General features: G+C 67.4%; 55 protein-coding genes and 1 pseudogene (2 of these 56 running past the window's edge). 31 read left to right on the forward strand and 25 right to left on the reverse strand.

All coding sequences use genetic code 11. From position 1 onward, the window contains the following. Positions 1-598, reverse strand: the 5' portion of a protein-coding gene (locus K4G53_RS03625; RefSeq protein WP_221384145.1) for an SDR family NAD(P)-dependent oxidoreductase. It extends 188 nt beyond the left edge of the window; only the first 598 of its 786 coding nucleotides appear in the window; it begins with the start codon at positions 596-598; the stop codon falls past the left edge of the window. Between the two features lie 220 nt (positions 599-818). Between K4G53_RS03625 and K4G53_RS03630 the strand changes: the two genes are divergently transcribed. The 10 genes from K4G53_RS03630 to K4G53_RS03675 all read left to right on the forward strand — a co-directional run bounded on the left by K4G53_RS03630 (position 819) and on the right by K4G53_RS03675 (position 12,315). After that, complete coding sequence (locus tag K4G53_RS03630) at positions 819-1,556, forward strand: Pr6Pr family membrane protein (RefSeq protein WP_221384146.1); 738 nt, start codon at positions 819-821, stop codon at positions 1,554-1,556. An 87-nt stretch (positions 1,557-1,643) separates the two neighbouring features. Next, complete coding sequence (locus tag K4G53_RS03635; protein WP_221384147.1) at positions 1,644-2,546, forward strand: LysR substrate-binding domain-containing protein; 903 nt, start codon at positions 1,644-1,646, stop codon at positions 2,544-2,546. Between the two features lie 158 nt (positions 2,547-2,704). Further along, positions 2,705-4,081, forward strand: coding sequence for an MFS transporter (locus K4G53_RS03640; RefSeq protein WP_221384148.1), 1,377 nt, complete (start codon positions 2,705-2,707; stop codon positions 4,079-4,081). A 4-nt stretch (positions 4,082-4,085) separates the two neighbouring features. Beyond that, positions 4,086-5,024 (forward strand): shikimate dehydrogenase, encoded by a 939-nt coding sequence (locus K4G53_RS03645; RefSeq protein ID WP_374226144.1) that lies wholly within the window; start codon positions 4,086-4,088, stop codon positions 5,022-5,024. Beyond that, positions 5,021-6,145: a Gfo/Idh/MocA family protein gene (locus K4G53_RS03650; RefSeq protein WP_221384150.1), complete on the forward strand. Its 1,125-nt coding sequence runs from the start codon at positions 5,021-5,023 to the stop codon at positions 6,143-6,145. The genes K4G53_RS03645 and K4G53_RS03650 overlap by 4 nt, the downstream gene beginning before the upstream one ends. Positions 6,146-6,154: 9 nt before the next feature. Next, complete coding sequence (locus K4G53_RS03655; protein WP_221384151.1) at positions 6,155-8,221, forward strand: FAD-dependent oxidoreductase; 2,067 nt, start codon at positions 6,155-6,157, stop codon at positions 8,219-8,221. Continuing rightward, positions 8,218-9,087, forward strand: coding sequence for a sugar phosphate isomerase/epimerase (locus K4G53_RS03660; RefSeq protein ID WP_221384152.1), 870 nt, complete (start codon positions 8,218-8,220; stop codon positions 9,085-9,087). Before K4G53_RS03655 ends, K4G53_RS03660 begins: the two co-directional genes overlap by 4 nt. Further along, entirely contained in the window at positions 9,084-9,923 is an 840-nt protein-coding gene (locus tag K4G53_RS03665) for an aldo/keto reductase (RefSeq protein ID WP_221384153.1), read from the forward strand. Before K4G53_RS03660 ends, K4G53_RS03665 begins: the two co-directional genes overlap by 4 nt. 15 nt (positions 9,924-9,938) lie before the next feature. Then, entirely contained in the window at positions 9,939-11,750 is a 1,812-nt protein-coding gene (locus tag K4G53_RS03670) for an FAD-dependent oxidoreductase (protein WP_260323179.1), read from the forward strand. Positions 11,751-11,799: 49 nt separating this feature from the next. Further along, positions 11,800-12,315, forward strand: coding sequence for a nucleoside deaminase (locus tag K4G53_RS03675; protein ID WP_221384155.1), 516 nt, complete (start codon positions 11,800-11,802; stop codon positions 12,313-12,315). Here the strand turns inward: K4G53_RS03675 and K4G53_RS03680 are convergent. Together K4G53_RS03680 and K4G53_RS03685 are read right to left on the reverse strand one after the other, a co-directional pair. Then, a complete protein-coding gene (locus tag K4G53_RS03680; RefSeq protein ID WP_221384156.1) occupies positions 12,312-12,614 on the reverse strand; it encodes a YciI-like protein in 303 nt (100 codons plus the stop codon). The genes K4G53_RS03675 and K4G53_RS03680 overlap by 4 nt on opposite strands. 59 nt (positions 12,615-12,673) lie before the next feature. Beyond that, positions 12,674-12,814, reverse strand: a pseudogene (locus tag K4G53_RS03685) (DeoR/GlpR transcriptional regulator); the annotation flags it as partial. 321 nt (positions 12,815-13,135) lie between these two features. Here K4G53_RS03685 and K4G53_RS03690 point away from each other — a divergent pair. Genes K4G53_RS03690 through K4G53_RS03705 form a run of 4 tightly spaced genes read left to right on the forward strand, consistent with a single transcriptional unit; the run spans position 13,136 to position 15,467 of the window. Further along, positions 13,136-13,486: a PadR family transcriptional regulator gene (locus K4G53_RS03690; protein ID WP_221384157.1), complete on the forward strand. Its 351-nt coding sequence runs from the start codon at positions 13,136-13,138 to the stop codon at positions 13,484-13,486. 2 nt (positions 13,487-13,488) lie between these two features. Further along, a complete protein-coding gene (locus tag K4G53_RS03695; RefSeq protein WP_221384158.1) occupies positions 13,489-13,863 on the forward strand; it encodes a DUF1048 domain-containing protein in 375 nt (124 codons plus the stop codon). 3 nt (positions 13,864-13,866) lie between these two features. Next, positions 13,867-14,706 (forward strand): ABC transporter ATP-binding protein, encoded by an 840-nt coding sequence (locus K4G53_RS03700; RefSeq protein WP_221384159.1) that lies wholly within the window; start codon positions 13,867-13,869, stop codon positions 14,704-14,706. Further along, positions 14,703-15,467, forward strand: coding sequence for an ABC transporter permease (locus K4G53_RS03705; protein WP_221384160.1), 765 nt, complete (start codon positions 14,703-14,705; stop codon positions 15,465-15,467). Before K4G53_RS03700 ends, K4G53_RS03705 begins: the two co-directional genes overlap by 4 nt. A gap of 12 nt (positions 15,468-15,479) precedes the next feature. On the opposite strand, the gene K4G53_RS03710 is transcribed toward K4G53_RS03705, so the two are convergent. Then, positions 15,480-15,782: a YciI-like protein gene (locus K4G53_RS03710; protein WP_221384161.1), complete on the reverse strand. Its 303-nt coding sequence runs from the start codon at positions 15,780-15,782 to the stop codon at positions 15,480-15,482. A 350-nt stretch (positions 15,783-16,132) separates the two neighbouring features. Continuing rightward, the gene (locus K4G53_RS03715) at positions 16,133-16,795 is read right to left on the reverse strand and encodes a TetR/AcrR family transcriptional regulator (protein WP_221384162.1); all 663 of its coding nucleotides are present in this window, start codon (positions 16,793-16,795) and stop codon (positions 16,133-16,135) included. A 98-nt stretch (positions 16,796-16,893) separates the two neighbouring features. Between K4G53_RS03715 and K4G53_RS03720 the strand changes: the two genes are divergently transcribed. Continuing rightward, positions 16,894-17,343, forward strand: coding sequence for a nuclear transport factor 2 family protein (locus tag K4G53_RS03720; protein WP_221384163.1), 450 nt, complete (start codon positions 16,894-16,896; stop codon positions 17,341-17,343). After that, a complete protein-coding gene (locus K4G53_RS03725; RefSeq protein WP_221384164.1) occupies positions 17,340-18,230 on the forward strand; it encodes an SDR family oxidoreductase in 891 nt (296 codons plus the stop codon). Before K4G53_RS03720 ends, K4G53_RS03725 begins: the two co-directional genes overlap by 4 nt. A 29-nt stretch (positions 18,231-18,259) precedes the next feature. Here K4G53_RS03725 and K4G53_RS03730 read toward each other — a convergent pair whose 3' ends face one another. From K4G53_RS03730 to K4G53_RS03745, 4 genes are all read right to left on the reverse strand, one after another. Continuing rightward, complete coding sequence (locus tag K4G53_RS03730) at positions 18,260-19,033, reverse strand: DeoR/GlpR family DNA-binding transcription regulator (protein WP_221384165.1); 774 nt, start codon at positions 19,031-19,033, stop codon at positions 18,260-18,262. A 138-nt stretch (positions 19,034-19,171) separates the two neighbouring features. Further along, on the reverse strand, positions 19,172-20,176 hold the full coding sequence (pdxA, locus tag K4G53_RS03735) for a 4-hydroxythreonine-4-phosphate dehydrogenase PdxA (RefSeq protein ID WP_221384166.1): 1,005 nt from the start codon (positions 20,174-20,176) through the stop codon (positions 19,172-19,174). After that, positions 20,176-21,381, reverse strand: coding sequence for a four-carbon acid sugar kinase family protein (locus K4G53_RS03740; protein ID WP_221384167.1), 1,206 nt, complete (start codon positions 21,379-21,381; stop codon positions 20,176-20,178). The genes pdxA and K4G53_RS03740 overlap by 1 nt, the downstream gene beginning before the upstream one ends. Then, entirely contained in the window at positions 21,378-22,367 is a 990-nt protein-coding gene (locus K4G53_RS03745) for a 2-keto-3-deoxygluconate permease (RefSeq protein WP_221384168.1), read from the reverse strand. Before K4G53_RS03745 ends, K4G53_RS03740 begins: the two co-directional genes overlap by 4 nt. Before the next feature lie 494 nt (positions 22,368-22,861). Between K4G53_RS03745 and K4G53_RS03750 the strand changes: the two genes are divergently transcribed. Next, positions 22,862-23,704, forward strand: a complete 843-nt coding sequence (locus K4G53_RS03750) for a triacylglycerol lipase (protein WP_221384169.1) — start codon at positions 22,862-22,864, stop codon at positions 23,702-23,704. A gap of 48 nt (positions 23,705-23,752) precedes the next feature. Here the strand turns inward: K4G53_RS03750 and K4G53_RS03755 are convergent, their stop codons facing one another. Next, positions 23,753-24,499, reverse strand: coding sequence for a haloacid dehalogenase type II (locus K4G53_RS03755; RefSeq protein ID WP_221384170.1), 747 nt, complete (start codon positions 24,497-24,499; stop codon positions 23,753-23,755). 43 nt (positions 24,500-24,542) lie between these two features. Here K4G53_RS03755 and K4G53_RS03760 point away from each other — a divergent pair, with 43 nt between their 5' ends. Further along, on the forward strand, positions 24,543-25,163 hold the full coding sequence (locus tag K4G53_RS03760; RefSeq protein ID WP_221384171.1) for a flavin reductase family protein: 621 nt from the start codon (positions 24,543-24,545) through the stop codon (positions 25,161-25,163). Between the two features lie 97 nt (positions 25,164-25,260). On the opposite strand, the gene K4G53_RS03765 is transcribed toward K4G53_RS03760, so the two are convergent. Both K4G53_RS03765 and K4G53_RS03770 read right to left on the reverse strand, forming a co-directional pair. Next, positions 25,261-26,643, reverse strand: coding sequence for an SLC13 family permease (locus tag K4G53_RS03765; protein WP_221384172.1), 1,383 nt, complete (start codon positions 26,641-26,643; stop codon positions 25,261-25,263). Between the two features lie 12 nt (positions 26,644-26,655). Then, a complete protein-coding gene (locus K4G53_RS03770; RefSeq protein ID WP_308287813.1) occupies positions 26,656-27,474 on the reverse strand; it encodes an Asp/Glu racemase in 819 nt (272 codons plus the stop codon). A gap of 174 nt (positions 27,475-27,648) precedes the next feature. On the opposite strand from K4G53_RS03770, the gene K4G53_RS03775 reads away from it, so the two are divergent. Together K4G53_RS03775 and K4G53_RS03780 are read left to right on the forward strand one after the other, a co-directional pair. After that, positions 27,649-28,431 (forward strand): IclR family transcriptional regulator, encoded by a 783-nt coding sequence (locus K4G53_RS03775; RefSeq protein ID WP_308287814.1) that lies wholly within the window; start codon positions 27,649-27,651, stop codon positions 28,429-28,431. Between the two features lie 347 nt (positions 28,432-28,778). Continuing rightward, complete coding sequence (locus K4G53_RS03780; protein WP_221384174.1) at positions 28,779-30,059, forward strand: S8 family serine peptidase; 1,281 nt, start codon at positions 28,779-28,781, stop codon at positions 30,057-30,059. 13 nt (positions 30,060-30,072) lie between these two features. Here K4G53_RS03780 and K4G53_RS03785 read toward each other — a convergent pair whose 3' ends face one another. Further along, complete coding sequence (locus K4G53_RS03785; RefSeq protein ID WP_221384175.1) at positions 30,073-30,855, reverse strand: GntR family transcriptional regulator; 783 nt, start codon at positions 30,853-30,855, stop codon at positions 30,073-30,075. A gap of 174 nt (positions 30,856-31,029) precedes the next feature. Between K4G53_RS03785 and K4G53_RS03790 the strand changes: the two genes are divergently transcribed. Then, the gene (locus K4G53_RS03790; RefSeq protein ID WP_308287815.1) at positions 31,030-32,061 is read left to right on the forward strand and encodes a class I SAM-dependent methyltransferase; all 1,032 of its coding nucleotides are present in this window, start codon (positions 31,030-31,032) and stop codon (positions 32,059-32,061) included. Here K4G53_RS03790 and K4G53_RS03795 read toward each other — a convergent pair. Together K4G53_RS03795 and K4G53_RS03800 are read right to left on the reverse strand one after the other, a co-directional pair. Further along, positions 31,992-33,353 carry a right-handed parallel beta-helix repeat-containing protein gene (locus K4G53_RS03795; protein WP_221384176.1) on the reverse strand — a complete coding sequence of 454 codons (1,362 nt, stop codon included), beginning with the start codon at positions 33,351-33,353 and terminating at the stop codon, positions 31,992-31,994. The genes K4G53_RS03790 and K4G53_RS03795 overlap by 70 nt on opposite strands. Before the next feature lie 165 nt (positions 33,354-33,518). After that, entirely contained in the window at positions 33,519-34,322 is an 804-nt protein-coding gene (locus tag K4G53_RS03800; RefSeq protein ID WP_221384177.1) for an alpha/beta fold hydrolase, read from the reverse strand. A gap of 191 nt (positions 34,323-34,513) precedes the next feature. On the opposite strand from K4G53_RS03800, the gene K4G53_RS03805 reads away from it, so the two are divergent. After that, entirely contained in the window at positions 34,514-35,512 is a 999-nt protein-coding gene (locus K4G53_RS03805; protein ID WP_221384178.1) for a metallophosphoesterase, read from the forward strand. Positions 35,513-35,517: 5 nt separating this feature from the next. Here the strand turns inward: K4G53_RS03805 and K4G53_RS03810 are convergent, their stop codons facing one another. Further along, entirely contained in the window at positions 35,518-36,246 is a 729-nt protein-coding gene (locus tag K4G53_RS03810) for a hemerythrin domain-containing protein (protein WP_221384179.1), read from the reverse strand. A 187-nt stretch (positions 36,247-36,433) separates the two neighbouring features. On the opposite strand from K4G53_RS03810, the gene K4G53_RS03815 reads away from it, so the two are divergent. Then, the gene (locus K4G53_RS03815; protein ID WP_221384180.1) at positions 36,434-37,681 is read left to right on the forward strand and encodes a S8 family peptidase; all 1,248 of its coding nucleotides are present in this window, start codon (positions 36,434-36,436) and stop codon (positions 37,679-37,681) included. On the opposite strand, the gene K4G53_RS03820 is transcribed toward K4G53_RS03815, so the two are convergent. The 3 genes from K4G53_RS03820 to K4G53_RS03830 form a co-directional block, all read right to left on the reverse strand. Then, positions 37,674-38,426, reverse strand: a complete 753-nt coding sequence (locus K4G53_RS03820) for a hypothetical protein (RefSeq protein ID WP_308287816.1) — start codon at positions 38,424-38,426, stop codon at positions 37,674-37,676. The genes K4G53_RS03815 and K4G53_RS03820 overlap by 8 nt on opposite strands. A gap of 69 nt (positions 38,427-38,495) precedes the next feature. Beyond that, positions 38,496-40,085 (reverse strand): alkaline phosphatase, encoded by a 1,590-nt coding sequence (locus tag K4G53_RS03825; RefSeq protein ID WP_221384181.1) that lies wholly within the window; start codon positions 40,083-40,085, stop codon positions 38,496-38,498. Positions 40,086-40,216: 131 nt separating this feature from the next. Next, positions 40,217-41,509 carry a GAF domain-containing protein gene (locus K4G53_RS03830; RefSeq protein ID WP_221384182.1) on the reverse strand — a complete coding sequence of 431 codons (1,293 nt, stop codon included), beginning with the start codon at positions 41,507-41,509 and terminating at the stop codon, positions 40,217-40,219. A 152-nt stretch (positions 41,510-41,661) separates the two neighbouring features. Between K4G53_RS03830 and K4G53_RS03835 the strand changes: the two genes are divergently transcribed. Beyond that, positions 41,662-43,452: an NAD(P)/FAD-dependent oxidoreductase gene (locus K4G53_RS03835; protein WP_221384183.1), complete on the forward strand. Its 1,791-nt coding sequence runs from the start codon at positions 41,662-41,664 to the stop codon at positions 43,450-43,452. Between the two features lie 21 nt (positions 43,453-43,473). Next, positions 43,474-44,529: a 2,3-butanediol dehydrogenase gene (locus tag K4G53_RS03840; protein ID WP_221384184.1), complete on the forward strand. Its 1,056-nt coding sequence runs from the start codon at positions 43,474-43,476 to the stop codon at positions 44,527-44,529. Between the two features lie 83 nt (positions 44,530-44,612). On the opposite strand, the gene K4G53_RS03845 is transcribed toward K4G53_RS03840, so the two are convergent. Further along, on the reverse strand, positions 44,613-44,897 hold the full coding sequence (locus K4G53_RS03845; RefSeq protein WP_221384240.1) for a hypothetical protein: 285 nt from the start codon (positions 44,895-44,897) through the stop codon (positions 44,613-44,615). 52 nt (positions 44,898-44,949) lie between these two features. On the opposite strand from K4G53_RS03845, the gene K4G53_RS03850 reads away from it, so the two are divergent. The 5 genes from K4G53_RS03850 to K4G53_RS03870 all read left to right on the forward strand — a co-directional run bounded on the left by K4G53_RS03850 (position 44,950) and on the right by K4G53_RS03870 (position 51,302). Beyond that, positions 44,950-45,324, forward strand: a complete 375-nt coding sequence (locus K4G53_RS03850) for a hypothetical protein (RefSeq protein WP_308287817.1) — start codon at positions 44,950-44,952, stop codon at positions 45,322-45,324. A gap of 109 nt (positions 45,325-45,433) precedes the next feature. Then, complete coding sequence (locus K4G53_RS03855) at positions 45,434-46,114, forward strand: hypothetical protein (protein ID WP_221384185.1); 681 nt, start codon at positions 45,434-45,436, stop codon at positions 46,112-46,114. A 14-nt stretch (positions 46,115-46,128) separates the two neighbouring features. After that, positions 46,129-46,791 (forward strand): class I SAM-dependent methyltransferase, encoded by a 663-nt coding sequence (locus K4G53_RS03860; RefSeq protein ID WP_221384186.1) that lies wholly within the window; start codon positions 46,129-46,131, stop codon positions 46,789-46,791. Then, a complete protein-coding gene (mgtA, locus tag K4G53_RS03865; protein ID WP_221384187.1) occupies positions 46,788-49,493 on the forward strand; it encodes a magnesium-translocating P-type ATPase in 2,706 nt (901 codons plus the stop codon). Before K4G53_RS03860 ends, mgtA begins: the two co-directional genes overlap by 4 nt. A 111-nt stretch (positions 49,494-49,604) precedes the next feature. After that, entirely contained in the window at positions 49,605-51,302 is a 1,698-nt protein-coding gene (locus tag K4G53_RS03870) for a GAF domain-containing sensor histidine kinase (protein ID WP_221384188.1), read from the forward strand. On the opposite strand, the gene K4G53_RS03875 is transcribed toward K4G53_RS03870, so the two are convergent. Further along, positions 51,299-51,970 (reverse strand): response regulator transcription factor, encoded by a 672-nt coding sequence (locus tag K4G53_RS03875; protein WP_221384189.1) that lies wholly within the window; start codon positions 51,968-51,970, stop codon positions 51,299-51,301. The genes K4G53_RS03870 and K4G53_RS03875 overlap by 4 nt on opposite strands. Before the next feature lie 211 nt (positions 51,971-52,181). Further along, a complete protein-coding gene (locus tag K4G53_RS03880) occupies positions 52,182-52,661 on the reverse strand; it encodes a hypothetical protein (RefSeq protein ID WP_221384190.1) in 480 nt (159 codons plus the stop codon). A 303-nt stretch (positions 52,662-52,964) separates the two neighbouring features. On the opposite strand from K4G53_RS03880, the gene K4G53_RS03885 reads away from it, so the two are divergent. Next, positions 52,965-53,666 (forward strand): hypothetical protein, encoded by a 702-nt coding sequence (locus K4G53_RS03885; RefSeq protein WP_221384191.1) that lies wholly within the window; start codon positions 52,965-52,967, stop codon positions 53,664-53,666. A gap of 46 nt (positions 53,667-53,712) precedes the next feature. Here the strand turns inward: K4G53_RS03885 and K4G53_RS03890 are convergent, their stop codons facing one another. The 3 genes from K4G53_RS03890 to K4G53_RS03900 form a co-directional block, all read right to left on the reverse strand. Beyond that, a complete protein-coding gene (locus K4G53_RS03890; protein WP_260323186.1) occupies positions 53,713-54,600 on the reverse strand; it encodes a tellurite resistance/C4-dicarboxylate transporter family protein in 888 nt (295 codons plus the stop codon). 250 nt (positions 54,601-54,850) lie between these two features. Next, positions 54,851-55,753 carry an SRPBCC family protein gene (locus K4G53_RS03895; protein WP_221384192.1) on the reverse strand — a complete coding sequence of 301 codons (903 nt, stop codon included), beginning with the start codon at positions 55,751-55,753 and terminating at the stop codon, positions 54,851-54,853. A gap of 143 nt (positions 55,754-55,896) precedes the next feature. Beyond that, positions 55,897-56,031, reverse strand: partial view of a TfoX/Sxy family protein gene (locus K4G53_RS03900; RefSeq protein WP_221384193.1) — the end only. It continues 279 nt past the right edge of the window; only the last 135 of its 414 coding nucleotides appear in the window; its start codon lies off the right edge, out of view; it ends in the stop codon at positions 55,897-55,899.

Consider the following 56,031-nt stretch of genomic DNA (forward strand, 5'->3'; position numbering starts at 1 on the left):
TCGACGGCGCCACCGAGTTCACCGTCACCCCGTCCGGCGCGGCCTCCTTGGCGGCCGTCTTCACCAGTGCCACCACGGCTGCCTTCGATGCCGAGTACGCAGCCATGTTGGCGTTGCCCTCACGCGCGGCGATGGAAGCGAGCACGGCGATGCGGCCGTAGCCGGCGCGGCGCATGACGGGAAGCAGTGCGGCAAGGCCGTGGAAACACCCGTCCAGGTTGTTGGCGAACGTCCGTGACCATCCCGCAAACGGCATGTCCTGCACCGCGGTTTCAGGCCCCTGGACCCCGTGGGCAAAGAGCGCACCGTCGATCCGGCCGTGCTGCCCCAGCACCTCGGCCAGTACGGCATCCCACTCCTGCCGCTGCGTGACGTCCAGGCGGAGTGACGTTGCGGGGGCCTCCCCGTTGCCCGTGCCGAGAGCATCGGTGTTGACCACTGTTGCCCCCTCGGCGCGGAGGCGCTCGCTTGCTGCCGACCCCAGGCCTCCGGCCGCCCCGGTCACCAGGACCACCTGGCCCTGGAAGCGGCCGGGCCAAACGGGCGCGGCAGCCGCTGTCCCGTTCGCGCAGGCATAGGTGGCGGCGAAAGTAGCCATGGAAGGTTCCTCTTCATTGAGTCGGAGAGCCGGACCAGTCTTTCGGGGCCAGCTGGGGTGATTCCATGGTGGTAACGCTCTTGAGGCAAGTCCAACACTTATTCGGTCAAGGACTATGTGCAGGAGCCGCATAGTCAGGCCGGCGGGGCCGGGAGCGGTCGGTGGCAATCCGGTCCTTTTGACGCTGGGGCCCGGCTTGGCGCAACACTACGCTGATGCCGTGAGCGACGTGCTGACGCTGAATCCTCCGGTTCAACGCAACGTGGGCGCCAACCGGGCGCTGCATCCGGACCGTCCCTGGATCCGTCTGGTACGCGGCGGCGCCGGACTCGCCATGCTCGCGGCCCTTGGCCAGGAGCTGTACGACGCGACCCAGCCCGGCAACTCCGTCGACATCCCCCAGCTCATCTCCCAGTTCACGTTCCAGTCAAACCTCGTCCTCGGGCTCGTGTTCCTTGTGTCCGCTGCGCGGCCGCGTGCGAGGCTGCCGCAGTGGTGGGATCACCTCTTCGGCGCCCTCGCGTTCTACCTGGTGATGACGGGCATTATCTATGTGGTGCTCGTGGCTCCGCCTGACGAGCCGTGGTGGACGCTGGACCTGTACTGGCCGTGGATGGTCACCCATCGCATCGCACCCCTGGTCGCGGGGCTCGACTGGCTCCTGGTCACGCGCACTGTCCGAGGCCCATGGCGGCGGCCCCTCGTCTGGCTTTGCTACCCGGGGGTGTTCCTGATCTTCTCCTGGGTGCGCGGCGCCCTCGACGGCTGGTACCCCTACGACTTCCTCAACCCGGGGCTCGGCGGCGGCTGGCCGGCGGTCATCGCCACCAGCGCCCTGGTACTCGCCGCGTTTCTCTTGGTCGGCATACTCGTGCACGTCGCCGGCAATGTCCGGGTGGGTCTCGCCCGCGGACCCGGAAAGGAAACCCCTGCCCAGCTGAGTGCTGATTCCACCTAGTTGCCCGGTTACTATGATCAGAGTGCACCTAGTGCGTTCCCATGGAACCGGCGGCCAACTGCACGGGCTGCCAGCAAGGGCGGGTGAATGACAGAGATCCGGTGGCTTGAAGCTTTCGTGGCGGTTGCCGAAGAGCTGCACTTTGGCCGGGCAGCACTCCGCCTGCATACCTCGCAGTCCCCTTTGAGCCAGACCATCCGGAAGCTTGAGAACGACCTGGGCACGCGCCTCTTCGAGCGGAATACCAGAAGCGTGGCGCTGACCCCGGCTGGCCATGCCCTCCTTCCGCGGGCCTACCGCGTGCTCCAGGACATGCGCCTGGCGCGTGAAGCCGCCCTGGCCGAAGTGGAGGGCGTCCGCGGAAAGATCCTGATTGGGTTTTCGGGGGCCGTGAACCATTTGACGCTTCCGCCGCTGACGCGCGCCGTGCGCCGGCGCTACCCCGATATCGAACTGGACCTTACCAGCAGGGTGCGCACCCGGGACGGTCTGGCAAGCGTTGCCAATGGCACCCTTGACCTGGCGTTCGTCGGACTTTCCGACTCGCCGGTGCCATCGGTGGTGACCCGCCTTGTTGCCCGTGAAGAGATCGGGGCAGTGCTTCCCCTGGATCATCCGTTGGCGCGCGAGAAGTCCATACCGGTGCAAAGCCTGGCGGGTGACGACTTCATTTCGCCGCCCACGGACGGCTCCTCCTCCATGACGGAGGTGATGCTGGCATCCTGCATGGCGGCGGGATTCCGGCCGCGCATCGTCCAGGAGCTGTCGGACCCTTACATGGTGCTGACGTTCGTGGCCGCCGGCGTGGGGGTAACCCTGATGAGCAGCGGAATCTCGGGCATCATCCCCTCCGGGGCGACTTACGTGCCGCTGGACGGCCCGCACCACTACATGAACCATGCCATCGCCTGGTCCACGGAAAACGATTCGGCCGTGCTGAAAGCCGTGCTCGACGTCGCCGGAGAGGTCTTCCCGCCCGTCCCCACCTGACGGGAATATAGTGCGATCGCAGCATAGTGCTAGACCAACTTAGTCGTGGACTTACTAAGTGGCCGGGACCACACTGGATGAAGAAGCCGCCCGATGCGGCGCCCGGTTGAAGCGCAGGCCCTGCCTGCACAACCGTTCCAGTCCACGAAGGGAAGACCATGTCAGTGTCGACATCGGTGCCAGCACGCCCAAAGAACAATGCCAGGATCGCGGCCGTCTCGGGATTCGTCGGCAGCGCGCTTGAGTACTACGACTTTTTCATTTTCGGTTCGGCCGCAGCCCTCATCTTCGGAAAGCTCTTTTTCGCGCCCGGCCCGTCCGCCATGCTGTTGTCCTTCGCCACAGTGGGCGTGGCGTACGTAGCCCGCCCGCTTGGCGCCGTGATCTGCGGACACCTGGGCGACAAGTTTGGCCGCAAGAAGGTACTCCTGCTCACCCTGCTGCTGATGGGAACCTCCACCTTCCTGATCGGCTGCCTGCCCACGTACAACCAGATCGGCATGGCTGCGCCGATCCTCATCGTGGCGCTGAGGCTCCTCCAGGGGCTCTCCGCAGGCGGCGAATCGCCGGGTTCGAGCTCCTTGACCCTCGAGCACGCCCCCGACAGGAAACGGGCCTTCTACACCAGCTGGACAATGAGCGGGATCATGTTCGGCATCGTGCTCTCCACCCTGGTCTTCATCCCCGTGGCCTCCATGCCCGAAGAACAGCTTCTGGCCTGGGGCTGGCGCATCCCCTTCCTTGCCAGCGCCGTGGTCACCGTCATCGCCTTCGTGCTCCGCAGGCTCCTCGAAGAGCCAGCGGTGTTCCAGGAAGTCCAGGCCCACGATGAAGTGGTCAAAGTGCCGCTGGTTACGCTGTTCCGCCACCACTGGGTGACTGTCCTCCGCGTCACCGCCATGTCTCTCTTCACCATCATCAACACCATCATCAACGTCTTCGCCCTCAGCTACGCAACCTCCGTCGTCGGCGTGGAAAAGGGCCTGATGCTGACCGTGATCGCGGTGGCCAACCTGGCCGCAGTAGCCATGGGCCCCCTGGCAGGAATCCTTGCCGACCGCATCGGGCGCAAGCCGGTCTTCCTGTCCGGACTGGTGCTGCAGATGGGCATGATCTTCGTGTTCTTCGCGGCGTTGACAACGGCGAACGTACCCCTGATCTTCCTCACCGGAATCGTCCTGATCGGCCTTGCCTACACGGCAACCAACGCCATCTACCCCGCATACTTCCCGGAGCAGTTCCCGGTGAAGGTCCGCTACTCCGGAATGGCCGTCAGCCTGATGTTCGGCCTGCTCCTGGCCGGCTTCGCCCCGGTGATTTCCGAGCTGCTGATCGGCGGCGACAAGGCAAACTGGGGTCCAGTCGCCATCTTCGCCGCAGCGGCCTGCGCCGTCTCGGCCATCGCTGCGCTTACGGCACCCGAGACAGCCAGGACTCCAACAGCGCTGCTGGGGCTGAAGAAGGCCGGCTCCCGGCTCCACGCCCCCTCGGCCCCGGCAGCAGACAAGGTAGCAGCAGACAAGGTACAGGCCTGAAATGCTGCAAACCCTTGCAGGTCCGCAGTTGCTCCAGCCGCGTAAGCCCGATGTCCACCACCGATTCGTCGTGGGGCTGCTCGGCGCCGGCATCGCCGGTTCCCTCACCCCCGGCCTGCATGAAGCGGAAGCGGACAGGCTGGGCCTGGCCTACACCTACCGCATCATCGACCTGGAAGCCCTGGGCGGGCACTCCGGAAGGTCCGCAGAACTGGTCAGGAGCGCAGCGGAACTCGGATACGACGGGCTCAACGTCACGCACCCGAGCAAGCAAATGGTGCAGGAAGGGCTGGACGAGCTCTCGCCCGATGCCCGCGTTCTGGGCGCGGTCAACACCATTATCTTCCATGGCGGGAGGGCCGTCGGCCACAATACCGACCACACCGGCTTCATCGGCGGCCTTCGCGCCGGGCTCCCGTCGGCGCACCTCAACTCCGTCGTGCAGGTCGGTGCCGGTGGAGCCGGGGCGGCCGTGGCCTACGCCCTCCTCGACGCCGGCGCCGGCCACCTGGTCATAGCGGACATCGAACCGGCCAGGGCAGAAAGCCTTGCCGCCCGGCTGGCCCCCCACTTTCCCCACAGCGAGGTGGTGGCTGCCCGCACCGATTCCATCGCCGGAAACATCCGCACCGCCGACGGCCTGGTTAACACAACGCCCATCGGCATGACCGGCCATCCCGGGATCCCGGTGGATCCCAGCCTGCTGCACCCGGGGCTTTGGGTGGCGGACGTCATCTACCGGCCGCTCGAGACCGCGCTGATCATGGCCGCGCGGGAGAAGGGGTGCGCGGTCCTGGATGGCGGACGGATGGTGGTGGGGCAGGCCGCCGCGGCATTCGAACTTTTCACGCGCATCCCCGCGGACCCGGACCACATGCTGGCCACCTTCCGCCGGGCAGCATCCGCATCCCACTCCGAACAGAAAGATGGCATTCGTCGATGACCACCCCCTCACCCGTCACCGCCCGCCCGCTGCGCGTTGGAATCGCAGGATGCGGAGCGATCTCGCACAACCACCTGGCTGCATTCCGTTCCCTCGATGGCCTCGAGATCGTTGGCGTATGCGACGTCGACCCCGGCCGTGCCCAGGCCACGGCGCGGGAGTGGGGGATTCCCCATGCCCTCAGCACCGTGGATGCACTCCTGGCACTGGACCTGGACATCGTTTCCGTCTGCACCCCGCACCCCACCCACGAGGAGGTGGTGCTGCAGGCGGCCGCAGCGGGAGTGCACGTGCTCTGCGAGAAGCCGATCGCCGTCGAGCTGGCGTCCGCCGAGCGCATGGTGCAAGCCTGCGACCAGGCGGGAGTGAAGCTGGGCGTCCTCTTCCAGCGGCGGTTCTGGCCGGCAGCCCAGCGCATCCGCGCCGCCATTGACGACGGGACCGTTGGCCGTCCCATCCTGGGGCAGTGCTCGGTGATGCTGCACCGCGACCCGGAGTACTACTCCCGGGACGCCTGGCGCGGAACCTGGGCGAACGACGGCGGCGGGGTCCTGATGACGCAGGCCATCCACTACATCGACCTGCTGCAGTGGTTCATGGGGGATGTGGCCGAGGTATACGGCAGGATCAACACGTACAAACACGGCGACCACATCGAAGTGGAGGATTCGGCGACGGCCGTCATCACCTTCACCTCGGGCGCCATGGCCACGCTTGAAGCGTCGACGGCGGTGTCCCCAAGTCTCGGGGCACAGGTCCGGATCACAGGGGAGACAGGTGCCTCCGCGTCATTGACCGAATTCCCCGAAGGCAGCGACGGACGCGTGGACCTGTGGGCCGTAGCGGGCAGGGTCCGCACCGAACCGGCCCACCCCGAGGGCGCTGAACCCAATGTCCCCCTGGCCGCCATCAACGGCCAGCTCATCCCGCACCACACCGCCCAGGTCCGCGACTTCGTCCGGGCCCTCCGCGAAGGCGGTGAACCGGCCATCACCGGCCGGGATGCCACCAAGGCGCTGCGGATCCTGCTGGCGGTCTACGAATCGTCCCGGACAGGCAGCCCCGTCCGCTTCGCCCCGCTGCCCGGCACAACACGCCCCCTCACGCAGGTTGCGGGCTAAGGAAAAGCAATGGAACAGAACACGCGCTACGCCGCCGCCCCCCTGACCCTGGGGCGCAACGGCCGCACTCCCAAGACCCTCCGCAACCGGCTTGCCTCCGCCCCGATGGAACGGAACTACGGCACCACTGACGGGCGCATCACCGAGCAGTACATCGACTACCTCGTGACCCGAGCCAAAGCCGGCCTGGGCATGGTCACCACCGAAGCTACCTACGTCCGTGCCGACGGCAAGGGCCGCACCCACCAGTTGGGCCTGCACAGTGACAGCATGATCCCGGGCCTGCGGAAACTCACGGACGCGCTGCACAAGGAAGGCGCCCTGGCCGCCGTCGAACTCAACCATGGTGGCCGCACCGCGCAGGCCGCCGTGTCGGGGTTCAAGAATGTGGCGCCGTCGCCCGTGCCGTGCGAGGTGGCAGGCGGCGAAGTCCCGCATGAGCTCACCAGCGAGGAGTGCGATGGGCTTGTCGAAGCCTACGCGCAGGCTGCCCGGCGCGCGGTGCTGGCCGGCTTCGACGTCATCAACCTCCACGGCGCCCACGGCTACCTGATCCACCAGTTCATGTCACCGGTCTCCAACCACCGGAAGGACCGGTTCGGCGCCCCCGAGTATTTCATGAACAGGGTCATCGACGCGGTCCGGGCTGCGGTTCCGGACACCATCGTGGGAATGCGGGTTTCCGTGCTGGAAGGCCCCGCCAACGGTATCTCCGCCGAAGAGCAGGTGGCCATCATGGCCAAGGCCCACCTGGACAAGCTCGACTTCCTGGACATCTCGGCCGGCAGCTACGAAGCGGGCGAGTGGATCGTCCAGTCCGGTGAATGGAAGCCCGGCGTCCTCGCCGGCTACGCCAAGGCCTACCGCCAGTTCGGCATCCCGCTGGGGATGGCCGGCCGCCTCAACTCGCCGGACATCATCGAAGAAGTCCTCGCCGCAGGGACGTGCGATTTTGTCAGCCTTGCCCGGGCCGTCCACGCGGATCCGGCCTTCGTGGGCGGTGTCCTCCACGGTGGGCGCTACCGTCCCTGCATCGCCTGCAACGTCTGCATCGACAACCTGGGCCTCGGCCAAGTGACCTGCACCGTCAACCCTGCGGTGGGCCGCTCCCGCATCCCCGTCCCGACCCCGGCCGTCCGCGAGGGGACCCGCGTGGCGGTTGTGGGCGCCGGCCCCGCCGGCCTGACCGCCGCCCGGGAGCTCGCCGAAGCAGGGGCGAAAGTGACCGTGTTCGACGACGGCGTGCGGCCGGGCGGCCAGTTCGCCCTGGCGGAGCGGATGAAGTCCACCCCCGACTTCCACCGCTTCATGGAATGGTCCGCGGCAGAAAACGCCCGGCTGGGCATCGACCTTGAGCTTGGATCGCGCGTGGATACCGCCCGCCTGGATGCCTTCGTCCGCGAGACTGCGGCAGACGCCGTCGTACTCGCTACCGGTGGTCTCCGACCCGCCGCCGGCTTCCCGGCGGTAGGCTCAGCGGACGTCCTGGACATCCGGGACTGGCTGGCCGGCCACCCGGAAGTGCTCGCCGAACCGATGGAGGGCGCCGTCATGCCGGAGGCCGTGACAATCTGGGGCGCTGATTCCGTTGCCATGAGCGTCGCCGATACCTTGGCCGACAGGGGAACAGCGGTCCTGTTGCTCGGGCCGCAGGAGGCCATCGCTCCGGAATCCGGCCGCAGGGCCAAGATCCTGGCCGTTCCCCGGCTCCAGGCCAACCCCCGGGTCCGTATCCGGCTGGACTCCGTCATCGAGGAGTACGACGGAACACGGGTCCGGGTGTCCGGGCCGGACTGCCCGCCGGCCGGAGAATGGCTGGACGCCCCGGGACCGATCCTGGTCTCGCGCTCCGTGGTTCCGCTTGACGGCTCCATCGCGGCAGGGGCACGCGACGCGGAACTGAGCCTTCTGGCCGGAGTGCCGGTGACCCTGGCCGGAACTGTCGTGGACCAAGCACCCGCGATCGCATCCAACGCGGTCAAGAGCGGCTACGACGCAGCCCAACGGATCGCGGTCCTGCTGTCCCCTGACTCTCTTGGCACTACGAAACCCAGTTTGGACGGAGCACTCCAATGACGCACAACCCGCCCCGGCCCATCGGCCTGGCCCAGCTCTCACTGCTGAACACGGCCCCGCCGGCCCTCGTGGGCATCGCCGCCCAGGCCGGGTTCGATTTCGTCGGTGTGCGGGTCCGCCCCGTGACACCCACGGAACGGCCCTTTGACGTGCAGCCGGGATCGCCGATGCTGAAAGAGACCCTGGCGCGCATGCAGGACACCGGCGTGACCGTACGGGACATCGAATTCCTGCTGCTGGACGGCAGCGACCAGCGGGACGACTGGCTGCGGATGATGGAAGCCGGCCAGGCACTGGGCGCCAGCTCCATCACTGTTGCGGGAGGGGATCCCGACAGCGGCAGGCTGCTCAACACGCTGTGGTCAATGACCGAGGACGGCCGCGATTTCGGCATCATCCCCACCCTGGAAGCCATCTCGTACCAGCCGGTCGCGTCCATTGCCCAGTCAGCGGATCTCGCCGGCAGGGCCGGCTGCAACATCGTGGTGGACACCCTGCATTTCAACCGCTTCGTCGCCGCAGGGGGCGCCGGGCAGTGGGATGCGCTGCGCGCCCACGCAGCCCTGGTGCCGTTGCTTCAACTGTGTGACGGACCGAGGGAACGGCCGGCCAGCCGTGACGCCCTCATCACCGAATCCCGGGCGGAGCGGGAGATTCCCGGCGAGGGGGAATTCGGGCTCGCGGAGGTGGTGGCCGCCCTTCCGGACGGCCTTCCGGTAAGTGCGGAGGCGCCCTCGGACCGGCGCGCAGCTGAACTGGGCGAGCTCGGCTGGGCACGGCGGCTCAAGGCCGGTGTGGATGCTGTGCTCGCGAGGGCCGACGCCTTGCGGGACGCAAAGATGCCCACCAGGACGGGTGTGCAATGAGCACCACCGTCGCCGGCGGAACGGCCACCGAGTTGGTGCCGGGTGTGAAGATCCCGCTCATCGGCCTGGGGACCTGGCCCATGATGGGGGAGGATGCCGCCGCCGCGGTGGCCCAGGCCATCACCACCGGCTACCGGCACATCGACACCGCCGAAAACTACGCCAACGAGGCGGCAGTGGGAGAAGGCATCCGCCGCAGCGGAATCGACCGAGGCGAACTGTTCCTCACCAGCAAGTTCAACGCCCGCTGGCACAGCCGGCCCGGCGTCCGGGAAGCTTTCGTGGAGGCAACCCGGCGGCTCGGCACGGAATACCTTGACCTGTTCCTGGTTCACTGGCCCAACCCCGCCCAGGGACGGTTCGTGGAAGCGTGCGAGGGACTCCAGCAGCTGATGGATGCCGGGTGCATCCGTGCGTGGGGCGTCTCCAACTTCAAGCCCGCCCACCTGCAGCGCGTCCAGGCCGCAGGGCTGCGGATCCCCCTGAACCAGATACAGGTGGACCCCGAACACGGCCAACCGGCACAGCTTCGCTGGCACGCCGGGCAGGGGATCCTGACCGCTGCCTACAGCCCGCTGGGCCGCAACGGCAGCTTCCTCGGCAACCCCGCCATCAGCGGCCCGGCCAGGGAGCTTGGAAAAACGCCGGCCCAGATCGTCCTGCGGTGGCATGTCCAGCACGGCCGCGTCGCCATCCCCAAGTCGGCACACCAGGAACGCCAGCGCGAAAACCTGGACGTCTTCAGTTTCACCTTGACCCAACCGCAGCTCGCTGCCATAGACGCACTCGAAACCGGTGCACCACCGCGTCTCGACCCAGACACCTACTTCCACTAAGAAAGCTTTGGCATGATGTCCCCTTCACAAACTCCCGCCCGCTTCTCGGACCTGGACTGCGACGTCCTGGTGATTGGTTCCGGAGCGGGCGGCCTGTCCGCCGCCGTGACAGCCGCCTACCACGGACTGAAAGTTGTTGTCGTCGAGAAAGCCGCCGTCTGCGGCGGCGCCACCTCCTGGTCCGGCGGCTGGGCCTGGACGCCCGGAAACCCGCTTGCCAAAGCCGCAGGCATCAACGAAGACCGCGACCTTTTCCGGACGTACCTCCGCCACCGGCTCGGCCGGCACTACCGGGAAGACCGGGTGGACGCGTTCCTCGAAGCAGCGCCCCACATGGTGGGTTTCTTCCACAACAAGACGAGCCTGCAGTTCGTGCCCGGAGCCAAGATCAAGGACATTTACGGCGACACCCCGGGCGCCGGCACCGGACACCGTTCCGTGGGTCCGAAGCCGATCAACGCACGCCGCATCAGGCCTGCGCTCCGGGCGAAGATGCGCCACCAGCTCTATGAAACCTCATTCCTTGGCATGGGCATTATGGCGGGACCGGACCTGACCAAGTTCCTGTCCGCCTCCCAGGGGGACATCCGGGGGATCTTCCACGCCGGCTGGCGGGTGGGGCTCCACCTCCTGGACCTCCTTGCCCACCGCCGCAACATGCAGCTGGTCAACGGCACCGCACTGACGGGCCGGCTGCTCAAATCGGCAGACGACCTGGGCGTGGATATCCTCGTCTCCACCCCGGCCCGGCACCTGCTGGCCGATAGTTCCGGGAAGGTGACGGGCGCCGTCGTAAGCTCCCCGCAAGGCGAACTCCGCATCACCGCTTCCCGCGGCGTCGTCCTGGCCACGGGGGGCTTTCCCCATGACATCGCACGCCGCAAAGCACTCTTTCCCAAGACCCCAACCGGCCGGGAGCACTGGACCCTGGCGCCCAGGGAAACCACGGGGGACGGCATTACCATGGCCCAGCAGGTGGGTGCCCGCTTCGAGACCGAGCTGGCATCCCCGGCCGCGTGGTGCCCGGTTTCGCTGGTCCCGTACCGGAACGGACGCACCGGCACTTTCCCGCACATCATGGACCGGGCCAAGCCGGGCAGCATCGGAGTGCGGCGCGACGGCAAGCGCTTCGTCAACGAAGCCAACGGCTACTACGACTACGTGGAAGGCCTGCTGGCTGCCACCCCCGAGGGTGAAGCCGCGGAAGCATGGCAGATCGCCGACGCCGAATTCCTGCGCAAGTACCCGCTGGGGATGGCCAAGCCGTTGCCGGTGCCACTCTTCCCGTACCTGCGCAGCGGATACCTGAAGAAAGGCAACACGATCGAAGATCTCGCTGCCGCCTGTGGCATCGACCCCGAAGGCCTGGCCAAGACCATTGCGGACTTCAACGAGAACGCACGCAGGGGCGTGGACCCCGACTTCAACCGCGGCGCCACCGAGTTCAACAAATACGGCGGTGACCCCAGGAACACCGCCAACCCCTCACTGCGTCCCCTGGAAAAGGGCCCGTTCTACGCTGTGAAAATCGTTCCGGGATCCTTCGGCACCTTTGCGGGACTCGCGGCGGACGCGCGGGCGCGCGTCCTGGATACTTCGGGACGTCCCATCCAGGGCCTCTACGTGGCCGGCAATGACCAGGCCTCCGTCATGGGCGGGCACTACCCGGCCGGCGGAATCAACCTCGGGCCTGCGCTGACGTTTGGCTACATCGCCGGACGTGACCTTGCCCGTGCCACCCATTACGAGGACGACGGCGCGCCCGCGGCAGAACAGGTGCCGGCTTCCTCCACCTCCTCGGGCGGGCCTGCTCAGCAGGCGCCATGACCTGAGGTTTTCGGCGGCACGTCCCGGCACCCCATGCAAGAATGGCGCCATGACCCACGAGAAGCCTGAGTCCGCCGCGCCGGAGTTGGACCGTGCCGACGTTCCCGCATTCGAAGCCGCCTACCGGGCCGCTCAGCAGAGCGAGGCCGAAGGCGGCATTCCCATCGGCGCCGCGCTTGCCCGGGACGGCGTTGTGATTGCGAGCGGGCACAACGAACGCGTTCAGAACTGCGACCCGATCGCACATGGGGAGATGTCCGCGCTCCGGGCAGCCGGACGGCAGAAGAGCTACCGGGACACCACGCTTTACACGACGCTCGCCCCGTGTGCCATGTGCGCCGGAACCATCATCCAGTTCAAGATTCCCCGCGTGGTGGTGGGGGAGGCGCGCACGTTCGACGGCGAGCTGGACCTGTTGCGGTCACGCGGGGTTGACGTCGTAGTGGTGGATGACCAGCGTTGCGTGGACATGATGCGCTCATTCCAGGCAGACAGTCCCGGCCTGTGGGCTGAGGACATCGCCGAGGAATTCCCGGTCCTGCCTTGCACGGGGCTTAGCGCCTAGGGGTGGACGGGTGTGGCCGCTTCTTTTCCGAGCACCGTGGTCCAGGGGCTGGCCGTCCATGCGGTGACGACGCCGTTGATGACGTAGGGATCGGCGGCTGCGAAAGCTTTGGCGGCCTCCAACGGGTTGTCACCAGTGAAGATCAGCAGTCCTTTGAAGGGTCCTTCGCCGGCGGCTCCACCCAGCAGGAGCTCGCCGCGTTCGACTGCATCCCACCCCGCCCGGAGGTGGTCTGCGCGGTATTGCCCGCGGGTTTCAAGGTAGTTGTCCTCGTAGGTGTATTCGAGCACGGCGTGCATGGGTGACTCCATATCTTTCAGGGGTTTCGTACGTTGTAGAAATAGCCTACCCAGCAGAATCAGCCGGAAACCGCAGCCACCTCAACCTGTACGCCCGCGTCGCGGAACTTCTGCACCTGGGCGGGGTCGGCGCCGTCGTCCGTCACCAGGGTCCAGGGCAAGGCCAGCCGTGCCCAGGCGTGGAAGGGCCGCAGCCTCAGTCCTCCGCCGGGCCATGGCCCCGCAGTAGGTCCGGACCAGCCGTCGTCCTCCGTAAGCGTCGGCGTTCCGCCATTCGTCCCCCCGGTTCTGTTCGCCGAATAGCCCGAGGGCTCGATGTCCAGGGAATCCTGTCGGCCGGGCTCCGGCCGCCGCCCCAGGTTCGGCCCAAGTTTTGCCCACGTTCCGCGTTCCACGAACGCCAGGGCGTAGGCGGGCCCAAGAATCTATTTTGTGCACCGCTATTCTGTATTGCTATCTACTGGTACTCGTGCCTACTATGTACCAGTAGTCAGTAATACCGAATACCCGGGAGGATCGCCATGGGAAAGCAAATGACCGAGATGCTCAAGGGCACGCTCGAGGGCGTCGTCCTCGCGATCCTGGCGGTGCGGCCGGCATACGGCTACGAGATCACGGCCACACTGCGCGACCAGGGTTTCTCCGACATCGTGGAGGGGACGGTTTACGCGCTGCTGGTCAGAATTGAACAGCGCGGCCTGGTCGACGTCGAGAAGGTCCCGTCGGAGAAAGGTCCGCCGCGGAAGGTGTACTCGCTGAACGCGCTCGGCGGCGAATACCTGGAGGAGTTCTGGAGGACGTGGAATTTCCTCGCGGAACGGATCGAACAGCTCCATCACAACATCGAAAACCCGCAGGAAGAAGGAGCCTGACCATGGCTGCAAAATGGATCGAGTCGCTCACCGGCTCGCTTGAGCAGAAGAAACAGTACAAGCAGAACAAAGCCCGCCTCGAGGGCCTTCCCGGACCGTACGCAACGGCGGCAACGGCCATGCACCGGTACCTCATGTACTACGGCGGCATCACCGATGGTGACACGCTCGTGACCATGTTCGGTGACCTGGCAGGTCTGTGGGAGCGGGCCGCCATCGACGGGACGCCAGTGCGTACGATCGTCGGCGAAGATCCGGTGGAGTTCGCGGAAACGTTCGCGCAGGCGTACTCCGGCAAGCAGTGGATCGACAAGGAGCGCGAGCGTCTGCGCCAGGCCATCAACGCAGCCGCCGGTGACAGCGGGAACGGGAGCTGACCCATGGCACCGGCCCAGGCCCTCGGCCCCGCAATCCGGGTGCAGGGCATCGAGAAGTCGTTCAAGGACGTGCAGGTCCTCAAAGGGGTCGATTTCGAGGTCGCCGCGGGGAGCATCTTCGCGCTGCTCGGCTCAAACGGCGCAGGCAAAACCACCTTGGTGAGGATCCTTTCGACACTGTTGAAACCCGACGCCGGCAACGCCGCGGTGCACGGGTTCGATGTCACGGCCAACCCCGGTGATGTGCGTGGATCGATCAGCCTTACCGGCCAATTCGCCGCTGTGGATGAAGTGCTCACCGGCCGGGAGAACCTAGTACTGATCGCGAAAATCCGCCACCTGAAAGACCCGGCTGCCATCGCCGCCGGCCTCCTCGCCCGCTTCTCGCTCACCGAGGCGGCGGACCGCAAGGCGTCCACGTACTCGGGTGGCATGCGCCGCCGGCTCGACATCGCCATGAGCCTGATCGGCGACCCTCCGGTCATCTTCTTGGACGAACCAACCACCGGCCTCGACCCGCAGGCACGCATCGAGGTATGGCAAACCGTCAAACAACTCGCCAGCAACGGCACCACGGTCCTGCTGACCACGCAATACCTCGACGAGGCGGAACAGCTCGCCGACAGGATCGCGATCCTCCATCAGGGCACGATCATCCAGAACGGCACCCTCGCCGAACTCAAGCGGCTCCTCCCGCCGGCCAAGGTCGAGTACATCGAGAAACAGCCCTCCCTCGAGGACGTGTTCCTGGCCCTTGTCGGCGACTCCGGGCAGGCCGGCGCCGAGCCCGAAGCCGTCGAACGGACCGGCGGCAGTGCCCGGTCAGGAAAGGAACTTCGATGACCACCCATGCACTCGGCGACACCGGCGTACTGACTGTCCGCTCGCTGCGCCACATCCTCCGCAGCCCCGACACGATCATCACGACGGCCGTCACCCCGATCGCACTGATGCTGCTGTTCGTTTACGTCCTCGGGGGCGCAATCAACACCGGATCCGATGAGTCCTACGTCAACTACATGCTTCCGGGAATCCTGCTCATCACGATTGCGTCCGGCATCGCCTACACCGCGTACAGGTTGTTCCTGGACCTGCAGGGCGGCATCTTCGAACGCTTCCAGTCCATGCCGATCGCGAGGTCCAGCGTGCTCTGGGCGCACGTGTTCACTTCCCTGGCCGCGAACATGGTCTCGGTGGCAGTCGTCATTGGCGCCGCGCTGATCATGGGGTTCCCTACCGGAGCATCCGTGGCGGCGTGGCTCGGGGTTGCGGGCCTCCTGGTCCTCTTCACACTCGCCCTGACCTGGATCGCCGTGATCGCCGGGCTCTCCGCCAAGACCGTGGACGGAGCCAGCGCATTCAGCTACCCGCTCATCTTCCTGCCGTTCATCAGCTCGGCCTTCGTACCCACCGACTCGATGCCCGGCCCGGTCGCGTGGTTCGCCCGGAACCAGCCCGTCACCTCCATCGTCAACACCATCCGGGCACTGTTCACGCAGCAACCGGTTGGCGGCGACATCTGGACAGCTCTCGCCTGGCTCTTCGGCATCCTGGTTCTCGGGTACGCCTTCGCGATTGCCAGCTACCACCGCAAAATCAGCTAAGGCTTGCACCGCTCAACGGCGGACAGGGGTGGCTGCCTCGCTCCCGAGCACCGTGGTCCAGGGGGTGGCGGTCCACTCCGTCACCACGCCGTTGATGACGTAGGGGTCCGCGGCTGCGAAACCTTTGGCGGCCTCCACCGGGTTCTCACCGGTGAAAATTAACAAGCCTTTGAAAGGGCCTTCTCCAACAGCGCCGCCCAGCAGAAGCTCGCCGCGTTCGACCGCCTCCCACCCCGCGCGGAGGTGGTCTGCGCGGAACTGTTCGCGGCTTTCGAGGTAGTCGTCTGCGTAGGTGTACTCCAGCACCGCGTGCATGCCTGTCTCCTTGTTCTTCGGGGGGCGTTCGTTGCAGACGTAGCCTACCCAAGTGGACCTAACCGCTAAACCGCCGCCACCAACCAGTACCCCTGAGTCGCGGAACTTCTGCAGCTGGATGTGGTGGACGCCGTCACCTAGAACTTGGCGGAGTGCTCCTCCATGGAGGCCAAACCGGTGCTCACGGCAAGGTGGTAGATCTCCTCGCGCCGCGGCAGCGGGCCGCCGCATTGATTCCGTTGGCGTCTGCGCCGCCTTCACACCCGGCTCGATTGCGCGCAGTGCCTCCCGTTCCCGACGGAGGACGACAGGATGAGACAAGTGCCGTCGTCGTACTTCCCCTTGCCTGGTCAGCCCTCCGGCAGGAGGTGGGCGGCCATTGTCCGGGCCGTGAAGCGCCCGAAACGGTCGGCGCTCCAGCCGCGCTTGAGGACGAGGGTCTCGTAGAGTTCGGCAGAGGTGCTCATGAAGAAGACGTCGGCCACCTCCTCCGGCGTTAGACCTGGCCGCAGGAATCCCCGCCCGAGCACGTGGCGCGCATTGTGCAGCATTCGTTGATACCGTTCGCCGTCCACGTCGCGCAGGAGGGCGGCCATTTCATGGTCCCCGCCCGCCGCTGCGTCCCTGATGAGGAGGTAGATGGGCGAGCCCAGTGGGCTGACCTCGGAAATGAACCGGCCGAACTGCTCCATGAGTTCGCGGGGGTCCGTGACCACGTCCTGAGCGCGGTCCGACCGCTCCTCCGCGGGGGTGCCCCCGGCTCCAAGCAGGCTCTGCTCGTAAATGGCCCGCACGAGGCCGGGCTTGCCGCCGAACGCCTTGTACACCAGCTCTTTGGAGACAGCTGCCGCGTGCGCAATGGCGGCGATGGTGGTCCGGCCGTAGCCGTTGGCCAGGAACAGCGCCCGCGCCTGGGCGAGCACCCGCTTCCTGGACTCCTCGGCCGCCTCCTGCCGTCGCCGCGAGTCGTAGCTGCGGGGGCGAGGTTGGGTGCCGTTGACCGCCGGTCCCATCGGGCTTAAACTCCTTGTATCAGTTGAATACAGCTAACTGTATCAAATTCGGCGTACCAGCCTCTCCGCCTTCCGCGACGGAAACAAAGGAGCAGATCATGGACGCTTCAGGAATCGAGCGCGTCCCCGAAGGCCCGGTCCGGCGCATGCTGGCCGCGGCCAACCGCCATGACCTTGAGGCCATGGTGTCCGAGTTCGCCGACGACTACCGGAACACCACCCCTGTGCACCCGGCCCGCAGCTTCACCGGGTCCGCCCAGGTCCGGAAGAACTGGACGGCACTGTTCGCCGGCCTGCCGGACCTCGCCCTCACCGTCCACGACGCGGCAACGGGTCCGGACGGCAAAGTCTGGATGGAATGGAGCAACCGGGGCACCCGGCCGGACGGATCCGTGCAGCGCGCCGCCGGGGTGTCCATCCTCACCGTCCGCGACGACAAAATCGCAGCCGCCCAGTTCTACCTTGAACCCCTGGACCAGGATTCCGGCGACGTAAATCAAGCCGTCAGCCAGGCGGTCCAAGGGGCAGCCGGGGGTGTACGGTCATGATCCTTGTCGTCGGCGGCACGGGCCGCCTTGGCCGCGCCGCGGTTCCCCTGCTGGTGCAGTCCGGCCACCGGGTCCGCATCATGGCCCGCGGCAGTTCCCAGCCCTTCGCCACGGCGGTGGGCGCCGGCGTCGAACTTTTCCGCGGGGACCTCGGGTCCGAATCGGACTGCCGGAGAGCGGTGGAAGGCTGCACTGCGGTGGTGTTCGCGGCCTCGGGGTTCGGACTCAAGGACTCCGGCCCGCGCGAGGTGGACCGCGACGGCGCCATCCGGCTGGTCCGTGCGGCGGCAGCCGGCGGAGTACAGCACCTGATCATGATGTCCATGCATGGGGCCGCGCCCGACGGGCCGATCGACTACCTGCGCTGCAAGGCCGCGGCTGAGGAAGCAGTCCGCTCATCCGGCATGGACTGGACCGTCATACGGATGGGAGCGCTTCTGGAACAGCGGCTCGAGGACTTGACGGCTGCTTTCGGGGCAAAGGGCAAGGTGCCGGTATTTGGCTCCGGATCCGCCCCGGTGACTTTTACGTCGGTCCAGGATGCGGCCGCCGTGGTGCTCCGCGCCGTCCGCGACCCGGCACTGCGGAACCGCATCATCGAATGGGGCTCGCAGACGCTCACCGGCAACCAGCTGGCGGAGGCTGTGCTGGCCAGGGCGGGACATGGCTCAGTGCAACGGATCCCGCCTGCCGCCTTGAGGCTGCTCTCCGTGGCTGCCAGGCCGTTCTCGCCGTTCTTAGCTAGGGTGGCGGGTGCCGGGGTATGGCAAGAGTCCGGGGCGGGAGCCTTCGACTTTGGGCCCGGGCGCGCCGATTTTCCGGACATCCCCATCACCGGGCTGCAGCAGGTCCTTGAGGCATCCGGCGCTCCTGGATCGCCGGTGTAGGGACAACCAAAAGCGCGACGCGAGGCGACTTACCCGCTGACGGCCGCCACCTCAACCTGTACCCCCGCGTCGCGGAACTTCTGCACCTGGGCGGGATCGGCGCCGTCGTCCGTCACCAGGGTCCAAGGGAGTGCCAGGCGCGCCCACGCGTGGAACGGCCGCACCCCCAGCTTGGAGGAGTCCGCCAAAACATAAACCAAACGCCCGCGCCTGGCCATGAGCTCCTTGAGCCGGGTCTGGGCGTGGTCGGCTTCGCAGATGCCGTCCTCGGCGGTGACGGCGTCGGCGCCCAGGAACACCCGGTCGAAGCTCATCCGCTCCAGCGCCGCCTCGGCCAGCGGGCCCACGAAACTCTGCGAAACGCCACGGAGCCGGCCGCCCAGGCAGTCCACCTCGATGCCCGCCGAATCGGCGAGTTCCTGCAGCGTGTTGAGACCCGGCGTCGTCACGGACAACCGGTCGAACCCGCGCAGCTCGTGCGCCAGGGCACCTGCGGTGGAGCCGGCGTCGAGCAGGATGTTCTCCCCGGGCTGGATCACCGCCGCGGCCCACCGGGCGATGGCGTGCTTCTGCTCGAACGCCTCGCCGGTGCGCTGCCGCAGCGACGCCTCCGGGTGCGCGCCCAGGGCCATGGCCCCGCCGTAGGTCCGGGCAAGCTTCCCTTGCGAATTCAGCAGGGCCAGGTCGCGGCGGATGGTGGAGGCGGTCACCTCGAACCGGGCAGAGAGTTCCTCCACGGAGGCCAGGCCGGTGGTCACGGCAAGGTGGTAGATCTCCTCGCGCCGCGCGTTTGCGCTGAGCATTCCCGGTCTCCTTCCCGTGGGCGTTGCGGTGGCAGTGCTACCCATGCTAGTTCCGGCCCCCAAAGAAACAGCGGCAGCAGGGACGGCAAGGCCGGTCAGCAATTCTACGCTGACCGGCCGTTTCACCCTTGGAATTGATCAGGCAGCCTCGTCGCGGGCCGGCGCCAGGTCCACTGCCTGCCGCAGCGCCTCGAGCAGCGACTCGTGGTCCGCGATGTTCTTGCCGGCAATGTCGAAGGCCGTGCCGTGGTCAACGGACGTGCGCACCACGGGAAGCCCCACGGTGATGTTCACGCCGTTCTCCAGGCCGAGGACCTTCACCGGGCCGTGGCCCTGGTCGTGGTACTGCGCCACCACCAGGTCGAAGTCGCCGCGGCCGGCGAGGAAGAACAGGGTATCGGCCGGGAGCGGGCCGAAGGCGTTGATACCGTCAGCCTGGGCCTTCTCAATGCCCGGCTGGATCTTCTCCGCCTCCTCGCCGTAGCCGAACAGGCCGTTCTCACCCGCGTGGGGGTTGATGGCGCACACGGCAATCCGCGGGTTCTCGATGCCGGAGGTTCGCAGCAGCTCGTACCCGCGCTTGATGGTCCGGTAGACAAGGTCCCCGTTGATCTTGGCGATCGCGTCGATGAGGCCAATATGGGTGGTCACGTGGATGACGCGCATCTTCGGGGCGGTCAGCATCATGGAGACTTCCTCGGTGCCGGTCAGTTCGGCGAGGAGCTCCGTGTGGCCGGGGAACTTGTGCCCGGCCGCATGCAGGGCCGCCTTGTTGAGCGGTCCAGTGCAGATCGCGTCCACCTGGCGGTCCATCGCCAACTGCACGGCCTTCTCAATGAAGAGGTACGAACCGTGCCCGGCTGCGGCTGACAGCTCACCCCAGGCGAGGTCCTCCGGGATGCAGTCGATGTCCAGCACATCGATGGTGCCTTCCTGGAACAAAGCCTCCGACGGTTCAGTGACCTTGCGCAGGGTCAGTGGGCTGGAAACGATGTCCGCGGCGAGCTGCATCCGGCGCAGATCGCCGATGACCAGCATCTGTGCCTTGGACCGGAGTTCGCTGTCCGCCAAGGCCTTGACGATGATCTCCGGGCCAATGCCGGCCGCGTCGCCCATGGTGATGGCTACAATCGGGCGTCCCATTATTTGCTACTCATTTCAGTCGTTGTACTAGTGAAAAACTCTTTGGTCCTGGCCAGCGTGCCGGCATCCCCGAACGCGCCGGCCTTGGTGACCAGCAGGGGGAGGGGCTCCGGCAGCAGGCTCATGACGACGCCGGGCTCAATTTCCCCGATGACGGTGAAGCTGCCGGCGCGCAAGGCCTTCAGGACCGCCGTGGCGGTTTCCCCGCCCGTCAGGACCAGCGCCTCGCAGTGCTCAACGCCGGCAGCAGTGGCGCGTGCCAGGGCCTCCGCCACCACCAGCGCCTGCGATTTGTCCACCGCTCCCATGGGATCGGGGGTCAACACGACGTCTGTCCGCAGCATCGCCGCCGCAAGCTTCCGCGCAGCTGCCGGATCCTCCAACGCCTGGTGGTCCAGGGTGACGTGCTCGGCCCCTGCCGCGACCAGCGCCTCCGTCTGCTGCCTCGCCAGGGCTGAATAGCTGCCGATCACGGTCAACGTGCGAGTCACATGCCGCGCCCGTGCACGAAGGACATCCCGTCCTTCTCCACGCGGGGCAATGTGCCCGGCCAGTCCGCCGGAACCCACCATGAGGGCGGGGAAGTCCAGCAGGGCCGCAGCCGCGGCGATGTGCTTCAGGTCGTCGTCGGAAACAGCGTCAAGTACGACGGCGTCACGCCCGAGTTCCTGCACGTTGCGCAGGTGCGCGGCCAGTTCCTCCGGGGTGAGGTGTGCTTCCCGGTCCACGAGTTCAGTCGAAAGACCGCCGGCGGCAAGCGCCGCCGCGACGTCGCCGTCGAAGCTTCCCTGCGCGTTGTGCGCACCGTTGACGTGGACCAGGCCGCCAACGGTTGTCCGTCCCGTACCCGGGAAGGCGGGGGCCACAAGGGCCAGGCCCCTGCTGCGGCCTTCACTAACGCGGCCCAGCGCTGCGGCAACCTCGGCACCGACGTTGCCGCGAAGCAGCGAGTCGATCTTCTTGAAAACCTGCCGGTCCTGCTCCAGGGCGCGTGCCACAGCCGCTGTGACGGCCGCCGCTGAATCTTGGGCGGACAGGTAGCGGCTCTCGGTGTTGACCGACAGGATGTCCGCGTCCGGCCACGTGGAGTCCAGATCCAGGATGACGGAGCTGCTGTGGGTGGGTCCGTAGGCTGCGGCCGCATCGGCCGCTCCCGTCAGGTCGTCGGCGATGATTGCCCAGCGCTTGGCTGCGGTGGTGCTCATACTGCTGGGGCCACCTCGGGGGTTTCCACGGGCTGCTTGGCTTTCAGGCGCTTAGCGTACCAAGCGACCATGAGGGGGCAGCCGATGGCGGTCACCACTACGGAGGCTGCCACCAGAACCGTAGCGGGACCGGCTGCGGCCGAGTAGGCCGGGTTGGCTGCGGCCACCAGCATGGGAACGGTGGCGGCGTTGCCGGCCGTGGTTGCTGCCGCGAGTCCGGCGATACCCGAGCCGCCGGTCAGCTTGTCCGCGAAGAAGAGCACGGCGCCGCCGACAATGAGTACGAACAGGCCCAAGGCAACTCCGAGCAGTCCGGCGTTGAGGACCTGGCCCAGGTTCAGGCCGAAGCCCAGGGCCAGGGCGAAGAACGGAATCAGCACGGGCGCCGCGGAAGACAGGAATTTGCGCATGGCGGGGTCGAGGGCACCCAGGATCGCGCCGAGGAGCAGGGGGATGATGGCTCCCACCAGGGCTTGCCACGGGAAAGCCGACAGGCCGGCGACGCCGAGGGTAACCATGGTCAGGAAGGGGCCGGACTCCAGCGTCATTACGGAGTAGGCTGCCACATCCTTGGGCTTGCCGTACTGGCCCATGAGGGCCATGTACATGCCGCCGTTGGTGTCGTTGAGGGCGGCAAGGATGGCCAGGACGGAGAGGCCCGAAAGCAGGCCGCCGTCGATGGGAAGTTCACCCATGAACCTGCCGGCGATGACGCCGATGAGGATCGCGAAAAGGACCTTGCTGCCGAAAAGGACGCCGCCCTTTTTCAGGATGTAGGGCGTGGCCTTGATATCGATGCTCGCGCCCATGCAGACGTAGAACACCGCGAGGATCGTGGTGCCGCCGGTGAACAGTGCGCCGGTGAAGGATCCGAAGAACTTTGCGGAATCCGGGGCGAAGGTGCCAAGCACGGCACCGATGAGCAGGGGGATCAGCATCATGCCACCAGGAACCTTTTCCATGGTGGCCTTGATCGGGACAGACATAAAGCAACCTCATTGTTGTTTGGGGAGGGGAGGCCGAGCAAGAAGCTCGAAGCATGTTGTAGATCCTAGCGAATGTTGCGCGATTAGCGCAAGAGAATTTGCGCGAAACGCGCAAACGGAGCGCCTGCCGCCCAACCTGACCTGCCGCCGTCGTAATTGTCAGGGGCCGGCCTTAATCTCAGCCTGTGACAAACTTTCCCGTCATCAGCGCCCGCCGCAGAGCCATGCGCTGCACATTCGTGCACGCGCTCCTGAGCGCTTAGTGCGCCGGGATCCTGCCGCAACACGCTACTGGCCAGTAACAATGCCGGTGAACTGATCCGGAAACCACGGCAGGAACACCCTTCCCGGCCTCCGTTCCCGCCGCACGTTTGTTCAGATCCGCTGCGGAGGCACGGCAACTTTGCCAGCATGGAAAACCCCGGCCGGAGCTTACGGACCCCAAGACCAGCAGCTCCGGCCGCCCCCGTAGACAGATGAACAAAGAGGTTTCCATGTCATTCCTTACCCGGGCGCTGTCCGTTGCCGCCGGCGCGGTCCTCGCCTCATCCCTGATGGCCGCCCCCGCCCAAGCCGTCGAAATCTCCCCGCCGGGGGCCAACGACTGGTCCTGCAAACCGTCCGCAGAGCACCCGTATCCGGTGGTCCTGGTTCCGGGAACCTTCGAGAGCATGGAGAAGAACTGGTCCACCCTGTCGCCGTACCTCAAGAGCCAGGGGTACTGCGTCTTCGCCCTTAACTACGGCGAAACGAACGGCGTCTATGCGACGGCGCCGGTGGCAGAGTCCGCCAAGGAGCTCGCTCCATTCGTTGACGCCGTCCGCTCCGCCACGGGTTCCAAGAAGGTGGACCTGGTGGGCCACAGCCAGGGCGGCATGATGCCCCGGTACTACATGGGCTTCCTGGGCGGTGCAAAGTATGTCCACCACCTTGTTGGTATCGCACCGTCCAACCACGGAACCGAAGGGCTGATCCTCCCGCCGCCGGACCTGGTGCCCACGCCCGACTACACTGCCGCGGGCTGTGCGGCCTGTGCGGACCAGCAAGCCGGCTCGGCCTTCATGCAGGAGCTCAACTCCATCGGCGATACGGTCGCCGGTCCCTCATACACGGTCATCTCCACGGTCTACGACGAGGTGGTCATCCCTTACAACAGCCAGTTCCTTAGCGGCTCTGCCCGGCAGGTCACCAACATCACCATCCAGGACAAGTGCCCGGCCGATGTCTTCGAGCACGACCAGACGCCGAACGATCCCGTGGTGCACCAGCTCGTCGGCAACGCCCTGGCCCAGCCATCGGGTCCCGCAGACCCTGCCTACCAGCCAGCCTGCCTCTAGCCAATGAAACCGGCGGACCGGCTCCGGCTCCGGCTCGCGACCTACGGTTCAGGCTCCGAGTTGGTCCGCCAGTTCTGTGATGCGTGACGCTGCGAGGTCCCAGTCGCCTTCCGGGGCCAGGTCCGCCACCTGGCCGGGCCCGTATTCGGTGGGGCGGCCCACGAACGCCGTGGCCAGTCCGGATTCCCGGGCAGCCAGCAGGTCGCTGTTGTGGGCCGCCGCCAGCATCACCTCACCAGGGTGGAGGTCCAGGAATTCAGCAGTCCGGAGGTACGCCTGGGGCAACGGCTTGTAGGTCCGCGTCATGTCCGAGCCGACGATCACATCCCACGGCAGGCCGGCGTTCTTTGCCACGTCCAGCAACAGTGGGGTGTTGCCATTGGACAGCGGCCCCACGATGTACCGGCGGCGGATCCTTGCCAGGCCCTGCACACTGTCCGGCCAGGGCGGCAGCCGGTGCCAGGACTTGTTCAGCTCCTCCAGGCTCTCCCCGGGCAGCCGGTCCGGATTGATGCCGTAATGGCGGAGCGCCTCGTCCAGGTTTTCGCGGTGGAGGGTGTCCAGCTTCGTGAAGCTTCGCTGTCCGGAGCGGATGGCGTCCAAGGCCGGCTGGTAGAGGGCCCGCCACTGGTCGGCGAAGGCGTCCGCGTCAAGGTCCTGCCCGTGTTCCGTGGCGAAAGCTGCCACATCCCTTGCCACGCCGGTGCGCCAGTCCACCACCGTCCCGAAGGTGTCGAAGAGGACGGCCCGCACTGGCCGTCCGGTTGATGGTGAACGGTACGGCTGGAACCCCATGAGCTGTGTCCTTCCTGGCTGCCCTGACCGTTAGTCTGGCAGCATGCGAACTGATTTCAGTCCCACGGCGACGTCCGCCCGCGATTTCTACCGGCTGCTGACCGCAGTGGTGGTGCCCCGGCCCATCGCATGGGTTTCGAGCGTCTCTCCGGAGGGCATTGACAATGTGGCCCCGCACTCCTTCTTCACCGTGGCGTCAACGAATCCGCCCATCGTGCAGTTCACGTCGGTGGGCGAGAAGGATTCGCTCCGCAACATCACGGAGTCAGGGGAATTCGTGGTCAACCTGGCTCCGGCCGCACTCCTTGAGGAGGTCAATGCCACCGGTACCAATTTCCCACCTCAGGTCAGCGAGTTCGACGCCGCCGGCCTGACCCGGGAGCCGAGCCTCACCGTGGCCGCGCCCCGCGTCAAGGAGTCACCGGCCGTGCTCGAATGCCGCCTCCATTCCGTGCTGCCGATCGGGGACTCCACCCTTGTTTTCGGCGAAGTGACGCATGCCGCCGTGAGCGATGCCGTGCTCGATGGCACCCATCCGCGGATCGACTTGCTGGAGCCACTGGCCCGGCTCGGCCTGGACGAGTGGGGCACGCTTGGCGCCATCCAGGACCTCGGCCGGATCCGGCTCAAGGACTGGCCGGGCGATTTCCGGCCGAAGGCCTAGGTGCCGCCAAACCCCGCTGGTGCCGTCAACCCCCGTTGTGCGGGAAAGGGAAAGGGACGCCCGGCATGGACGTCCCTCTCCCTTCAGCATGAGCCTCTTAGCCGAGCCCGAGCTGGACGAACAGGAACCAGACGAGGAGCGGCACCACGCCGATCATCGCGATGGCCCACAGCAGCAGTGCGCGGAAGAACATCCGTTCGTCCTTGGGCTGCGCGCTGGCCATCAGCAGGGCCCCGCTGGTGGACATGGGGCTGACATCCACCACCGAGGAGCTGATGGCGATGGCCGTCACCACTCCCACGGGCGTGAGCAGCGGGTCCATGGCGATGGGCACGACCACCGGGCTGATGACACCCAGGGTTCCGGTGGTGGAGGCGAAGGCTGACACGATGGCCACCACGTAGCTGGCGATCAGGGCGGCGAGGGAGCTGTTGCCCAGGCCTGCGATGCCTTCCTGGAGTTCCTTCAGCGCACCCATTTTCTCCAGCATGCCCACGTAGGTGACGATGCCGGTGACCAGGATGATGGCCGACCACGGCATGCTTTCCACTGCCGGCTTCTGCACGTTGGAGTCCAGGACGATCAAGACCGCGGCGATGACCAGCGAGGCAACTCCCACATCAAGTCCCAGGACCGTGGTGAGCACCAGCAGAGAGGCGATGCCCACCAGCGTGAGGATACGCATGGGGGTTGCGGCCACCTTTTCCGGGCGGGTCCTGGTCCCGGCAGCCACGGAAGTCTGTGCCGGTGCGGTGAGGACGGCCGTTCCGGCGCCGCCGGAACCTGAAACACTGCCGCCTGAGGGGGCGTCAGCGCCGCCGTCGTTCTTAATGGCCTTGCCGCCGTCCGCCTGACGCGCCTCCGCCTTGGCTGCCCGGCGCTTCATGATGGCCTGCACCAGGACGTAGGCGATCACGGCAAGGATGGCGTTGAAGATGAAGCAGTACGCGTAGAGCTTGAATGAATCATCTGAGGCGCCTGCACCGTCCAGCATTTTGTTGCCGAGGACGCCGAAGGGGTTGACCGGGGAGAACGCGCCGGCGTTCGCGCCCTGGACGATGACCAGGCCCATGGCCAGGGTGCTGATGCCGAACCGTGCGCCCAGTGCCAGGCCGACCGGCGCCACGATGGCGATGGCGGCTGGCGTGAAGGCGCCGGCGGAAGCCAGGGCTGCGGTCAGCAGGAACATCAGGATGGGGACCAGGATCTTCCGGTCGCCGGCGAGCCGTTCGGCCCAATAGGCCAGCAGGTCGATGGTGCCGTTGATCCGGACAATGGCGAACAGCAAGGTGGCGCCCACCAGGATGAAGAAAAGCCCGGCGGGGAATTGTCCGATGACGTCCTTGACGGACATGCCGGCCAGGAGGGTGCCCACGCCGAAGGCGGCGACGGTGGCCAGCAGTCCGGCATTGATCTTGGTGAAGGAACCGACGGCGAAGGCCGCCACCAGCACCAGGAACGCGATTATTGAGAGCGACATGGTGCGGCCCGCCTAGGTGTTCGCCGGGGTGAGGACGCCGGCGCCGGACAGGAGGCTGCCCGCTCCGGTGATGGCGGGGGTGTGGCCGAGCGCCTTGAGGATCTCGTAGGTGGTGGCCGTGGCGGCCGTGATGACCGGGAGTCCGAGCTCGTCCTCCACCGCCTGGACGGCGGCGAGTGACGGCATCTGGACGCAGGCGGACAGGACGACGGCGTCTGCGCCTTCGCGCTGCAGGCTGCGGGCCAGTGCGGGGAGGTTCTGCGGGTCAAGGCAGCCGACTTCGAGGTTGTCCGCTACTTCGAGGCTGATGGCGTCCAGCACCGTGATGCCCGAGCCTTCGATGTAGTCCACCACCATCTTGGTCAGCGGCTTCATGTAGGGGGTGATCATGGCGACCTTCTGGGCACCGATTTCGTGCAGGGTGCGGACCAGGGCGCCGGCGCTGCTGGTGACGGGGGCGGGGTGTCCATTGCCGGCGGCGGCGTCGGCGATGACCTTTTCGGAGCCCCCGTGGGCTTCGGGGCCCTGGGCCATGACGGCCACCAGGCAGGCGTAGGCGATGACGTCCACGTCGGCGTCGGAGACCGCTTCGGCGCACTGGGCTGCCTTGCCCACCATGGCCAGCAGTTCTTCCTTGGTGACCTTCTTCATGCCGGCGCGGGCGGAGTGGAAGGTGTACTTGTGGCCGGTTGCCTCGGCCTGGCGCCGGAACAGTTCCGGCAGTTCGGTCTCCATGGTGGTGTTGGAGCTGGGAACGATCAGTCCCACCCGGCTCATCCCGGGGCGCTTGGGCTCGGGGGCTGTTTCACAGGTTGCTGCGGGGGTGCTCATGGATTCTCCACGTCGTTGTGTTGGGGATTTGTTCGAAAACCCATAAAGTGGGTTCTAATCCCATGATGTGGGTCACTCCAGCGGAATGTCAAACGGATCACATCCCTCACGCTGCTTCCGGCTCACTAAGCTGGAGGCTGGCAGAAGCAGATTTGAAAGGGCGTTTAGACAGTGGTGAAGGAACCGGGAGCTGGGGCCTCGCCCCTGTTGGTCCTGCATAAGGTGGCGGAGATCCTGGACTGTTTCTCGGTGGAGGAGCCCGAGCCGACGCTGCAGCAGATCATCCGCAAGACAGGACTGCCGTCCAGCACCTGCCAGCGGCTGGTCCAGAACATGCTCCGTGAGGGATTCCTGGACCGCGACGGCGACCAGTACCGGATCGGGATCGGGCTGGTTCGCTGGGCTACCCCCGGGACGTTCGGGCTGGACGTGGTGCGGCTGGTGAGGCCGGTTCTACAGCAACTGCGCGACGAAACCGGTGAAACTGCGTGCCTGTACGTCCGCGACGGGGCGTTCCGGACCATCGTTGCGGTGGCCGAGACGCGGCACGTGGTGATGCGGCCGTTCATGGTGGGCATGGTCATGCCGCTGCATGCAGGCGCCCCCGGCAAGATTTTCCTGGCCTTCGATCCCGGCGCCTGGGATGCCCTGGACGAACACGGGCTTGAGGGCTTTACGCCGGAAACCCCCGTGTCCCTGGAGACGCTGCGGAAGCAGGCGGCCGTTGCCCGCGAACAGGGGTATTTTGCAGCCTTCGGGGAACGCAACCAGGATGTGGGTTCCATCAGCGCGCCGGTTTTCGACCACGCCGGGCGGCTTGCGTGCGCCGTGGGCCTGGGGTTCCCCACGCAGCGGATCGGGCCCGCCGATGTTGAGCGGCTGGGGCCGGTGGTGGCCCGTGCGGGGCTGGAAGCCAGCCGTGCACTGGGGTACGACAGCAGCCAGGCCGCCGGCTGAAGGCGCCTGAGTAGGCTGCAGGCCGTGCGCCGGACGGGCCCAGCCCCGTTGCCCGGGCGCGGGAGTGCGTATTGGGCCCACCACCCGGCCGCGCTGCCCGGCATCAACGGCGCGTCGTTCGGGATCGGGGCGAGCCTCGGCGTCGTGCCCGTGGCGCCGTTCGCCGCGCAGGCCACGGCCGTCTGGTCAGCTGCTTCCTGCAGTGACGGCGCCTGTGCCGCAGCCAGCCCAGCTCGTTGTTCAGCGCGGCAGGCAAAGCCGCGCCGCCCCCCGTCCGGGCTGGCGGAAACCCACATGGGTGAGGCCAGCCCTATCCAGCTGTTACTCGTGGGGCGCAAGATAACGGCATGAAAAGAATAGTTCCGGCAGGTCTCGCAGCGGTCGTGATGGTGCTCAGCGCCGTCACGATCGCCGTTCCGGGCAACGCAGCCGTCGAGTCAACCCCCGCATCGCCGTCCCCCGTCCCCAGCCACATCATGGTCAAGTTCCGCGACGACCGCGCAGCGGCCGCTGCCCTCCGCCAGCACGGCCTCAGCGACGGGCCGCTGATTGGCAGCACCGGCGCGCACCTCATCAAAGTGCCCGACGGCAAGGAGCTCAAGCTCATCGAGGCGTTAAGCCGGAACCCAATGGTTGAGTACGCCGAACCGGACCAGCTGGTCACCGCCGCCACCAACGACCAGTACTTCGGAAGCCAGTACGCGCTGCGGAACGTTAAGCAATCGTTCACGAACACCGCCGGCACGGTCACGGTTGCAGCGGGCAAGGATGACGCCGACGTGGACGCAGTCGAGGCATGGGGTGTCACCACGGGCGGCGGTACGAGGGTAGCCATCATCGATTCGGGCGTGGCCGCTGACAACCCTGACATCTCCCCACAGGTTGCCGACAGCGTGAACTTCAGCGACACGACGATCGTTGGCCCCGATGATTACGACAGGTACGGCCACGGCACGCACGTGGCAGGCATCGTGGCCGCGATCGCCGATAACTCAATCGGCGTTGCGGGTGTTTGCCCCAGCTGCAGCATCCTGGACGTCAAGGTGCTCAACGACAGCGGGTCCGGCTCGAGCTCGGCCATCGCCAAGGGCATCGACTGGGCGGCCACCCACAACGCGAAGGTGATCAACATGAGCCTGGGGCAGCGTGTGTCCTCACGCACCCTCGAGGCCGCCGTCAACAACGCCTGGAAACAGGGTGTAGTGATTGTGGCCGCGGCCGGCAACGGCGGGACCCAGGCCCAGGTCTACCCCGGCGCCTACCCGAACGTCATCGCCGTGGCCGCGACCGACAACAACGACGCCAAGGCGTCCTTTTCCACGTACGGCAAGTGGGTTGACATCGCGGCGCCGGGGGTCAGCGTGTACTCAACCTTCCCCAACCACGTGTTCGCCTTGGAGACGCAGAACAACCGCTCCGAGGGCTACGACATCCTCAGCGGCACCTCGATGGCATCACCGGCCGTCGCCGGGACCGCCGCGCTTGTGTGGAGCACGTCCGCCGGCACGTCCAACACCGCCGTCCGTGCCAAGGTGGAATCCACTGCTGATCCCATCGCCGGGACGGGGAGCTACTGGGCCCACGGGCGGGTGAACGCGTGCCGGGCGGTGGGGTGCGTTGCGCCCTAAGGGCCGGTTTCTCTCAGGACTGGAACTGCTGCATTACTGAAAGATGCCCGGCCCGGGCCGAGACCAGGCATTTGGCCAGGTAGAAGGGCCGGTTCGCGTGCCGGACGTACTGGGTCAGGACCAGGACCGGGTCCGACGGGCGGAGGTTCAGCAGCTTCGCCCGGCTGGGCCCCACCTGGCTGAGGCTGATCTGGCACTCGCCCGGTCCCGCTAACCTGCCCAGCTGGTTGTTGAGCGCGGCAAGCAGGGTGGCGGCGCCGTCGTCCTCTATTTCAAGGGGCGCGGCGGTCCCCTTGCCGACGCTGACCGGCTGGGCGGTGACGTTCTCCTGCAGGTGGGCGATGGCCTCGCCGTCGCGGATGAGGACGGATTCCCAGAGCCAGCAGTCGGTGCCTGGCACGACGCCGATGCCGGGGGCGACGAACTCGGAGGCGGCCTGCCGGACCACCTGGGTGCGCTTGACCTCCACCTGCTGGCCGGGGCCGGCGAGGACGTCCTCGAACGGCTGGATGCGCTCGATGCCGATGCGGGGGAGCGTATCCGAGACGAAGCGTCCCACGCCGCGCCGCGCCCTGATGAGGCCGTCCTCCTCGAGGAGCATGAGGGCTTCGCGGACCACCGTGCGGCTGACCTTCATGTCCGTGCCGAGTTCGGTTTCTGTGGGGATCATGGAGCCGGGGGTGAGGAGGCCGTTGCGGACGGCCTCGGCGATGCGAGAATACACCGCCACGCGCAGCGGCGAGCCGGGCTGGGCGGCCACCGGCTGGGACAGGAACCGGGCGGCGTCCTGGTGCACGTCTTGCCTCGCTCTGTGGTTGGTTTCTCAGGGGATTCCAGCCTAGAACACGTTGCACCTGTTTGTTGGACAAGTAACAGGCCGGGATGGATGTCCGGCAGGAGTTCTCCTTCACGCTGCCCTTCCCGCCGCTGACCCTTCCGCCGGTACGGAGCCCCGTTGTAGTGTCATCGCGTGATCGTCCCCGATATGGCTCAGGATGCGGCTGGTGTCGCGGACCACTACGACGAGCTCGATCCCATTTATCGCCGGGTGTGGGGCGAGCATGTCCATCACGGGCTGTGGACTACGGGTCGCGAGACTCCCGGCGAGGCCGTCGAGGCGCTGGTGGACGCCGTGGGCGACCGGCTGAACCTCATGCCGGGCCAGGCGTGCGTGGACATCGGCTGCGGCTACGGCTCCACCGCAAGACGGCTCGCGGTCACGCGTGGCGTCCGCGTCACCGGTTTCACGGTTTCCACTGAACAGGGTCAGTACGCCGCCGCGCATCCAATGCCCGACGTCGACATCCAGGTCCGTGACTGGCTCTTCAATGGGCTGCCCGATGCCTCGGCCAATGCGGCCTGGGCGATTGAGTCAAGCGAGCACATGGCCGATAAACAGGCGTTCTTTGCCGAGGCGCACCGCGTGCTCACTGCCGGCGGCCGGTTGGTCGTATGTGCCTGGCTCGCCGGGACCGACGCCAGGGGGTGGAAGGTCCGCCACCTGCTCAAGCCCATCTGCCGCGAAGGGCGCCTGCCCTCGATGGGCACCCGCCAGGAGTATGAGGCAATGGCACTGGCGGCGGGCTTTGCGGTCACCGGGTATGAGGATGTCAGCCGCCGCGTCGCCCGCACTTGGCCAATCTGCGCCCGCCGGCTCATCAAAGCCTTGCTCGTCGATCCCGGGACCCGCCGCCTTGCCCTTGGCGGACGCAACCGCAACTCCTTTTTGGGCATTCCCCGCCTGATCCTGGCCTACCGCACCGGTGCGATGCGCTACGGCATCTTCACGTTCTCGAAGGCAGGGGAGAACGGGGCGCTGCGCGAACCGGCACATCAACGGAGCCAAAGCGGGCCTGATCGCACGCGCCGTGCCCGGTCGGCTGGGGCCTGCCACGCCCAGGGGGCGGTCCCGCCGTCGTCGGGACCCGGCGGCTACCCCTGTTCGGCGCCGGTACGCGCCCGCCACGCATCGAGTTGCTCGATGGTTTCGGGATTCTGGTAGGCAATCTTCTGACCACTGGCCAGCTCGATGGTGTTGCTGTGGGTCTTGATGCCTGCCGGGATCTGCCGGTCGCCACTGGCCCGCATGAAGTTGTCCTTGGCACCGATGAACTGGTTCCGGGCGATCTCGATGTCGCACGGCAGCTGCATGTCGTAGGTCAGCAGGTGCGTGCCCATGCCTGCCTGGTCCGGCCGGATGTTCGCGGCCCAGGAGATGCCGGCGTCGCGGCAGTCGTTGTCGGTGAAGGCGCACCGGATGTGTCCCGTCCCGGCGGTCGGTATTCCCCGGGACCAGACCTCAAGGCTCTGGTTGCAGTTCTCGATGGTGTTGCCCACGAACCGGCAGTCCGTCCACGCAACGTTGTTTCCCTCGACGCTGCCCTGCATGGTGGTGCCCGTGTCGTAGGTCTGCCGGATCGTGTTGCCCTGGACCAGCACGTTCGCGCAGCCAATCCAGATCTCAACGCCGTTCCCGTACCGGGTGGTCTTGGTCAGCTGGGACCCGCCGATCTCCTCGATCAGGCAGCCGGTGACCTCCGCGTTCCGGGTGCCGTAGATCCCGACACCGTGGCCGCCGTGGCCCAGGATGTGCAGGTCCGAAGCTGCGGTGTTGGAGGACGGCCGGAAGCCCTGCTGCTTGACGGCAATCCCGACGCCGGCGCCCGGGGAGGTGCCGAGCTTTACGTATACGAAGGTGTCGTCGCTGTAGAAGTCCCAGTCCTGCGCCAGCTCGGCAAGGCTCCACCGCTTCCAACCGTGGATGGTGCCCCCGGCCTTCAGGAAGCCTACGTTGGTTGACGTTCCGGCCGTGTTGCCGCTGAACTGCCCGGACCCGGGCCGCAGGTTGAGCTTCCAGACGCCGGGACTGTGCAGTGCCCACGCATCGTCGCTGACCTTGTAGCCGTTGATCTGCGGCAGTTCGCCCGTGCCGTACGCACCGAGGGTAAACACCCCGGAAGTGCCCTTCACCGCCGGGATCTGCAGCGCGCCCGGGAAGACGTCGCCGCGGCGCAGCAGGACCGCATCCCCGCGCCCCACTTCGCCGGCGTCAAGTGCCGCCCTGACACGTGCCAGCGACTGCCAGGGTGCCGCCTTCGTGCCCGGGTTGGCGTCGTTCCCGATGCTGCTCACATACCGCGCGTTCGGGTCCGCCGCGAAGGACGCGGGGGCAGCAACAGGGGCGGCGCCGGGCGCCGGCGAGGGATCCGGGCCCCGTGCAATCATGCTGGGGATGCCGGCAGTGATGGCCGCTGCCCCGATCAGCTCCAGGAATGTCCGTCGCCCTAGCAACATGGCGTCCCGGGCACGGCGATGCGAAGGTTTTTGGAAAAGGGCATTCATAGATTGTAGTCGAACTGTTATGTGGGCGGCGACTTGGGCGCCTGGCGCCGTGTTAATGGAGGTAATACCGCGCGGGGCGTACGACGGCGGCCCGCACCCGGGCGGGCCGGTGAGGGTTCAGCGGGCGCCGGTTGTTGACGGTAGGGGCCGCCCCTCCGGCCGCCCTTCCGCCGCTGCCCAGTGCCTGCGGAGCCCCTCCGCCAGCCGCTTCGGCTCCGCCCGGTGAGGGGGATCGAAATGGTGCCGCCGGGGGAAGACCTCCAGGTGAAAGTCGGGAAAGAAGACCCGGGCCAGCCGGGCTGCAACCTCGCCGAAGTCGTCCGGATGGCTCAGCCCGCCAAGGGCAAAGAACACCGGCCTGCTGAAAGCGGCCAGCCGTGACCTGTCGAGGTCGTAGTTGTTGAAGGTCTGCATGAAGGCCCTGATTCCGGCGGGCCGCTTGGCCATCCACGGCGGCGGGGGACCATCAGGGGGAGGCGGAAGGACGACGTCGGACCTCACCTGCAGCTTCATGAAGGCGGGCATGAACTGCTCAGGGGGCAGCCCTTCCAGCTGCCCGTACTTCTTCCAGTGTTCCGCGTAGGCGGGGCTCCAGTCCCAGCGCCCGGCCCACGCCGGCTCCACCAGGGCCAGGCTCTGCAGCCGTTCCGGGTGTGTGGCCGTGAAAGCCAGCGCCGCGGCGCCCCCGCCGGAATAGCCCAGCAGGTGGAACGTCTGCCACCCCAGCGCATCGGCTTCGCGGAGGACACCGTTAACCTCCGTGTCCAGGTTCCAGCCCTCAGGCGGTTCATCGCCCTTGTACAGTTCCAGTTCCTTGGCCACGGCCTGCACGTCCGGGCCGAGGGCCTCAATCAGGGGCGCGTAGGCGATGTCCGCAGGGACTACTGAACCAGGAAGCAAGAGGGCCCGAATCGGTTCCATGCAAGAAACCATACGCCCGTGCCGGCTGCGCACAATGGGGAGTTGGCGGCCCGCCCCAGGGCCTGCCACGGGCCCCCTCAGGCCTGCGGCCCTTGACACCCGTCCCCGCCCTTACGACTATCGAAGGGCTGGGGAGCGTCGTGTCATCCGCAAGCCGGCTGCCGTCCGGCTTCTCGAAAGGGGGAATCCGGATGCGGTCAGCACTCCCACGTCCCGGCCGCGTCCGGGGAACGGCCGCCGGCGCCGCCGCGGTTCTCCTGGCCGCCTCCCTTGCAGGCTGCAGTACCGAGGATCCCCCCGCGCCCAACCCGCAGGGTGATGTCCGGATCGCCGCAGTGGGTGACATGAACGGCGTCAGGACCTCCCGCCGGGACAGCCCCTCCGGCCGCAACGGTGCGGCCATCTCCGAGCTGGTCCAGAACAACGAAATCGACGCGTTCCTGGGGCTCGGGGACTTCCAGTACGCTGAACCGCGCTGCGACGACTACGTGAAGTACTGGACGAAGCTGTGGGGCGGCACGAAGGGCAAGTTGTACTGGGTGTCCAGCCCCAACCACGACTGGAAACCGGGCCGCAACGAAGACCTGGACGACTTCATGAACGGCCAGTGCCCGGGAGCCCCGGACAAGGCGGCGATCAACCAGCAGCGGGGGTTCATTGGCAACGCCCAACCGTACTCAAAGGATTTCGGGAAATGGCATTTCGTGTTCCTCTCGTCCGCGTACTGGACGTATGACCCCGGCGAGGCCTGGGCTTTGGCGGGGTGGCTGGACAAGGACCTCACTGCCGCGCAGGCGGAAGGCAAGTATCTCGCCGTCGTCTACCACGAGCCCTACTTCACCTCGGACACGGACCAACACGGCCGGGCCACGGAGCACAAGCCCTGGATCGACGTGATGTGGAAGCACCGCGTCCGCCTCACCCTGTCCGGGTCCCAGCACAACTACGAACGGTCCTGCCCGGTGGACAACGCGGACCAGTGCGTCGGCGACGGGATGACGGCGTTCCAGGTTTCCACCGGAGGCATTGGCCTGCGGCCGTTCACCAGCAACCCGCCGTACATCGAAAAGCGGTTCAGCGACACCCACGGGTTCCTGCGGCTGACACTGCACCCCGACGGTTCCTTCGACTGGAACTTCGTGCCGACGTCGGGAACGAGCACGGACTCGGGCACGCGCCCGGGTCCGTAAAGCCCCTACAGCGTCTCCGGCACCGGCCGTCCCGGGAAGAGCATCGAATACTGCTTCCGGTACATGCGCCGGCCCACCAGGCGGTACGCGAGCCGGACGGGTGGCGGGATCTCCTTGAACAGTTCCGCCCGGTCTGCCGGAGGATTGGTGGACAGCACCATGCCGAGGTAGCTGACCATGAACTTCTTGTCGAACTGCTTGATCCCGTGCTGGCCCACCGCGGCGGCTTCCTTCTCCGTCAGCACCCGGTCCACGGCGGGCATCACCTCGGTGACCTCGCGGCGCAGGTGCACGTTAAGGAGCGCCGACAGGTCCTCGTAGAGCGCGGCCAACTCCGCCGCCGTCTCCTCGTCCGCCGTCTCCATCCAGCGCAGGCGGACGGGCCCGATGGCGTCCAGCCGCTGCGTCACCTGCCGGTGCTGCTCGAGCATCAGCCCCACGTGCAGCGCACAGGCTGGTGCCCGCTCCTTCAGCTGCGGGTACATCAGCAGGTCCTCGCCCTCGTGGTGGATATGGAGCACCTTGTCGAAGTTCCCCAGCACTTCGCCCACATACGCGGCCCGTTCCGTGTCGCCCGCCCGCACCGAGCGGACCAGGCCGGGTGCCTCGCCGTAGGCCCACAGGAAGAAGCGGTGGATCCGCCTCATGGCCGCCGTCCCGGTACACAGGACGGGTCCCGGCGGCAATGGCGCTGCGGTCTCGCCGGGCTGCATGGTGAAGAAATCGGCGGTCATGATGGGGCCCCTATCGGTCTCGCGAAACCAGGACCTCTCCCCGCGAGCATCGTAGCCCCGGGCGCCAGGGCGCACAATGGGCAGGCAGGAGTACGACGGCGGCACCTGACCCGGGGTGCGCACGGCACCAACACCAGGGGCTTTTCCCCCTATCCAGCCGACGTGGGTGGGCGCAAAGATAGCCTCCATGAGAAGACTCTTCATCGCCGGTCTCACGGCAGCAGTCATGGGCTTTGGAGCCATCACCTTCGCAACCCCGGGCACCGCCGCGGCGGATTCTTCCGCCGTCCCCGGGCAGATCATCGTGAAGTTCCGCGACGGTGGCGCGGCGTCCGCCGTGCTGGGCCGGCACGGCCTCAGCCAAGGTCCCGGGATCGGGAGCGGCGGCGCCCACGTGGTCTCCGTCCCCGTAGGAAAGGAACTCCAGCTCATCGAGGCCCTGACCCGGAATCCGGCCGTGGAGTACGCCGAACCGGACGAGGCCGTCGGCGCGGCCAGCACCGACGAGTTCTTCCCCAGGCAGTATGCATTGCAGAACGACGGCCAGTCGTTCACCAACAACAACCCCGACTACCCGATAACCGTGGCCGGCGGCACCAGGGACGCCGATGTGGACGCCGTCGAGGCCTGGAACGTCACCACCGGCGGCGGCATCAAAGTAGCGGTGCTGGATTCCGGCGTCGCCACCGACAACCCGGACATCACCCCCAAGGTCGTGGCCCGCGCCAACTTCAGCAGCGCGTCAACCAATGAGGACAACTACGGCCACGGCACGCACGTGGCCGGCAGCGTTGCCGCCAGCACAAACAACAGCATCGGGGTGGCCGGGGTCTGCCCGGGCTGCACCATCCTGGCCGGCAAAGTCCTGAACGACAGCGGCGTGGGCTCCAGCTCCGGCCTTGCCAGCGGCATTGACTGGGCCGTCAGCAACGGTGCGAAGGTGATCAACATGAGCCTCGGCGTCCGGGCATCCCGCACTCTTGAAGCGGCCGTCAACAACGCGTGGAACAAGGGCGTGGTGCTGGTGGCCGCTGCCGGCAACGGCGGCAACCAGACCAAGATCTACCCGGGCGCCTACACGAATGTCATCGCCGTCGGCGCCACCGACAACAACGATGCGAAGGCGTCGTTCTCCACCTACGGCTCCAGCTGGGTGGACATCGCGGCCCCCGGCGTGAACGTCTTTTCCACGTTCCCGAACCACCCGTTTGTCCTGGCCTCGCAGAACCACCGCGCCCTGGGGTACGACGTGGGGAACGGAAGCTCGATGTCCTCGGCCATCGTTGCCGGCGTGGCCGCCCTTGCCTGGAACGCCCATGCCAATGCCACGAACAAGTCAGTGCGCAGCAACGTTGAGGCTTCGGGCGAGATCAAGCCCGGCACCGAAACGTACTGGGCGCACGGCCGGGTGAACGCCGCCAACGCCGTCAAGTAATCCCTGCCGCGGCCTGGTCCCCGGCCGCCTCCGCGCGTTGCTTGACGCCGCGCAGCACGCCGACCTCCATGTAGTGGTGCAGAGGGTCGCCGATGAAAAGGTCGATGGCGCGGGCCAGCAGCATCGCGCCGGGCACGTGCCGGAGGGCGGATGACACGGCCCGGGTCACCCACTCGGCGTCGGGACCCGCGCCCGCGGCCGCTGCGCTGATGTACCCCATCCCGCGGTAACGGACGAGGAAACGGGTGCGGTTCCCCGGGAGGGGCCGCAGGACGAACTGTTCCCCGGCCACCAGGTGCCGGTTGGGCTCGAGCTGGGAGACGGTCGCGTAAACGCCGCCGCCGTAGGGCACCTTGTCGCCCACCTTTAGGTCCTGGAGTTCCGGATGGATGCGCGTGGCGGAATGCTTTCCCTCCACGTACCGGGCACGGAACATGGCACGCTCCACCAGGTCGTGGGTGTAGAACCCGGCACGGTAGATTCCCATTTGCACGATCCACGGCCACACCTGCTCCGGCGGCGCGGCGATAGTGATGGCCCGGGTGCTCTGGAATGTGGGCCGGGGAACCAGGTCATCGCCGGGCAGCGGCTCAGTGGCTTCCGTGCCCTCGGTTCCCCAGCGCAGCATGGCCGGCCGCCACAACAGGTACGCGGCAATCTGCACGCAGAGGGACGCCGCCAGGGCAAGTAACTTCCGGTCCCGCAGCCGGCTGCCCGCCCGCCGCCACAGTCGACGTCCAGTCACGGCCCCCAATGTGTCACGGGACCCCCGGCACCAGAAGTGCCGAAGGTCCCGCCGGTGGCCCGTGGAAGGTCAGGCCCGCGCCTGGAGCCCCGGGACGCCGTCGCGGATCTCGAAGGAGGCCTTCGTGGACACTGGAGCGCCCGGCGTCGTCACGTGGTCCACGACGCGGAAGTCGGCGGTCATCGCGTCCTTTGTGATGCGGGTGTTCACGTAGCCGCGGTTGTCGTTGTAGAACTTCAGGTGCGGGTTCCAGGCCATGGTGGCGTCCGTGGTGGAGCCGGTGCCGTTGCCGGTGGACGTGACGGACGTGCACACCAGCTCCGAGCCCACCACGGAGGAGGCGGGGTCCTTATAGTCCACCTTCACGTCGTTGGCCCAGTTCCGGTGCACGTCGCCGGTGAGCACGACGGCGTTGCGCACCTTCGCGTCCACCCAGCCCTGGGTGATGCGGCGGCGGGAGGCCGCGTACCCGTCCCAGCCGTCCATGGAAACGTCGTCCACGTCCGGGGCCTGGGCCCGGTCCCGCTCGGCGAAGAAGACCTGCTGGCCCAGGATGTCCCACCGCTGGGTGGAGTTCCGGAAGCCGTCCAGCAACCACTTCTCCTGCTCCGCACCCGTGATGGTCCGGTCCTCCGCGAGCCGCTCCGCCACGTTCTTCTTCCAGCCGTCGCCTGCGAGCTGGTCGTCCCGGTACTGGCGGGTGTCCATCATGTGGAAGTTTGCCAGCTGGCCCCACTGGATCCTGCGGTAGATCTTCATGTCCGGGCCGGCCGGCAGGGACGACGGGCGCAGCGGCATGTTCTCGTAGTACGCCTGGAACGCGGCGGCGCGGCGCTGCCGGAAGTGCTCCACGCTGTCGTTGAGCTGGGCGGGATCCTGGTTCTCCGGGACGTCGTCCGCCCAGTTGTTGTCCACCTCGTGGTCATCCCAGACCACTGCCCACGGTGCGATCGCGTGCGCAGCCTGCAGGTCGGCGTCGGCCTTGTACTGCGCGTGCCGCTGCCGGTAGGTCCCGAGCGTGACGGTCTCGGGGCCCTCGTGGTCGCGCGGGTTCCCGCCGCCGATCACGTAGCTGCCCTTCTTGTACTCGTACAGGTAGTCACCGAGGTGCAGGACCAGGTCAGGGTGGTCCTCGGCCAGGCGGCGGTAGGACGTGAAGTAGCCGTGTTCATACTGGGCGCAGCTGGCGAACGCCATGGCCAGGGCGGCGGGCGTCTCGTGCAGCGCCGGGCTGGTCAGGGTGCGGCCCACCGGGCTGAGGTGCTTGCCGGCGCGGAATCGGTAGAAGTACTCGCGCCCGGCCTTCAGCCCTCGCAGCTCCACGTGCACGGAGTGGGCGGCTTCAGGACGGGCCTGCTCCACGCCGCGGGCCACCACGTTGCGCATGCCCTGGTCCTCGGCCACCTCCCACTGCACGGCCACCGGCCGCGACGGCATTCCGCCGAGCCCGTCCTCCGCCACCGGGTTGAGCGCCAGGCGGGTCCACAGGACGAAACCGTCCGGCCACGGCTCGCCCGACGCGATGCCGAGCATGAAAGGATCGGTGCGCAGGCCCGCATCGTCCGCGGTGGAAACGGCGACGGCGGCATTCGGCAGTGCGGCGACAAGGCCGGCCCCGAGGCCGGCGGAGATAAGGGTTCTGCGGGAGATGTTGTCCATGGCTCCCAACGTATTTTCAGGCGTTGTACAGGTTCCGAGGAGGATGTGAATGACTGGTTAACGGTGTGACAAGGATTGTCGACACGCTTCGCGCCTGTGGCCGGGCGTGCAGGTTAACCACCGGGGCCGGGTCAACCGACTGTGCAGGCAGCCTGGAACGCCAGGTAGCGCGGATCGTTGCGGCCCACCAGCCGGCCCAGTGCCTCGACGGCAAGCGGATCCCCCGCCCCCATGCCCGTGGACAGCCAGCGCACCAGGAGGCCGGGATCGCTGCTGGAGCGCACGGCAGATCCCACCGCCATGTCCAGCTGGTCGCGGAGCAGCTGGACCGCGAGGGCTCCGGACCGGCTGAGCAGGGGAGCGCGGTAGGCCTCGAGCGCTTCGGCAACCACGCCCTCGCGCAGCAGCCGCAGCACCTGCCCCGAGTCGGACCGGCCGGCCAGCCCCGCGGCGAGCCGGTAGGGGTTGGACTCCACGGCGCCGCCCAGCATCGAGCGCACCCGGAACATCTCGGTCCGGATGGCCTGCGGCGTTCCGGCATCACCGTGCAGCTCATACGCCAGTTCCTCCGCCGGCCACCCCTGGGACCGCGAATCGAGCAGCGCCAGGATTTCCGCCCGGCGCAGCGTCAGCGGGGCGCGGCTCCCGTCCGCAAAGACCACGGCCGGCTTGTCGCCCAAAAGCTCCAGCGACTTCACGGCAGCCGCAGGCCGGGCAGCATGGGAAGCGGGCCTGCGGGACGCACTTGCAGGGGGAACGGCACCCAATGAGGTTCCGCCGTCGGGCGTTCCCAGCAAAGCCTCCGCCACCCGCACGGCGCACCGCACCATCCGCAGGGTGTCCGCGCTGAGCGTGTCGAGCGGGCCTGAGACGTCCAGCACGCCGAGCACCCGTCCGGTGGCCGGGTCCGTGATGGGCGCCGCCGTGCACGCCCACTCATGGTGTGTTCGGACCAGGTGTTCGGCGGAGAACAGCTGGACGGGTCCGCCGGTAACCAGCGCCTCGCTGATGGCATTGGTGCCGATCCCGGCCTCGGACCAGTCCGCGCCTTCCAGGAACTCCAGATGGTCGGCCCGGCGCAGCACGGCCGGGCTGCCCACCCGCCACAGGACCTCGCCGCCGGCATCGGTGAGTACCAGCAGGTGCCGGCCGGAGCGCGAGTCATCGGCTAGGAGGTCGTGGAGTGCCGGCATGACCCGCTGGAGCCGGTGCTCCCGGCGAAGTTCCAGCACCTCGGAGACGTCGTGCAGGTGCCGCGGGCTGTGCTGGTCGGGGCTGATGCCCAGGGCCATGGACCGGCGCCACGAATCAGCAAGGCGGGCTGGGATTTCGGGCCGCGGCACACCGGAAATGACAAGCTCATGCGCGCGCCGCAACGTCCGCGCATACGACGCCGGGTCAGAGAACCTCAGGCCGTAGTCCACTCATCCCTCCTCGCAGCCGGCGCCCTTGCCGGATCCGTGTAACGCCGCTGTTACCCCCGCCGCGCTCCAATAGTGATGCAGCTCACGCCCGCCCCAGCATACCGCAGGCCGCACGGCGGGCGGAGCCCATGGAACAGCACAAAGGAGTGGAAATGACCCCAACACCTACCGCCGCCGCGCAGGCCTGGCTTGCCGGCCTGGATGACGCGCTGCAGCGGCGCGACGTGGACGCAGCCCTGGAGCTTTTCGAGGACGAAAGCTACTGGCGGGACTTCGTGGCGTTCACCTGGAACCTCAAGACCCTCGAAGGCAAGGCGGACATCCGGCGCATGCTCGAAGCAACGCTGGACCGCGTCCAGCCAGCGAACTGGGCGCTCGCCGAGGATGCCACCGGGGACGCGGACAACGTGGAAGCCTGGCTCACGTTCGAAACCGGCGCCGCCCGTGGCTACGGCCACCTGCGCCTGCGGAACGGCAAATGCTGGACGCTGCTGACCACCATGCAGGAGCTGAAGGGCTTCGAGGAGAAGAAAGGCCCGCGCCGCGAGCAGGGCGTGGCGCACGAGATCGTCCGCGGGCGCCGCTCCTGGAAGGAGCTGAAGGAAGAGCAGGAAGCCCGGCTCGGCTACGGGGAACAGCCCTACTGCGTGATCATCGGCGGCGGCCAGGGCGGCATCGGCCTCGCTGCCAGGCTGAAGCGGCTGGGCGTGCCCACCATCATCGTCGAGAAGAACCAGAACCCCGGCGACTCCTGGCGCAACCGCTACAAATCGCTGCACCTGCACGACCCCGTCTGGTACGACCACCTGCCCTACCTGAAATTCCCCGATGACTGGCCCGTCTTCGCCGCCAAGGACAAGATCGGCGACTGGCTGGAGCACTACACGCGCATCATGGAGCTGAACTACTGGTCCGGCACCGAGTGCGTCAAGGCGGCGTACGACGACGGCACGCAGGAATGGGCGGTCAACGTCCTTCGCAACGGCGAACCGGTGACCCTCCGGCCCAAGCAGCTCGTCTTCGCCCTGGGCGTTTCCGGCTACCCGAACATCCCGAAGTTCGACGGCGCGGAGACCTTCCTGGGAGAGCAGCGGCACTCCTCCCAGCACCCCGGCGGCGGGGACTGGACGGGCAGGAAGGCTGTGGTGATCGGCTCGAACAACTCGGCCCACGACATCTGTGCTGACCTCTGGGAGCACGGCGCCGACGTCACCATGGTCCAGCGCTCCTCCACCCACATCGCCCGCAGCGAGTCCCTCATGGACCTGGCCCTGGGGGACCTGTACTCGGAGCGGGCGCTCGCAGCCGGGGTGACCACCGAAAAGGCCGACCTGCTGTTCGCTTCGCTGCCCATGCGCATCCTCCCGGAGGCCCAGGTGCCGGTGTACCAGGAGATGGCCAAACGGGATGCGGAGTTCTACTCGCAGCTGGAGGCCGCCGGGTTCGACCTGGACTTCGGCGTGGACGGCTCCGGCCTGTTCGTGAAGTACCTGCGGCGCGGCTCGGGCTACTACATCGACGTCGGCGCCTCCCAGCTGATCATCGACGGCCGGGTGAAGCTGAAGTCCGGACAGGTCGCCAAGATCACCGGCAACGCCGTGGTCATGGACGACGGCACCGAGCTGGAGGCGGACCTCATTGTGTACGCCACCGGCTACGGCTCCATGAACGGCTGGCTGGCGGACTTGGTCTCGCCCGACATCGCGGACCGGGTGGGCAAGTGCTGGGGATATGGCTCAGACACGCCAAAAGACCCTGGTCCGTGGGAGGGAGAGCTGCGCAATATGTGGAAGCCCACCAACGTGCCCAACCTCTGGATCCACGGCGGCAACCTGCACCAGAGCCGGCACTACTCCGCCTACCTGGCGCTGCAGCTGAAGGCCCGGATGGAAGGACTCGACACCCCCGTCTACGACCTGCAGCCCAGCCACCACACCCGCTGAACCTGTCCGAGGAGGACCATCATGAAGGCAGCACGCTTCCACGCCCGCAAGGACATCCGGATCGAGGACATCCCCGAGCCGGAGCTCCGGGCGGGGGCCGTCACGATCGACGTCGCCTGGTGCGGCATCTGCGGCACCGACCTGCACGAGTACCTGGAGGGGCCCATCTTCTGTCCCGCGCCGGGCCATCCGCACCCGCTGTCGCACGAGGAATCGCCGGTGACCCTGGGGCACGAATTCTCCGGGACTGTCTCTGACGTCGGCGAAGGCGTGGAGGGGCTGAAAGTGGGTGACAACGTCGTCGTCGAACCCTATTTGGTGGACGGCGACTGCGACATGTGCCAGGCGGGCAGCTACCATCTGTGCCGGCAGATGGGCTTCATCGGGCTCTCCGGCGGCGGGGGAGGGCTGAGCGAGAAGATCGTGGTGGACCAGAGGTGGGTGCACCCCATCGGCAGCATCCCGCTGGACGAGGCTGCGCTGATAGAGCCGCTGTCCGTGGCCCACCACGCGGTGGCGCGCAGCGGCGTCAAGGAAGGGGACGTGGCCCTGGTGGGCGGGTCCGGCCCGATCGGCCTGCTCACCGCCGCCGTCCTCAAGGGCATGGGCGTGACCACGATCATCAGCGAGCTCACCCAGGCCCGGAAGGAGAAGGCCACCTCCAGCGGCGTCGCGGACCACGTGCTGGATCCCAGCCAGGAGGACGTCCCGGAACGGGTACGTGAACTGACCGGCGGCACCGGGGCGGACGTCGCGTTCGAATGCGCGGGGGTGAATGCGGTGCTGGACACCATGCTCGACGCCGTCCGGCCCGGAGCCGTGGTGGTCAACGTGTCGATCTGGGGCGTGCCGGCCACCGTGGACATGCAGAAGATCGTGCTCAAGGAAATCGACCTGCGTGGCACCATCGCCTACGTCCGCGACCACCCGGCCGTCATCAGGATGGTGCAGGAGGGCAAGGTGGACCTCAAACCCTTCATCACGGGCAGGATCGCCTTGGAGGACCTGGTGGAGCAGGGCTTCGACACCCTCATCAACCACAAGGACACCGCGGTGAAGGTGCTGGTGCATCCGTAGGGGATTGCTCGGACTTTAGTCCCTGTTCTGGAGTAACCCCCGGGCGTAGCTTGAATGTGGGTCCCGCAGCCGCGGGCCCGCATTCAAGGGGGCATCATGGCCAGGGCCAGGATCTCGGCATTCAGCATTCTCGGGCTTAGCGGCCTGATTGTGCTTACCGGCTGCTTCGGCCCGCCGTCGCCGGGCCCCACCACCAGTTCGGCGGCCCCCAGTCCGACGGCCAGCAGCGCCAGCCCCAGTACGACGGCGGGCGGCACCACCACGCCGGCCCCCACTTCGCCGCCCGGCACCTCAGCCGTGCCCACCACCACAGCTGCCGCGCCGCCGTCGTCCGCCCCTGCCAGCCCGCCGGCAACGCAGGAGCCCACGCCCACCGGTCTTCCTGAACAGACCGCACCCCTGACGGTCTACTACGTGGCCGTGGACGACAACGGCGTTTCCGGGCCCCGGATCGGCTGCGGCGACAGCCTCGTGGCCACCACCACGGCGCCGGTCACGTTTACGGACCAGGTGGGCCCGAGCATCAACGCCCTGCTCGCCAACAAGAGCCGGGACGTCGGCCTGTCCGGGCTGGTCAACGTCCTGTACCAATCGAGCCTCACCTACCTCGGCGGCGAGCTGAACGGCAGCACCATCACCATCTGGCTGTCCGGCCAGTTCATGCTTGGCGGCGTGTGCGACATTCCGCGGGCGAAGGCCCAGCTTGAGTACACCGCCATGGCAGCCTCCGGAGCCACGAGCGCCCAGGTGTTCGTCAATAACCGGCCCATCGACGAGGTGCTCAGCCTGAAGTAGGAATGCCCGGCCCCTCCAAGGTCCGGCTCCCGCAACCCGGGACGAAAGGCCCCTCCGGACCGTCCCGGCCGGGGCGTTTAATAGGGCGAAAGCGGACTGAGGAGTGGTCATGAAACGCGTGCTCGCGGGCGTGTGCACGGCAGCCGCCATCGCCGTGCCGGCGGTCCCGGCCGGAGCTGCTCCGAACGCCAGCCACACCAGCGTGTCCACGCGCGCCTCCGCCGGGGTGGTCAACACCGAGGGCTGCCGGAAGACCGAAATCCATGTCTCCTCGAGCGTCGCCATGCATGCAGGGCAGCCCGGGGCGGTGGACGAAGAGGGGCTCACCGCAGTGTTCCTGCGCGTCACCGATATCTGCGCCGATCCATCCGGCGATGCAGCAGCGGCGGTGGGAGGCGGCACGGTCCTGTTCGAGGCCGATGGCCGGAACCTTGAACCACTGGTGGCTGACCCACGGCTGACCGCGGCGTCCGTCACCACCGACCTTCCCGGCACCGACCGGGATGGAAACCCGGTCACCATCAGCATCGCCGCTGCCTGGACCGGAACCGGCCCGCTCTTCCACGAGACCTCGGAAGTCCACCTCGACTACCCGGGCGAGGGCACCGTCAGCATCACTGACGGCATCACCCGGATGGGTGCTTCCGCACACGTGGCTGTTATGGTCAACACCCTTGCGGCTTCCGGCACTGATGAGGGTGCAATTCTGCAACAGGTGGAATCATCGTGCGCCGAAATGCCGCGTCCCGGCGTCGAGGACTTCCACCCCTGCTTCGGCTTCCCAGGGTAGCCGGGCAGCCACGGATGGACCGCCTCCAGCACCCGCTCTTCGCCCGCGCCTTTGCCCGCGCCGTTGGTGCCCTGGACCGCCGCGGGGCCGCTGAGCACCGCAGCCGCGTGCTGGCCGGCCTGCACGGGTCAGTCATCGAAATCGGCGCAGGCACCGGCTCCTCCTTCCCGCTGTACCCGCCCGCCGTCACGCACGTGCTGGCGCTGGAGCCGGATGACTACCTGCGGGGTGTGGCGGAGGAGAACGCCGCCACCGCCAGCGTCCCTGTCACGGTGGTTGATGCCGCCGCAGAGCACATTCCCGCAGGAACCGGCAGCGCCGACGCCGTGGTGGCAAGCCTCGTCCTGTGCAGCGTCAGGAACCAGGCGGAAGCCCTCGCGGAGATCCGCCGTGTCCTCAAGCCCGGCGGGACCCTTGCCTACTATGAACACGTCCGCTCCAACCGCCCTCTCCTGGCCAGGGCCGAAGACCTGCTGACCCCCGTGTGGGGGCGGTTCATGGGCGGCTGCCACCTCAACCGCGACACGCTCGGTGCCATCACGGCGGCAGGTTTCATTGTCGAAGGGAATGTCCGCTTCAACTTTGCCGTGGGGCGCCTGAACCCTCCGCTGGCGCACATCCTGGGCACGGCCACGAGCCCGGGACCTGTCCCACAAGCCCGGACGGATCCGGCGTGACAGACCTGAACGTCCGGGAACGGGCCTCCCTTCAACTGGCGATCACCGACGCCGCCGCACTGACAGCCGGGCAGGCGCTGGAACGGCTGGGCTCCGGACCCTCGGGCCTGGCAGAGGACGAAGCCGCAGCCCGCCTGGTGCAGCTTGGACCCAACGCCGTCCGTACCCACCGGGCCAACGCCTGGGCGGTGCTGGGCCGCCAGTTCGCCAGCCCCATCCTGGTCCTCCTGATTGCCACCGCCGCCCTGTCACTGTTCCTGGGCGACGCCACCAACTCGGTCGTCATCGGCGTGATCCTGCTGGCCAGCGTGGGTCTCGGCTTCGCCAACGAATACCGCGCCGAGCGCGCATCGGAGGCGCTGCACTCCCGCGTCACCCACCGCGCCGCCGTGCAGCGCGGCGGAACCACCCGGGACGTGGACGTCACCGCCCTCGTGCCGGGCGACGTCGTCCATCTCTCCATGGGCGCCATCATCCCCGCGGACATCCGCCTCCTGACCACCAACGACCTCCTGTGCGACGAAAGCATCCTCACCGGGGAGTCCCAGCCCGCCGCCAAGGACCCTGCTCCCGTGCCGGCCGGCGCGGCCCTGGCCGACCTCGCCTCCTGCGCCTTCATGGGCACCGTGGTCCACTCCGGCAGCTGCAGCGGCGTGGTGGTGGCCACCGGCGGCCGCGCAGAGTTCGGCCGGATCGCGCTGGGCCTGGGCGAGCGGCAGCCGCAGACCGAGTTCCAGCTGGGGTTGAAGCGCTTTTCCTTCCTGCTGCTGCAGGTGGCCATCGTGCTCACCTCGCTGATCTTCATCGCCAACGTGCTGCTGCAGCGCCCACTGCTGGAATCGCTCCTGTTCTCCCTGGCCATCGCGGTGGGCATCACGCCTCAGCTGCTTCCCGCCGTCGTCAGCACCAGCCTTGCCACGGGCACCCGCCAGCTGGCCCGGCGCAGAGTTCTGGTGAAGCGGCTGGTGTGCATCGAGGACCTGGGGGACATGGACATCCTGGTCACGGACAAGACCGGCACGCTTACCGAGGGGAAGATCAGCTACACCGGCGCACTGCCGGCCTCCCCGGACATGTCCGACGACGGCCTGCTGACCCTGGGCCTGCTGGCCACCGAGGCGGATTACAGCGGCGGCACGGTATCGGCTGCCGGGCAGAACCCGCTGGACGCGGCGTTGTGGGAGAGCCCGGGCGCGGCTGCTTTCGAACCCGCGCGGTTCGAGCGGCTCGACCTGATCGGCTTCGACCACCAGCGGCGGCGGACCACCGTGCTGGTCCGGGAAGCGGATGGCCCTGCGCTGGTTGCCACAAAGGGAGCACCCGAGGACGTGCTGGCTTTGTGCGGACCCACCCCGCCTGCCGTGCAGGCCATGCTGGATGGACAGTTCGACGCCGGCGCCCGGGTGGTTGCCGTGGCCACCCGTCCTGCCGCCGGGCTGGGGCAGCTGGTGCCCGCGGACGAGCGGGACCTCACCCTGGCCGGCTTCCTCGTGTTCCTGGACCGCCCCAAGGCCAACGCCCGTCAGTCGCTGGACCGGCTGGAGGCCCTGGGCATTTCCGTGAAGCTCGCCACCGGGGACAACGCGAAGGTGGCGGAAAAGGTCTGCGCCGACCTGGACGTGGTCTCGGGCGGCACGCTCACCGGCGCCGAGGTGGAGGGAATGTCCGACGCCGACCTGTCCGCCGCCGCGCGCACGGCCACCATCTTCGCCCGCGTCTCCCCGGAACAAAAGGCCCGCATCATCACGCTCCTGCGGGAGAGCGGCGGCGCGGTGGGCTTCATGGGCGATGGCGTGAACGACGCCCTGGCACTGCACAAGGCGGACATCGGCATCTCCGTGGACACCGCAACGGACGTGGCCAAGGATGCGGCCGACGTCGTCCTCCTCGACAAGGACCTCGGCGTCCTGGCGGACGGCGTGATGGAGGGGCGGCGGATCTTCGCCAACACCATCAAGTACGTGCTGATGGGCACATCCAGCAACTTCGGCAACATGTTCAGCGCTGCTGTTGCATCGGTGGTGCTGAGCTTCCTGCCCATGCTGCCCGGCCAGATCCTGCTGAACAACCTGCTCTACGACAGCGGGCAGCTCGCCATCCCGGGCGACCGCGTGGACAAGGAACAGCTGCGGGCGCCCTCGCACTGGAACATCGCCTTCATCCGCCGGTTCATGCTGCTTTTCGGGCCCATCAGCTCGCTGTTCGACTTCGCCACGTTCGCCCTGATGCTGTTCGTGTTCACCGCAGCCCCCGGGGAGTTCCGTGCAGGCTGGTTCATCGAATCCATCGCCACCCAGACCCTGATCATCTTCGCCATCCGCACCCGGCGCGTCCCGTTCCTGCGCAGCCGGCCCTCTGCCGGACTTCTCGCAGCCTCGCTGGGCGTGGTGGCGCTGGGGGTGTTCCTGCCGCTTTCACCCCTGGCCGGGGTCCTGGGCTTCGACCCGCTGCCGGTGCCGTTCTTCCTGGCCCTGCTGGGCATGGTGGTGGTGTACCTGGTCCTGGTGGAGCTGGCCAAGCAGTGGTTCTTCACCCGCGGCGCACAGCAGGTGCCCGTGGTACCGCCGCCGGTCCAGCGCCGGCACGCCACCCACCACATCTCCCGCCGCGCGTTCCGCTTCAGCAGCCCGGTCCGGGTGCCGAGGTCAGGTGCGCACCGCGTCAGGGTGCGGCGGCGCCGTAATCATCAGGCCAGGCGGTGACGCGTGTTGCTAGCATGGTCGAAAGAGGCGGTGGGGGCTGTCACTTAAATGCCGGACCAGGGTGAAGTAGCCCGCCCCAGTGAGGCCGGCCAATACTGAGGTGTTTTCTCAATGTGGCGTGAACCCATCAGGCGGCGGACCCGGGAACTCCTGCGGGAATTCGTAGACCGGGCAGATGACCTTGTCCGTGCCCAGGAACATGTTGAGGGCCTGCTCGGCGCGGTGGTTTCCATGGCGGAGGACCTGAGCCTTGAAGCGGTCCTGGACCGGGTGGTGCAGTCGGCGTGCGAGCTCGTCGGGGCACGGTACGGGGCATTGGGCGTCATCGGCGACGACCAGCAGCTCAGCCACTTCATCACCGTCGGCATCGACGAGGAAGGTGCCCACCTCATCGGAGACCTTCCCAAGGGCCACGGAGTGCTGGGTCAGCTGATTCGCGAGCCCCAGCCGCTGCGGCTCCATGACCTGGGCGAACATCCCATCGCGGTGGGGTTCCCGCCGAACCACCCGCCGATGCGGACCTTCCTGGGGGTACCTGTCCGGGTCCGGAACGAAGTCTTCGGGAACCTGTACCTGACCGAAAAGATCGACGGCCCGGACTTCACGGCCGAGGATGAGGACCTGGCCGTCGCCCTCGCCAGCGCCGCCGGCGTGGCGATCCAGAACGCGCGGTTGTTTGACGACACCAACCGCCGCCAGCGGTGGCTCGAAGCCGGAATGGTGGTCAGCGACAGGCTGAAGGCCCAGCCGCGGTCCGATACGGAAAACCTCGACATGATCGCGGAACAGGCCCTGCACGCGTCCGGCTCCGCACTGTCACTGGTGGCCTCCGCAGGCGGGGACGGCAGGATACGGTGCCGGACTTCCGTAGGGGTCCAGGCCATGCCCGGCGGGCAGGAACTGCCTGCCGCCGCTGTCCTGGCAGAGGTGCTTGAGACCGGGGAATCCAAAACCTTCAAGGATTCACGCCAGGTGTTTGACCCGGCGGCGGCCGAAAAGCTCGGGCCGGTCCTGGTGGCAGCACTGGGCAGCAACAGCGACGGCCACCGCGACAGCGTCCTGATCCTGGCCAGGCCCGCCGGCGGGTCGCGCTACACCGAGGTGGACGTCGAACAGAGCGCCTTGTTTTCGTCCCGGATCGGCCTGACGCTGGACTTGCTGAAGGCCAACCAGTTGCGGGAGGAGCACGCGCTGTTCATCGACCGGGAACGGATTGCGCGGGACCTGCACGACCTGGTCATCCAACGGCTGTTCGCGGCCGGATTGAACCTGCAGGGCCTGCGGCGGTACATGTCGGATCCCGCCGCGCTTGAGCGCCGCATTGCCGGTGTCACCACAGAGCTGGACGACTGCATCCATCAGCTCCGCGACACCATCTACTCCCTCCATGCCAGGCAGCCCGACCAGGAGCTTCTCAGCGGGCGCGTCCTGCGCGCTGTCCAGGAGGCCGCGAACGCCGGCGGTTTCCTCCCGAGGATCCAGCTCTCGGGCCCGGTGGACGACGGTGTGGGCGACGAGGTGGCCGACCAGCTGCTGCCGGTGCTGTACGAAAGCGTCAGCAACGCCGTCCGGCACTCCGGGTCGGAGGACATCTACATCCACCTGGCAGCCCAGGAGGACGAGGTGGTGCTCACGGTCCGGGACAACGGCTGCGGCTTTGCCGATCCGGAACGCGTCAGCGGCCTGGACAACATGAAGAGCCGGGCTTCCCGCTTGGGCGGTACCTGCGTCATCGAGAGCTCACCGGGCCAGGGCACGAGCGTGACCTGGACGGTGCCTGCTGCCGGACGAGGCGGGCTCCGGCGCTAATTCACGGGGATCTCGGCCGGGGCCAGCTGGCTTCGAGGGCGGAAGCCAAGCTTGTGCAGTACGGCGGAGACGCAGGCAGCCACGGTCTCGTCAGCGAGCGTGAGTTCCTGTCCGATCTGCGGGTTGGTGAGGCCCCGCGCCATGAGCGCCAGCACGGTCCGTTCCCGCTGTGTCATGGTTTCCGGCCAGGAGGCGGAGGCGGCTGCGTGCAGGCCTTCGGCAGCCCATGCCCTAAGCCCGGGCCGCGGAAGGGGTGCGCCGGCGGCGGCCATGCGGATACGGTTGACCAGTTCGTTGTTGGTCCCCACCTGCTTGAGCACGTAGCCGGATGCGCCCGCCAGGACCATTGCCCGCGCCGCGTGGTGTTCATCCCAGCCGGTGAGGATCAGGCATTTGACGTCTGGAGCGGTGGAATGGAGATCACGGCAGACCTCGATTCCGGTGCCGTCAGGGAGCCTGTCGTCCAACACCGCAAGGTCCGGGTTCAGGACGGGGATAAGCCTTCTGGCTTCGGCGGCTGATCCGCTTTCGCCGGCGATAAGAAAGCCGTCGTGTTCGAGCAGGTCCCTCAGTCCCTGCCGGACCAATTTGTGGTCATTGAGGATAAAGACCCGGACGGCCATGCCAAGGGAGCGGACATTGTCCGCGGGTGCTGCTGGTGTATCCATGGAGGTGCTCTCGTCGGTTCGGTGCCCTCCCCGGCCACCTTCCCCGTGCAGCCACCCCTTCGAAAGGAACTTCAATCCATCATCCCGCATATTGCCGCCGTCCGATACCCATTCCCGGATCGGGAATTGCCGGTACCGCGGCTGGGGTGATGCAGGCGGGGCCTGTGGTGCTGAGTCTTTCAAAGGTGCTGTGTCTTTCAAAACGGTGTGTTCAGGCCGCCCTCGGCCGGGGACGGGCGAGGAAGACCTCCAGCGATTGGAACGTGGCGTCGGCTTCGTCGAACGCAGGGTTCCCATGCGGGTGCAGACGGTGCAGGAGCCCGCCGTTGTGCCGGAGCCGCCGGCGGGCGGTGCCTATGGCGCGGCTGGCAAAGTCGACGTCGCCCCGGTGGCGGAGCAGCGGGAAGGTCATGCCCTGCATCGAGCCCAGGGCCACCGCGAGCACATTGGCGTCCACCTGGCGGCCTGCAGCCCGGTGACGGCGCAACTGGGCAGCGAACCCGTCCCATACTTTCCGAGCCGCGATCCGCGCCACTTCCGTCCGTGCTTCGTTGTCCGGCAAACCCCGGCACAGCAGTTCCTGGTGGAGGCACTCCAACGCGGCGAGCTCTTCTTCCTGTGCCATTGGCACCGGTGATGTCAGGGCCTGTGACGGCGGAACGGAATGACGCGTGAGGATGTCAGCGGGCATGCCGCGCTCCTTTCGATGCCTTCGCGTGTGGATGCCTTCACGGCCACATGTCCTTGGGGTTCTGCGTGGAATGCCGCTCCGGCCTCGCGACGTGAGGACCCGGACGGCGCCTTTACCAGCGTGCCAAAGCACGCTGGCCCCTCCATAGGGCTGAAGGTCCCGTATCGGGGTGCTGGGACTTGGCCGCGATGCCAGGGGTTGGAAGGCGGGGGGCTTTGTGCCCTGTTTCCGTTTCCGGGCCGGTCCTAGCCTGAGTTAAGCAGCGCGGCGCGCGGCCGCCTGCCGTATCCCGGGAGGCACACGGTGAAATCGGCAAACGCAAGCATCATCGCAGGCATCGTCCTCATGGCGCTGGGTGTGCTGTTGCTGCTGGACCGGCTCGGCATTATGGACAGCGCAGCCTTTGTGGCGCCGGTGGCCTTCGCAGCCGTCGGGGTCCTGTTCCTGTCCCTGTTCATCAGGCGCCAGGAGTTCTGGTGGGCCGCCATCCCCGGCTCCGTGTTCCTGGGCCTGGCGGCGGTCATCACGGCCACACAGCTCACGGGCGGCGCCTGGGGCGCAGCCCTTCTGTTCCTCTTCATGGGGGCGGGCTTCGCCGCTGTGTTCCTGCGGGAACCCGGCAACTGGTGGGCCCTGATCCCGTCGGGCGTCATGTTCACGCTGGCGGTCATCGTGGCCCTCCCGCAGGAGCTGCAGGGCACGCCCACCGCCGCCGTCCTCTTCCTTGGCCTGGCGGCCACCTTCGGCGTGCTTTCCCTGATCCCGGTGCGCATCGATGAGGCAGCCGAGCACCCCGACCGGATGAAGTGGCCGTTGATCCCGGCCGGGATCCTCGCCGTCATGGGACTGATCTTTGTCCTCCAGGCCACGGCGATATTCATTCCCATGGACTTCGCCGTGCCCGCCGTCATGGTCCTGGCGGGTGTAGCACTGCTGATCTACGCATACGTCGCCCACCGCGACGGGCAGCAGAAGGCACACGGACCCGGCCCCCGGGCAGGCTAGGAGACCGGCAGGCTAGTAGACCGGGCAGGCTGACGGCTTTGGGCGGTTAACGGACCTTCCGCGCGGGCCGCAGCAGCGTGGCCCACAGGTGCCAGAGCATCCCGGCCATGGTGGCAAGGAATGCTGCGACCGCGAGCCACAGCTCGGCCCGGCCGATCGCTGCCACCAGGGGTAACTGGTCGGCGCGGCCGAGGTAGATCCCGGCCACGGCGTACATCCCGAGGGGGAAGATGACGCTCCACAGGCCGGGCTCGTAGGACAAAGGAACGCGGTGGAGCACGTGCCGCCACCACCCGGCCGCGAGCAGCACCGGAAACAGCCACGAGGCGAAGGCCCAGAAGACCACGGACGCGCCGGCCACCAGCCCTCGGGTTGCATCCACCATGGGCGCACCCGCCATCTCCACGATCCGCGCTCCCGCCAGGACACTGATGGCCATGGCGCCCATGGCTACGAAGTATTGCGGACGCAGATCCTCGGGGCGGATGGGGTAGGTCATCAGCCGCAGCGAAACGAAGATGCCCACCGCGGCGTAGAGGATGAGGCCCACCGACCAGGCCACGACGCCGGCAAGCGCCAGGGGTGCGCGCCAGCCGGGCCCGGCGAGCGGTTCGAGGGACGCGGCCGCCACCGCCACTGACTGGCTGGCCACGCACCAAATGAACCAGGTGCCGTTGGCATCCTTGACCACGGGCCGCTCCGCGCGGCCCAGCACGGCCGTCCATGGGATGACGTAGCCGAGCACCACCCAGGCGAGCGTTGCGGCTGCCAGGAGGACCGCCGTCGCGCCTGGCCACCCTGCCATCCCAAGCCGCACGCCGAGGACGTTGGTGCCGGCAATGAAAGTGAAGAAGCCGAATGCCCGGCCGGGATCGAGGAAGTCGCGGCGCATGTCGGCGGGGAACCGGGCGAGGCGGAACAGGCTGAGCGACAAGGATCACGGCATAGGAGACCGCGCAGGCCACCAGCAGCGCCACGGAAAGGACATGGAAGCCTTCCAGTTCAAGGCCCACTGAGATGATGCCGCTGGCCATGGTGAGGGCGAAGTATCCCGGGGTCAGGGTTTGCACCGCCTCGTTGACCCGGGAGCCCAGGGAGATCCGGGCGGCATCGGCGGTGTTCATGCCACCAAGCTTAGGACTGGTGCCCCGCCCCATCCGCGAGGCGGCCCTTTGCGGGACGTCTCAGGCAGTGCCGCTGGCGGCCTCCGCCTTGGCTTTGATGCCGGCCAGCTGTTCGGCCTGGCTGTGTTCGGACATCTTGATGACAAGTGCATCCACGGCGGCTTCGGCCATATTCCGGGGCACCACGTCCGACCTCATGTCGAGGCGGGTGCCGCCGTCAACGGCCGAGACCTCCACCTTGAAGACCGGCCCCATGGCCGCCTTTGACGTGAAGTGCTCATTGGGAACGAACTCGGTGTATTCGTGCGTCGTCTTGAGTGGAATACCGAGGACCTTCCATGCCGCCTGGAAGGTGGTGCCGACGCCCTCGGGGGTGGTCTTAAGGTCGGAGATCTGCACGTCCGGTCCCAGCCAGACATGGGGATCCTTCACCAGGTCGAAGACCCGATCCACCGGCGCGGCGATGGTGATGCCACCGAACATCGTCAGCGTTTGGCCGGACACGGCGCCGGCGGCTTCCGGGACCGCCTTCTTCCCGGTCTCGATGAGGCTCTTGACGTTGGCCACCATGCCCTTGATGTCGTCTTCGGTCATCCGGACAAAAAGCGCCTGCGCCGGGACCCGGACCAGCGGGGCCTGGATATCGAGGACTGAATCGACCGTCAGCGCGGTGCCCGTGCCCGCCGGTTCCAGGGAGAACGTGATGACAGGCCCGAACGACCTGGAGACAATGCGCTTGTTGGGAACCACCTCGCGGTACTCGTGGGTGACATGCATGGGAATGCCCCACGCCTTCGCTGACCACCGTGCGGACGTGCCGATGCCCTCCGGCCTGATGTCCAGCTGGGTGACTTCGCTGTCCCCGGGGAATGCCTTCATCCAGTTCGTCGGGTCGCTCAGGAAGGAGAACACCTTGTCCACGGGGGCGTTGATCATGGTGCTCTGTGAGACGTTCCTGGTCATACTTTCCATCTCCTTTCGGGTCAGGAGCTCCGGCGTCGGCTCCCGCCGTTCCAGTGCAGCCCGAAAGGAAGGCCGGGAACAGGGCAAAAAGTCCCGGCGGACCCCCGTAACCGAAAAGGGGGGAACGCAAGGGGCGGACCCGGCTACTCCGCCCCCGCCCGGTTCACGGCATTGGGCCTGCCGGCCTTGGCGGGCCGGGCCTTCGGCTCCTTGGCAGGGAGCGTGGCGACGTAGCCCAGCGCCTTCTCGGCCCATGCCCTGGCACGGGTGTCGTCGCC

Origin of the sequence: Arthrobacter sp. MAHUQ-56 (assembly GCF_019710585.1) — a bacterium.
Lineage (GTDB): Bacteria > Actinomycetota > Actinomycetes > Actinomycetales > Micrococcaceae > Arthrobacter.

Coding starts and splice junctions, on each gene's coding strand:
- K4G53_RS03725 (WP_221384164.1), top strand. CDS start 17,340: ATGATCCTTGTCGTCGGCGGCACGGGCCGCCTTGGCCGCGCCGCGGTT.
- K4G53_RS03815 (WP_221384180.1), top strand. CDS start 36,434: ATGAGAAGACTCTTCATCGCCGGTCTCACGGCAGCAGTCATGGGCTTT.
- K4G53_RS03840 (WP_221384184.1), top strand. CDS start 43,474: ATGAAGGCAGCACGCTTCCACGCCCGCAAGGACATCCGGATCGAGGAC.
- K4G53_RS03860 (WP_221384186.1), top strand. CDS start 46,129: ATGGACCGCCTCCAGCACCCGCTCTTCGCCCGCGCCTTTGCCCGCGCC.
- K4G53_RS03640 (WP_221384148.1), top strand. CDS start 2,705: ATGTCAGTGTCGACATCGGTGCCAGCACGCCCAAAGAACAATGCCAGG.
- K4G53_RS03800 (WP_221384177.1), bottom strand. CDS start 34,322: ATGGAACCGATTCGGGCCCTCTTGCTTCCTGGTTCAGTAGTCCCTGCG.
- K4G53_RS03675 (WP_221384155.1), top strand. CDS start 11,800: ATGACCCACGAGAAGCCTGAGTCCGCCGCGCCGGAGTTGGACCGTGCC.
- K4G53_RS03650 (WP_221384150.1), top strand. CDS start 5,021: ATGACCACCCCCTCACCCGTCACCGCCCGCCCGCTGCGCGTTGGAATC.
- K4G53_RS03635 (WP_221384147.1), top strand. CDS start 1,644: ATGACAGAGATCCGGTGGCTTGAAGCTTTCGTGGCGGTTGCCGAAGAG.
- K4G53_RS03825 (WP_221384181.1), bottom strand. CDS start 40,085: ATGGACAACATCTCCCGCAGAACCCTTATCTCCGCCGGCCTCGGGGCC.
- K4G53_RS03750 (WP_221384169.1), top strand. CDS start 22,862: ATGTCATTCCTTACCCGGGCGCTGTCCGTTGCCGCCGGCGCGGTCCTC.
- K4G53_RS03810 (WP_221384179.1), bottom strand. CDS start 36,246: ATGACCGCCGATTTCTTCACCATGCAGCCCGGCGAGACCGCAGCGCCA.
- K4G53_RS03855 (WP_221384185.1), top strand. CDS start 45,434: ATGAAACGCGTGCTCGCGGGCGTGTGCACGGCAGCCGCCATCGCCGTG.
- K4G53_RS03870 (WP_221384188.1), top strand. CDS start 49,605: ATGTGGCGTGAACCCATCAGGCGGCGGACCCGGGAACTCCTGCGGGAA.
- K4G53_RS03730 (WP_221384165.1), bottom strand. CDS start 19,033: ATGCTCAGCGCAAACGCGCGGCGCGAGGAGATCTACCACCTTGCCGTG.
- K4G53_RS03780 (WP_221384174.1), top strand. CDS start 28,779: ATGAAAAGAATAGTTCCGGCAGGTCTCGCAGCGGTCGTGATGGTGCTC.
- K4G53_RS03880 (WP_221384190.1), bottom strand. CDS start 52,661: ATGCCCGCTGACATCCTCACGCGTCATTCCGTTCCGCCGTCACAGGCC.
- K4G53_RS03770 (WP_308287813.1), bottom strand. CDS start 27,474: ATGAGCACCCCCGCAGCAACCTGTGAAACAGCCCCCGAGCCCAAGCGC.
- K4G53_RS03655 (WP_221384151.1), top strand. CDS start 6,155: ATGGAACAGAACACGCGCTACGCCGCCGCCCCCCTGACCCTGGGGCGC.
- K4G53_RS03665 (WP_221384153.1), top strand. CDS start 9,084: ATGAGCACCACCGTCGCCGGCGGAACGGCCACCGAGTTGGTGCCGGGT.
- K4G53_RS03700 (WP_221384159.1), top strand. CDS start 13,867: ATGGCACCGGCCCAGGCCCTCGGCCCCGCAATCCGGGTGCAGGGCATC.
- K4G53_RS03895 (WP_221384192.1), bottom strand. CDS start 55,753: ATGACCAGGAACGTCTCACAGAGCACCATGATCAACGCCCCCGTGGAC.
- K4G53_RS03765 (WP_221384172.1), bottom strand. CDS start 26,643: ATGTCGCTCTCAATAATCGCGTTCCTGGTGCTGGTGGCGGCCTTCGCC.
- K4G53_RS03670 (WP_260323179.1), top strand. CDS start 9,939: ATGTCCCCTTCACAAACTCCCGCCCGCTTCTCGGACCTGGACTGCGAC.
- K4G53_RS03660 (WP_221384152.1), top strand. CDS start 8,218: ATGACGCACAACCCGCCCCGGCCCATCGGCCTGGCCCAGCTCTCACTG.
- K4G53_RS03805 (WP_221384178.1), top strand. CDS start 34,514: ATGCGGTCAGCACTCCCACGTCCCGGCCGCGTCCGGGGAACGGCCGCC.
- K4G53_RS03740 (WP_221384167.1), bottom strand. CDS start 21,381: ATGAGCACCACCGCAGCCAAGCGCTGGGCAATCATCGCCGACGACCTG.
- K4G53_RS03755 (WP_221384170.1), bottom strand. CDS start 24,499: ATGGGGTTCCAGCCGTACCGTTCACCATCAACCGGACGGCCAGTGCGG.
- K4G53_RS03720 (WP_221384163.1), top strand. CDS start 16,894: ATGGACGCTTCAGGAATCGAGCGCGTCCCCGAAGGCCCGGTCCGGCGC.
- pdxA (WP_221384166.1), bottom strand. CDS start 20,176: ATGGGACGCCCGATTGTAGCCATCACCATGGGCGACGCGGCCGGCATT.
- K4G53_RS03705 (WP_221384160.1), top strand. CDS start 14,703: ATGACCACCCATGCACTCGGCGACACCGGCGTACTGACTGTCCGCTCG.
- K4G53_RS03710 (WP_221384161.1), bottom strand. CDS start 15,782: ATGCACGCGGTGCTGGAGTACACCTACGCAGACGACTACCTCGAAAGC.
- K4G53_RS03760 (WP_221384171.1), top strand. CDS start 24,543: ATGCGAACTGATTTCAGTCCCACGGCGACGTCCGCCCGCGATTTCTAC.
- K4G53_RS03680 (WP_221384156.1), bottom strand. CDS start 12,614: ATGCACGCCGTGCTCGAATACACCTACGAGGACAACTACCTTGAAACC.
- K4G53_RS03875 (WP_221384189.1), bottom strand. CDS start 51,970: ATGGATACACCAGCAGCACCCGCGGACAATGTCCGCTCCCTTGGCATG.
- K4G53_RS03715 (WP_221384162.1), bottom strand. CDS start 16,795: ATGGGACCGGCGGTCAACGGCACCCAACCTCGCCCCCGCAGCTACGAC.
- K4G53_RS03695 (WP_221384158.1), top strand. CDS start 13,489: ATGGCTGCAAAATGGATCGAGTCGCTCACCGGCTCGCTTGAGCAGAAG.
- K4G53_RS03795 (WP_221384176.1), bottom strand. CDS start 33,353: ATGTTGCTAGGGCGACGGACATTCCTGGAGCTGATCGGGGCAGCGGCC.
- K4G53_RS03690 (WP_221384157.1), top strand. CDS start 13,136: ATGGGAAAGCAAATGACCGAGATGCTCAAGGGCACGCTCGAGGGCGTC.
- K4G53_RS03745 (WP_221384168.1), bottom strand. CDS start 22,367: ATGTCTGTCCCGATCAAGGCCACCATGGAAAAGGTTCCTGGTGGCATG.
- K4G53_RS03835 (WP_221384183.1), top strand. CDS start 41,662: ATGACCCCAACACCTACCGCCGCCGCGCAGGCCTGGCTTGCCGGCCTG.